Below are 57,671 nucleotides of genomic sequence, written 5' to 3'. Positions count from 1 at the left end.
GCCCGATCCCGCCGAACTGGCCGTGGAACATTCCTTTGGTCATCGTGGCTATCTTCGGTGCGGTGACGATGGTGGTATGCGGGTTGTTGTGGTTCGACACCCCCCGCGCCGGCCCCTGTCCCGCGGCGCTGGCGATCGTGCCGTACTCCCGGACCGAAAATCTGCACCTGATGCGCGCGCAACCCGTCGAGCCTTACTGCGCGAAGTGCACCTGCCCCGGCTGCGGCGACCACGCTACCCATCGGGTTCGTAAACCGACCGAGGGCGAACCCGATTGGTCGACGGCCATCCGAGGATGCCGGGTGTGCGAGCGCGAATGGGCCCAACATTGAATAGCCCATGCTGGGCCGGGCGCAACGCGAATGTGATTGTCTGACAAGGGCTAAGCGCACCGCTCGGGCTGGGCTTCGCACAGCGGCATAGCACCGGGGAATCGGTAACGGTGTGTCGAAACCCAGCGGTAGACGGCGTCTTGGACCGCCCCGACACCGGGGACGCGATAGATCCACAGCGGGATGCGGGTGCCCAGCGCCGCGGCCAGTGCGGCGTTCATGGCGTGCGCGCCGTCGTAGACCGCGCCGGAAGAATCGACCCACCACGCCGATTTCAGCATTCGGTCGTCGGTGACACCGAGCCGCTGCGCCATGCCCGGCGCCTGCATCGGTTCGATGCACAGCATGCCCGTGCGATCTCACCGCGCCAGAGCGTTCACCGCCCGGGTGCAAACCCCGCACCGGCCGTCAAAAACCAACACGCCGCGCATTCTTCGAGTGTAGGCCCGCCCGTTAGGCGCAGTCGGCGCAAATCGGCAGTCCGGTACTGGACAACTGCATCCGGTGGCGGTGCTGCACCAGGAAGCAACTCGTGCAGGTGAATTCGTCTGCTTGCTGCGGAATCACCGTCACGGCCAATTCTTCGCCGGACAGGTCCGCGTCTGGCAGCTCGAAAAACTGCACATCGTTAGGGTCCTCGTCGACCACCGCCGCCGACCCAGACAGTGCGGGATCCAGCTGACGCAACTCGGCCGGCTCAGGTGGATCGGTCACGCGGCGCGCGTCGTAGTCGCTTGCGGTCTTCATGGGCGTACCTTTCTGCCTCGGCGGCGGGATGACGCACGTCCGTGTCCTCCCCCGTGGCACTGTCGGTACCCCGTTCGCGCGGTCTCCACACGGATCAGTCGCAACAAAATTCCCGGCACGACAGGCCGCAGCGAGCAGTCAGCTCGTTGGCGGGGGCGGCGGCTCGTCGGCCGCCAAGGCAGACAGATGCCGTTCGGCCTCCCGCACTTTTCGGTGGGTGCGAGCCAGCCACACCGCGCCAAACGCACCCAGAACCAGCGCCAGGACGACCGCGACCAGACCCTCGCCCACTTGGCGGGCGGCAAACTCGTACAGACCGAAGGTCAGGGCCGCCACTGCGAGCACCATCGCGGCCACGCCGGGTGCGTTCGCGGGATTCTTCAGCGTCTCACCGGCGTGCCGCCGCGTCGTACGTTCGTGATCAACCGGGTAACTCACAATCAGACTCCTCGCGAAACACGTTATTCGCCAAGCATTTTCGTCGAGACCGCGTCGGGCAGACCTCACTTCGGCTACCCGCCCACCAGAGGGGTCAAACGACCGCGGGACGGGTATCCCGCACCGATGAACGCTCCCGCTGTCCTGTTCGACGTCGACGGAACCCTGGTCGACTCCAACTACCTGCACGTCTATGCGTGGCAACGAGCCTTTGCCGCCGAGGACATCGCGGTGCCCGCCTGGCACATCCACCGTTGCATCGGCATGGACGGCTCGACACTGGTCCGAACTCTTTCCGACAACGCACCCGAGGAGGTCCAAGACCGGCTCAGCGAGGCGCACAGCCAGCACTACCGAGCGCTCTCGCCGCTGCTGGCGGCCCTGCCGGGTGCCCAGGAGTTGCTTCGCCGGGTCGCCGGCCTGGGATTGCAGGTGGTGCTGGCCAGTTCGGCGCCCGATGACGAACTGGAGATGCTGTGCAAGGTGCTCGACTGCGGCGAGGTGATCTCCGCGTCGACGTCGTCGCGCGACGTCGACACCGCCAAGCCGGAGCCCGGCATCGTCCAGGTCGCGCTGGACCGCGCCGGAGTCGATGCACAGCACGCGGTCTTCATCGGCGACGCGGTCTGGGATGCCCGGGCCGCTCGCGCCGCCGGCGTGCCCTGCATCGGGGTGTTGAGCGGCGGCATCTCCCGAGAGGAGTTGGCGGCCGCGGGGGCCTCGCCGGTGTACGCCGATGCGCAGGACCTGCTCAAGGGGCTGAACGCCAGCCCAGTCGCGGCCCTGGCGTCCGGCGGCTGATCATGATCGCGTGCCGCCGCGGGTGCGCAACGCCAGCGGCAGCAACCACCAAAAGCACGCGAACATCACCAGCGCGCACGCCCCGGCGATCAACCCCGCGGCGGTCCCCGCCACCGTGACGAAGACGATGACCGTCACCCCGGTCAGCGCCGACCCGAGCAGCGCCAACCCGGCATATGCACAGCGGTGCGCCGCCGACACCAGCACTCGCAGGCGATGCCGCCGGAACAACAGCCGGTGGATACCGACCGGCGCGATCAGCAGCACCGTCGCGGCCACCGAACACCCGACCGTCGCCAAATAGGTGATCCGCATCGGCGGATCGAGAACGTCGAACCGCTGTTGGAAAGGCAGCGTCAACAGGAACCCGGTGAGCAGCTGCACGCCGGTCTGTACGACGCGAAGTTCCTGCAGCAGGCTGTTCCAGTTGCGGTCCAGCCGCTCGGTCTCGGTCTCGCCGCGCCTCTCCCGATCCCACCGCTGGTCGTCTTCCGGGTGGTCGACATCCATGTCGCTGATCATCGCACCCGACGAGGACGCGTCTGTCGAAACTAGCCCCCCGACGCGCGCGGGTTGCGGTCAGTGGTTGAGTTTGCCGTCCCGCACGGCCGTCAACGCGTCGTCCAGCGTCGGGTACAGCGGGAACGTCTTGTCCAGACCGGTCAGGTGAATCGGGCGCCGGGTGGCCGGACCCCGAGCGACCACCCCGAACTCCGCGGACTTGCCGAGCTTCTCGTAGGTCGCCGCCAGGATCTTCAGCCCCACCGAGCCGAGAAACTCCACTGCGGACAAATCGATGACCAGCGCTGTCGGCCCTTCAGCAACAACCGCACTGATGGCTTGCTCCAGGGCAGGCGCGGTGACCAAATCGATCTCACCGCTGACACTGACCACAGACACCCCATCGTGGTCCGCAACCAACGTGGTAATCGAATCAGGAGCTGACAATGGCGATCCTTCGTCCGGGTCTTAACTGTGGTGCAAGCCTAACCTGCCGTACGAACTGCGAGAAGAAGATGCCCTCAACACCTCCCTCGCGTCAAACCAGGCTAGTCTCCCCCTAGAACCTGCGCACTGCGGACGCGTCGCGGCACTCGGGAGGCCAGATGTCAGATTCCAGCAGCACCGGCACGGCCGTCGGCATCTCCAGCGAAGGTCTGCTACCGCAGCTAGTGCAGCATTTGCGACAGAACCGTACCGTGCTGCGTGAGGAATGGGCCCGCCGGATCACCGAGGCCGAATTGCTCACCGCGATGACGCCCGAAGAGCTGTTCTCCGAAGCGACCGCGGTCTACGACAATTACGTCGAGGTGCTCGAAACCGGTAGCGTCGAGGCGCTGCAGGCCTATGCACGCGACCTTTCCGAGCGCATCATTCCGCGCGGGGTGGAAACCGACGAGGTCGTCGGCATCGTGCTGCTGCTGCGCGACGTGCTCGCGCGCTCGCTGTTCGAGAAGTATCAAACCGACTTCGAGATGCTCAACCGCGTCCTGGACGCCTACGAACCGGCGGCCAACCGCATCGCCAACACCGTGGCCGTGTCCTTCGTCCAGGAACGCGAGCGCATCATCCGCCAGCAGCAGGAGGCGATCCGCGAGCTGTCGACCCCGGTGCTGCAGGTGCGCGAACAGTTGCTGATTCTGCCGATCATCGGGGTGCTGGACAGCCAGCGCGCCCGCCAAGTCACCGAGCAGCTGCTGCGCGCCATCCGCGCCAACCGCGCGAAAGTGGTCGTCATCGACATCACCGGTGTGCCCACCATCGATTCCACCGTGGCGAATCACCTGGTGCAGACGGTCGACGCCTCCGGCCTGATGGGTGCCAGCGTGATCATCACCGGTCTGTCCTCGGAGATTGCGCTGACTCTGGTGACGATCGGTCTGGATCTATCGAAGATGAATGCCGTCGGCGACCTGCAGGGTGGTATCGAAGAGGCCGAGCGTTTGCTCGGCTACGAGGTCACGCGCACCGGCGAGCAGCCCGGGTGACCATGACTGACGCGGGCGCCACATGCCAGTACCCATCCTGAAGCAGGGCTCGATCCTCATCGCCACGGTCCAGGCCGCCCTGTCCGACTCCGATACCGAAAAACTGCGGGAAGATCTGATGGAACGGGTCGGCCGGTTCCGCGCGCAGGGCATCGTGGTCGACGTCACCGCCATCGACGTGATGGATTCCTTCGCCGCGCGCTCGCTACGCACCATCGCCCACATGACCCGGCTGCGCGGCGCCGAAACCGTCATCGTGGGCCTGTCGCCCGAGGTCGCGTTCGCGATGGTCCAGCTGGGCCTGACCTTCGACGACATGAACACCGCCCTAGACCTCGAAGAGGGTCTTGCCCTCTTGAATCGCCAACGCGGACTTGGCAAATCAACGATCGGGCGCGACGGTGGCGGGTGACCCCGACATTGTGGTCGTCGCCATCAACAACCCCGACGACATTGTCGACGCCCGCAAGGCCGGTCATCAGCTCGCCCTGGACCTCGGCTTCTCGCTGACCGACGTCACCATGATCGCGACCGCGATCTCCGAAATCGCGCGCAACATCACCAGCTACGCCGGTCGCGGCGCCGTGCGGGTCATGGTCGCCGAGCGGGAAAACCGTGCGGCGCTGGTGGTCCGCGCCGAGGACGACGGGCCGGGCATCGTCGACGTCGAACGCGCAATGGAAGATGGGTATTCGACGGGCCGCGGCCTGGGCATGGGACTGCCCGGGGCCCGCCGTCTGATGGATCGGCTGATCGTCGAATCCGCGCTGGGCAAGGGAACGGTTATCGAGATGTGGAAGTGGGTTCCCGGCAGTGCGTGAGAACGGCCGACTGGGCCCAATCGAGTGGGCGAATGCCGGGCGCCCCCTTCCGGGCGAAAACACCAGCGGTGACCGGAAAATCGCGCTCGGCATCGACGATAGCGCCGCGCTGTTCGGTGTGGTCGACGGTCTCGGTCACGGGCCTGCCGCCGCAACCGCCGCGACTCGCGCCGTCGAAACGGTGCAGCAGGCGGCCGGCGAGCGCCTCGAGGTGCTGGTCCAGCTCTGCCACCGCGTGCTGGGCGGGACCAGGGGCGTCGCGATGACACTGGCACGGGTGGACTTCGCCGCCAACACACTGACCTGGACGGGGGTGGGCAACGTCCGCGCCAACCTCGTCTCCAAGGATGCGACCGGCGTGCACATCCGGTCCAGCGCGCGTCTGGCCGCCGGTATCGTCGGCTACCGCATTCCGGAAATCCGTCCCGCTCAAGTGGTTTCGATGCGGGTTGGCGACTTGATCGTGATCGCCAGCGACGGTATCGCCGAGGATCACCTGGATCGTATCGACTTCGCCGCCCCGGCGACGGTGATCACCGATCACATATTGGGCAAACACGCCAAGGAAACCGACGACGCGATGGTGCTCGCCGCGCGGCACCGGGGGGCCCCGACATGACTGCTGCAGACGAGTTCCACGCCCAGTACGACGCGGCGCTGCGCGCCTACGTGGCGGCCCGCGACGAGGACACCCTTGCGGTGGGTCACGAGCTCGGGCGCCGCGCGCTGCAGGAGCGGATCAGCATGCTCGACATCGTCGAGCATCACGTTCGACTCGTTCTCGACGCACCCATCGCGTTGGAGTTCCTGTTGCAGACGCTGGCCCCGCTCGACGTCGCGACGCGCGGCTTCCTCGAGGGCACCAAGCGGTACGCCGAACAACGTGCCCGCGCCGACGTTCTCGCCGACCGGGACAAATTCCGCACCGCCCTGGTGAATTCGTTGCAGGAGGGGTTCTTCGTCGCCGACCACGAAGGGTCGATCATCGAGATCAACAATGCCTTCGTGGAGATCCTCGGCTATCCGCACGAGGGATTACCCTATCGGTGGCCGCACCCCTGGGTGGTCGACAAAAAGACTGCACGCGAACAACAGTCGCGGGTACGTGCCGACGGTATCGCTCAGTACGAGACGCCGGTGCGGCATCGGGACGGGCAACTCGCCTGGGTGATGGTGAGCATCAACGTCGTCAAGGAGAGCGGTTCCGAGCACGAGATGTACGTGGGCACGATCCGCGACGTCACCGCCGAACGCGCCTTCGCGGCGCGGGAAAGCGCCGTGCTGCGGTTGGCCACCGCCGTGGCCGTCGCCAAGAGCGTCTCCGAACTGCTGTCGATCACCCTCGACGAATGCCGCGGCGCCATCGGCGTCCAGCGCGTCATCGCGGTGACCTGGCCGGCCGGCGACGGTGAGCCCACCGTCCAGGTGGCCGGTGAACCCGCCGAAACGACGTGGCGTGCCCTGGAGCCCTGGCTGCGCAACACCTTTCAGGAGGCCCGCCACCAACTACCGTTGACCGCGAAGACCGTCGAACAGCCCAGTAAGCCCGGCAAGGCACACGGGTTGGTCGCGGTGCTGTCCGGCAAGGGAGACCTCGCCCTGTGGTTGGAGTTGGGCGCGCCACGGTGGGTGAGCGCGGAGGATCGCCTCCTGGTGACGGTGCTGATCGGTCACCTCAGCCTGGCCATGCAGCATGTCCGGCAGTTCGAGAGTGCGCGCGAGACGTCGCTGACGTTGCAGCGCGCACTGTTGCCGCCGATGCAACCGCCGCCGGGGTTTGCGATGCGTTACGAACCGGCGGTCCCGCCGTTGGAGATCGGCGGCGACTGGTATGACGTGCTGCCAATCGGCGAGCACCGCATCGGCATCGTCGTCGGCGACTGTGTGGGTCGCGGTCTGCCCGCTGCCGCAATCATGGGCCAGTTGCGCAGTTCGGCGCGGGCACTGTTGATCAACGGTGCGCAACCGGCGTTGCTGCTCGAGCAGCTCGACCTGGCGGCCTCGCTGATTCCAAGTGCCTACTGCACCACCGTCTTTCTGGCGATCCTGGACACTGACACCGGAGTGATGGAGTACAGCAACGCCGGCCACATGCCCGCGGTGCTCGCCAGCCCGTCGGGCACCTCGGTGCTCAACGACGCCCGGTCGGTTCCGCTCGCGGTGCGGCGCGACGGGCCGCGCCCGCAGATTTCCCGGCGACTGTCCTCGGGTTCGACCCTGCTCGTATTCACCGACGGGTTGGTCGAGCGCAAGCACGAGTCCATCGACGATGGAATCACGCGCGCCGCCGCCGTTTTGGTGGAGACCGGAACACTGCCGTTAGACGCCGTCGCGGACGCCGTGCTGCGCCGACTGGCTCCCCCGGCCGGGTATGACGACGACGTGGCGATGGTGATCTACCGGCACCAGCAGGCACCGCTGCGTATCGAAACGCACGCCATCGCAGACGAATTGGCCACCATCCGGCATCGGCTGGCTGACTGGCTGCGGGGCGCCGACGTACCGCGCGAGTTGATCGACGACATCGTGCTGGTCGTCAACGAGGCGTGCACCAACTGCGTCGAACATGCCTACCGCGGCCACGGCCTGGGCACCACACTGTTGCAGGTCGAGACCGTCGACGGCGAAATCCGGGCGCGGGTCGTAGACCACGGCTCCTGGAAGACCCCGGCACTCAACCCGGGCAACAGCGGGCGGGGGTTGGTGCTGATGAGGGCGATGAGCGATGCGCTGACCATCGACAGCAGCCCCACCGGCACCACCGTCGAGATCACCTTCCGGTTACCGGCAGCGCCCGACGCGGCCGACGACTGGTCCGGTGGCCGCTGATCAGCACGCGGCGCGCCAACCCAAGGCCGCCACCACCGTTTGCGGGTATGCCGATCGTGGTATCACCTGCAACGTGACCAGCGCGATCATGCTCGAACCAGCCCTTCCCGCAGCACACGGACCGTTGTCGACGGCCGTGCGCCGCGCCTTGACCGGCCCACCCTCCGGTGACCATCTCGCCCGGGTGAGTGCGTCGGTCCGCGACTCCGACCCCTACGGCCTGGACCTGCAGCTCGCCCTGTGCATGTGCTACGAGCTGCACTACCGCGGTTTCGCCGGGGTGGACCCAACCTGGGAGTGGAACCCCGACCTGTTGCACCTGCGCGCCGAACTCGAACGGGCGTTCCTGGCGGGCGTGCGTCGCGACGTCGGGCCCATCGACCGCACGGCGGCCGAGGAGATGGAGGCGATCTCGATCGAACCCATCGAGGGGACCGGGCCGTCCTACTACCTGCGTGACACCGGAACCTGGGAGCAGATGCGCGAATACTTTGTGCATCGGTCGACGTACCACCTCAAAGAGGGCGACCCGCATGCGTGGGCCATTCCGCGGCTGACCGGCGGCGCCAAGGCGGCATTCGTGGCGGTCGAGTTCGACGAGTACGGCGCCGGACAGGGTGCCCGGGTGCACCAGCAGCTGTTCGCCAACCTGTTGGAGGCGGCCGATCTGGATGCGACCTATCTGAGCTACCTCGACTACGTTCCGGCCGAAGCGCTCGCCGCAGTGAATTTGATGTCGCTGTTCGGGTTGCATCGCTGGCTGCGCGGCGCGGCCATCGGGCATTTCACCGCCACCGAGATAACCTCGTCGCCCGGTTCGCGACGCATGGTCCAGGCGCTTGAGCGGATGGGGGCGCCGGAAGCCTGTGTCATCTTCTACCGCGAACACGTCGAGGCCGACGCCGTGCACGAACAGGTCGTGCGCCACGATGTGGTCGCCGACCTGGTGGCACGCGAGCCAAAGCTGGACCGCGACATCGTGTTCGGGATGCGGGCCTTCGCGGCGGTCGAGGACCGCCTGGCGGACCACATCATGTCGTCGTGGACGCAAGGACAAAGTTCGCTGCGCCGGCCGCTCAGTTAGGTTTCGGGGCGATGCTCTCGACACGTCGGCACCGGCGGTGGCTGGTGTCGCACAACGGATATTCCTTGCTGCGGCTGCAGGTACAGATGGCGACCATGAATCGGTCGGACTCGACGACACCACCGCCGTCTATCTCGATGCGGGCCGGACCCGACACCAGGATCGGGCCCTTTGGCACCACCCGCACCCGGGTTCCGCTCACGGCTTGTCCGCCCGGATCACGACCAACTCCTCTTCCCGGCAGCCTCGCGGTATGAGGCCGATCTGCTCGAGCCAGCCCGCCCGCGCCGACAGCACCGGGCCGAACGGAATGCGCTCGCAGGCAACGATATCGGCTTGCAACCCGGTCGACCGTAAGCAATCCAGCGACCGGTGCGGGCCGGCCAATGCCGACTGTACAAGCAACAGCGAGCCACCGCGGCTGAGCAAATTCGTCGCCGAGGCGCACAGCGGATCAAGCACCCGCCGCCCGTCGGTACCGGCATTCCACGCCCAGGAGGGCCCGACGCCCGGTGCGACCGTGTCGATGTCCTGTTCCGGAGGGGTCGGCACGTACGGCGGGTTCGACACCACCACCTCAAAGGGTTCGCACCGCAACGCGGCAATCCACGACCCTTCCCGGACGTCGATGTCGACACCCGCCACCGTCGCATTGCCGCGGGTCGAATGCACCGCGTGCGGACAGATGTCGAAGGCAGTGACACTCGCGCAACCCATTTCGGCCGCCGCGATCGCAACAAATCCGCTACCGGTACACAGATCCAATACCCGCCGACCGGGAATCAGTCCGCTGTATTGCATAGCGCGGACCAGCAATCGGGAGTCGTCTTGTGGCTTATACACCGCGGGGTCAACCGAAACATCGGAAACAACGGGGTACGTGCTTGTCAACGGTGGCCCTTTCACGCTGATCGCCGTGGCTATCACGGCGTGTTGTGATTAATGCCCACAACGAAAGCGTTGAAACCAGCAACCCGCTGCCCAGGACCTATCCCGTTGTCGCGTGCGCGAACCGCTCGATAATGGCCGAGCAAAATGCCTGCAAATCGGACGGCGAGCGGCTGGTGATCAAATTGCCGTCCACCACGACCTCCTTGTCGACGACGTCCGCGCCCGCATTGCGAAGGTCGGTGCGGATGCTGGGGTATGACGTCAGGGTGCGCCCCTCCACCACGTCGGCCTCCACCAGGGTCCATGGTCCGTGACAGATCGCCGCGACCGGCTTTCCCGATCCGACGAAGTCGCGGACGAAGGCGACCGCGGTGTCGTCCTTGCGCAGCTTGTCGGGATTGACGGTGCCCCCGGGCAGCACGAGTCCGTCGAACTCGTCCACCGAGGCATCCGCGACCGCGCGGTCGACGGTGAATTGCCCGGCGGGTTCGAGATCGTGTTCACGCGCCTGGATCTCGCCGGTTTTCAGGGAGAGCAGTTCGGTGCGGGCGCCCGCCTGCTCCAGCGCCGCACGGGGTTGCTCGAGCTCGACCTTCTCCACCCCGTCGGCGGCCAGAAACGCGATCGTCTTGCCTTGCAATTGGTTTGCCATTATTTCTCCTTCACCGTTATCCGGCCCGTTATGCGGCGCCGTGCGCGCCGTTGCGTGTGGTACGTAGCGCCGCATACAGGTCCAGGGCGCCGATACCCGAAAGTGCTATGCCGGCGATGGTTCCGCGCCGCCGCTGCCCGGGCTTGCGCCGGGCCACCCCCACGGCCAGTGCCGCCACATCCAGCACATCGCCCGCCACCCGGGTCCACACCATCGATTTCGGTCCGCCCAATAACGCGGCCCCATGGCCGCATTCGCGCACCCCGAGCGCCCGGATGACGCGCCGGGCGCCTGGGGTGTCGTCCACGCCCGCGAGCGCGGCGACCTTGCCGGGCGCCAGGATCTCGGTGAGACCCAGGCCCAGACTGGCCCCGCCGAGTCCGTTCACCAGTGCCGTGGTTGTGTTGCCGGGTTGATCGGTCATGGTCACCTCCCGTTGCCCTGCCGAAGCTTCGAAACGTGCGGCTACGGCGCCGCTGCCCGCAGCGCGCTGAGCAGGGGTTCTGCTGCTTCCTTCAAAAACAGCTCTTGTGTCTGTCCGCCGATCTGAATCAGCGCGATGTCGGTGAAGCCGGCTTCCCAATAGGGCCGCACGGCCTCCACGATCGCGTCGAGGTCAGGCCCGCAGGGAATGCTTTCGGCGACGTCCTCGGGGCGCACGAACTGGGTGGCCCCGGCAAACCCGGCCGGCGTCGGCAGGTCGGCGTTGACCGCCCACCCGCCACCGAACCAGCGGAATTGGTCGTGCGCACGTTCGATGGCCGCGCCGCGGTCGGGGTCCCAGCACACTGGGATCTGCCCGACCACGCGCCCGCCTTCGGTCCCGTTGGCGGCCTGGCGGGCCGCATGCCAGGAGTCCACCAAATCCTTGTCGGGCTGGACCGCGATCAGATGGTCGGCGAGCTTGGACAATTTCTCGACACTCTTGGCACCGCTCATCGCGACGCCGAGGCCGACCGGGACGTCGGGCAGGTCCCACAGGCGAGCGGAATCCACCTGGAAGTACTCGCCGCGCCAGTCGACCAGCCGACCGCCGAACAACTCACGGATGATTTTGATGGCCTCACGCAGCATGTCGTGACGCCGCTCGATGGTCGGCCAGCCCTTGCCGACGACATGTTCGTTGAGGTTTTCCCCGCTGCCCAACCCGAGCGTGAATCGCCCGTCGGCCAAAATCTGTACGGTGGCGGCCTGCTGGGCAACGATCGCCGGGTGGTACCGCATCGTCGGGCAGGTGACGTAGGTGTAGAGCCCCACCCGTTGGGTCGCGTGCGCGACCGCGCCCAACACCGCCCACGCGTTGGGCGCGTGCCCCTGCGATGTCAGCCAGGGAGAGAAGTGATCGCTGCAGACCTCGAAGTCGAACCCGCGTTCCTCGGCTGAAACAGCAAACTGCACAAGATCTTTGGGCCCGTTCTGCTCGGTCATCAAGGTGTAGCCGAACCTGGTCATGACGATCCGGGTACCCCGCGCGGGCACGAACAAACAGGGGTGGCGGCGCGACTACAGCCGCTCTTTGACCGCCGCGGAAAGCCGGGCGCCGTCGGCCTTTCCGGCCGCGATCGCAGTGGCGGCCTTCATGACCTGGCCCATCTGTTTCATGCCGGGACGCTCGCCGATGGCCTCAGCAACTTGGGCGATGGCGGTGTCCGCCACGTCGGCTAACTCCGCGTCGGTGAGCGGGGTGGGTAGGTATTCGTCGATGATGCGCGCTTCGGCGTGCTCCGCGGCCGCGAGTTCACCGCGGCCATTCTGGGTGTAAATCTCGGCGGCTTCGCCGCGCTTGCGGGATTCCCGGGCCAGCACTTTGATGATTTCGTCGTCGGTGAGTTCCCGGGACTGCTTGCCGGACACTTCCTCGGTCTGGACCGCGGCCAGCAACATGCGCAGCGTCGCGGTCCGCAACTTATCCTGGGCCTTCATCGCCCCGGTCAGATCCGCCCGGATCCGGGCTTTGAGTTCCGCCATGACGGAAACGCTACGCGTCCCGACGGGGCAGGCCGGTGGGTGCGGCACGCAAAACTCGGGATGATTGAGAAAAGCCCTGAGCGCCGACAGGATGGACCCCATGACCTACGACTACGGCTGCTGGACCTGGTGAGCACGCCGCCGCCTGGCTATCCGGCCGCTCCCCCGCCGGGCGGGCCCCCACCAGCCGGCTATCCGCCGGCGTACGGGACGCCCGCCTACGGTCCCGCACCTGGTTACGGGCCGCCCCCCGGCTACGGGCCGCCCCCCGGCTACGGTCCACCTCCTGGTTACGGCCCGCCGCCGGGCTACGCAGCGCCCCCCGGTTACGGTCCGCCGCCGGGCTACGGACCCCCATCCGGGTACGGCGCGCCGTACGGCGCGCCCCCACCGCCACCGGGGGCGATCAAACCCGGCATCATTCCGCTGCGGCCGTTAACCCTCAGCGACATCTTCAACGGGGCGGTCGGCTATATCCGCACCAACCCCAAGGCCACCCTGGGACTGACCGCGATCGTCGTTGTGGTCATGCAGATCATTTCGCTGATCGCCACGGTCGGGCCGATCGCCGCGTTCGGTAACTTCTCCGGCGACGAATCCGGCGAGGTGAACTGGGGGGTCTTCGGCGCCTGGTTGGGCTCGGCCGGCGCGGGCCTGCTGGTCACGTGGTTGGGCGGCATGCTGCTATCCGGCATGCTCACCGTTATCGTCGGCCGCGCGGTGTTCGGTTCGACGATCACCATCGGTGAAACGTGGCTCAAGATCCGCGGGCGGTTGCTGCCGCTGCTCGGCCTGGCGCTGCTGGAGGCTGCCGCCGTGGCGGTGCTGTTCGGGCTGGCGGCCGTCGTCATCGCGGTGATCGCGGCGATCGGTAACGGAGCCGTGGCCGTGCTGCTGGGCGTCCCGCTCGTCTTTGCGGTGTTCGCGTTGATGGTCTACCTGTACATGGTGGTGTTGTTCGCACCCGTGCTGATCGTGTTGGAGCGGCTGCCGGTGCTGGACGCGATCACCAGATCCTTTGCGCTGCTTCGGCACGGGTTCTGGCGAGTCCTGGGCATTCGGGTGCTGACGTTCATCGTGGCGGGTGTGGTCTCCGGCGCGATCGGGGCTCCGTTCAGCATCGTGGGCCAGGTCATAATGGCCGGGATGCCTTCCACCGGGATCTTGTTGCTGGGCACGGTGATCACCTCCATCGGTTCGGCGATCGGCCAGATCATCACGGCGCCGTTCAATGCCGGTGTCATCGTGTTGCTCTACACCGACCGCCGCATCCGCGCCGAGGCTTTCGACCTGGTGCTACAGTCCGGCGCCGCGGGCGGCCGCTATGCGGCCGCCTCGACCGACAACCTCTGGCTGACCCGGCCCGTCAACGGCTGAGCGAAGAATCGGCTGACAGTGCCTTCCATTGACATCGACCGCGATGACGCGCATCAGATTGCCGGGATCGAGCTGAACAAGGCCATTTATGCCAAGGCGTCGCCAACCCAGCAGGTTCTGGATTGGGTCAACGAAATGCTGTACCGGCTGCTGCAGAAAACCGCGTCGGTACCGGGCGGATGGCTGACGACCGCGGTCCTGCTCACCCTGCTCGCCGTCGCGGTGGTGGTCGCGGTTCACATCGCCCGGCGCACCATGCGCACCCGGCGGCACGGCGACTACCAGCTGTTCGAAGCCGCCCTGCTCACCGCGGCCCAACATCGCGATACCGCGGAACGCTATGCCGCGGAAGGCAATTGGACCGCAGCCATTCGCCATCGGTTACGTGCTGTGGCACGCCAACTCGAAGAGACTGGTGTGCTCAACCCGGTGCCGGGCCGCACCGCCAACGAACTGGCCCGCGACGCGGGCGCGGTGCTGCCGCACCTGACCGACGAATTGGCCCAGGCGGCAACGGCGTTCAACGACGTGACCTACGGCGAAGTACCGGGAACCCAGGACGCCTACCGGATGATCGTCGACCTCGACGATCATCTGCGCACGAGGGCACCCGCCGCCGCGCCGACCGCGGGCCACGCTGTGCCGGCCGGTTCCTGGGCCGAGGTGCGGTGATGGCCACGGACTCGATGCCCGCTCCGGCCGCCCAGGCCGGGACCGGACGCTGGCGCTCGTGGCGGTGGGTGGCGCTCACGCTGGTCGCGCTCGGGCTCATCGCCTGGATCGGCGCCTACCTGACGGCGCCGCGGCCGGGCCCACGCATGGATCCGGAGTCCACCGCAACCGACGGCGCCCACGCGCTGGCGGCGTTGCTGCGCAACGGCGGCGTAGAGGTCATCGTCGCCGAGAACCTCGGTGACGTCGAGAAAGCGGCTCGCTCCCACACGCTGATCCTGGTGGCCCAAAGCCAGTACCTCACCAACGACCAACAATTGCAGCGCCTGGCCGATGTGCCCGGTGATCTGTTGCTGGTCGAACCGACCGCCCGCACCCGTGCCGCCCTGCTGCCCGGCATCCGCATCTCGAGTTCTGCCGCCTTCGACGTCGATCCGGATTGCACGCTGCGCGAGGCGGTTCGGGCCGGATCGGTACGCTTTGGACCGAGCGACACCTTCGAGGCCAAGGACGGACGGACGATGACCCGCTGCTATGACGGGGCGCTGATTCGGTTCCGGGACGGCGGGCGTACCGTCACCGCGGTCGGCAGCAGCGACTTCATGACCAACGACGGTCTGCTGCACGCGGGGAACGCCGCGCTGGCGATGAATCTCGCGGGCGACCGGCCCCGCCTCATCTGGTACGCGCCGCACCACGCCGAGGGCGAAACATCTTCTCCCGCATCGATTCTCGACCTGATTCCGGACAATGTGACGTGGATCGTCTGGCAACTGTGGCTGGTCGTGCTGCTGGTCGCGTTGTGGAAGGGCCGTCGTCCCGGCCCGCTGGTGGCCGAGGATCTGCCCGTGGTAGTGCGCGCGTCGGAGACGGTCGAGGGCCGCGGCCGGCTGTATCGCTCGCGCCGGGCTCACGACCGCGCCGCCGCCGCGCTGCGCACCGCGACCTTGCAGCGGCTGGCGCCCCGGCTGGGTCTGGGGCCCGGCGCGCACCCGCAGGCGATGGTGCTGACCGTCGCCCAACGCACCGGCCTCGACCCGGGATTGGTTTCGTACCACTTGTTCGGCCCGCCGCCGGGCACCGACAACGACTTGCTCAACCTCGCCCGCGCGCTCGACGAAATCGAAAGGCAGGTCACCACCTCGTGACGCAATCTCCGATCGCTCAAACCTCCACCACCGACTCCGCGCGAGATGCCCTGCTGGCACTGCGCGGCGAGCTCGCCAAAGCCGTTGTGGGACAAGAAGGAGTGATCAGCGGCCTGGTGATCGCGTTGCTGTGCCGCGGGCATGTGCTGCTGGAAGGTGTTCCGGGAGTGGCCAAAACGCTTCTGGTCCGCGCCCTGTCCGCGGCACTGCAGTTGGAGTTCAAACGGGTGCAGTTCACTCCCGATCTGATGCCCGGTGATGTTACCGGCTCCCTGGTCTACGACGCCCGCACCGCCGCATTCGTGTTTCGCCCGGGACCGGTGTTCACCAACCTGCTGTTGGCGGACGAGATCAACCGCACCCCGCCCAAAACCCAGGCCGCACTGCTCGAAGCGATGGAGGAGCGTCAGGTCAGCGTGGAAGGTGAATCCCGGGCATTACCAGACCCATTCATCGTCGCGGCTACCCAGAACCCCGTCGAATACGAGGGCACCTACCAGCTGCCGGAGGCCCAGCTCGACCGTTTCCTGCTCAAACTGAACGTGACATTGCCGCCGCGAGACGCCGAGATCGCTATTCTCAACCGGCACGCACACGGCTTCGATCCCCGCGACCTGTCGGCCATCAAACCGGTGGCCGGACCCGCCGAGCTGGCGGCCGGTCGGCAAGCGGTGCAACAAGTTCTCATCGCCGACGAGGTGTTGGGCTATATCGTCGACATCGTCGGCGCCACCCGGTCCTCCCCCGCACTGCAACTCGGCGTCTCGCCGCGCGGGGCCACCGCCCTGCTGGGCACGGCCCGCTCCTGGGCATGGCTGTCCGGGCGTAACTACGTCACCCCCGATGACGTCAAGGCGATGGCCCGGCCGACGCTGCGGCACCGGGTGATGCTGCGCCCCGAGGCCGAGCTCGAGGGAGCCACGCCCGACGGCGTGCTCGACGGAATCTTGGCGTCGGTTCCGGTGCCCCGCTAGTGATCCTGACCGGACGCACCGGCCTGGTGGCGCTGTTGGGCGTCATACCGATCGCGCTTTCCCCTTGGCCGGCAAGAGTTTTCGAAGTATTGCTGGCGGCACTGGCGATGGCGGTGGCGATCGATATCGCCCTGGCGGCGAGCCCCCGGCGGCTGCGCTACATCCGATCACCGGACAGCTCGGCCCGTCTTGGCCAGCCGGTCGACGTGACTCTGGAAATTCACAACGACGGGACACGCCGCTTTCGCGGGCAGGTGCGCGACGCCTGGTCACCCAGTGCGCGCGCCACGCCCCGCATCCACCCGGTAAAAATCAGGCCCGGCCAAGACCAGCGGATCCAGACCCAACTGCGACCGGTGCGGCGCTGCGATCAACGCGCGGCCGTCGTCACGGCCCGATCCATCGGCCCGCTCGGGCTGGCCGGGCGGCAGTCGTCGCGGCCGGTGCCCGGGCAGGTCCGGGTGCTGCCCCCGTTCCTATCGCGCAAACACCTGCCGTCGCGACTGGCCAAACTGCGCGAGATCGACGGGCTGCTGCCCACCCTGATCCGCGGGCAGGGCACCGAATTCGATTCGCTGCGCGAATATGTCGTGGGCGACGATGTGCGCTCGATCGACTGGCGGGCGTCGGCGCGACGCGCCGACGTGATGGTCCGCACTTGGCGCCCCGAGCGCGACCGTCGGGTGGTGATCGTGCTCGACACCGGGCGCATGGCAGCGGGTCGGGTCGGCGTCGACCCGACCTCTTCTGGTCCGGGGGCCGACCCCGCGGGATGGCCACGGCTCGACTGGTCGATGGATGCGGCGCTGCTGTTGGCCGCGCTGGCATCCCGGGCCGGCGACCACGTCGACTTCCTGGCTCACGACCGGGTGAGCCGAGCCGGCGTGTTCGGCGCATCGCGCACCGAGGTGCTCGCCCAATTCGTCGACGCCATGGCTCCGCTGCAGCCGACGCTCGTCGAATCCGATTGGCGCGCAATGGTTGCGGCCATTACCCGGCGCATCCGCCGACGCGCACTGGTGGTGTTGCTGACCGACTTCAACGCCAGCGCGCTCGACGAGGGTCTGCTGCCGGTGCTGCCGCAGCTGTCGGCTAAGCACCATCTGCTCATCGCCGCCGCCTCCGATCCGCGGGTCGACCAAATGGCTACCGGGCGTTCGGATGCCGCCGCCGTGTACGACGCGGGGGCCGCGGAGAAATCCCGCAACGACCGCCGTGCCATCGCAACCCGGTTGCGCCAGATCGGGGTGGAAGTGGTCGACGCGCCGCCCACCGAACTGGCGCCCACGCTGGCCGACCGCTATCTGGCGATGAAGGCGACAGGGCGCCTGTAGAAGTCAGCTCGTCGGGACGACGTCGGGGGCATCGTCGATGTCACCCGTCTCCCCCGCTCTCGCGGCGCGACGCCCGAAATAGATGACATACGACAGAAACGCCGCCTCGGCGCCGATCCCGATGCCGATGCGGACGACCGTCGGCAGCGGTGACGGTGTCACGAGAGCCTCGATCAGACCCGAGACCAACAGCACGCCGACCAGTCCCACCGCGACCGACACCACGGCCCGACCCTGCTCGGCCAGGACCTGCCCGCGGGGGCGGTCACCCGGCGCAATCACCGACCAGCCCAGTCGCATTCCCGCCGACCCGGCGAGAAACACCGCGGTCAGCTCCAACAGTCCGTGCGGAATCAGCAGGCCCAACAAGATGGCGCCCTTGCCCGCGTGAAACATCAAGCCCGCGATCAGCCCCAGGTTCGCGGCGTTCTGGAACAGCACGATCGGGATCGGTAGACCCAGCAGTACCGCGAACGCGATGCACTGCGCGGACACCCAGGAGTTGTTCACCCAGACTTGCAACGCGAACGCCGCGGCCGGGTGTTCGCTGTAGTAGGAGGCGACGTCGTGGTTCACCAATTGGTCGATGTCGCTTGGGGTTCCGATCGCCGACTGCACCTCGGGGTTGGTAGCCACCCACACCGCGATGATCGCCGCGACCGCGAAGAACGCCGCGGCGGTGCCCACCCACCAGCGCCAGCCGCGGTAGGCGACGACCGGGAATGACACCGTCCAGAACCGGGCGAACGCGCTGGTCACCGGCGCATGCGCGCCCGTCACCGCCGAGCGGGCCCGGGCGATCAGGCTGGACAGCCGACCGATCGTCAGCGAATCCGATCCGAGCGTGCTGGCCGACCGCAACATCGACAGATGGGTCGAGACTCGCTGATACAGCTCGACGAGCTCGTCGACTTCCGCGCCCGTCAGCGATCTGCGCCTCTTGATCAGTTGGTCGAGCCGGTCCCAGGTGCCGCGATGGGCCAGCACGAATGCGTCGACGTCCACCTTGGGCAGCCTAATCGCAGTTGCCGGATAGCCGAGGCCGGCCGGTCAGACGCGGACGACCTGTACCGTTCGGAGTTATGTCGGAGGTGGTGACCGGGGACGCGGTGGTGCTCGATGTGCAGATCGCCCAGTTGCCGGTGCGCGCATTGAGCGCACTGATCGACATCATCATGGTGTTCCTTCTCTATGTGATCGGGCTGATGCTGTGGGCGGCCACCCTGACCCAGTTCGACGGCGCGCTCAGCGCCGCCATCCTGATCATCTTCACCGTGGTGGTGCTGGTCGGATACCCGATGGTGTTCGAAACGGCGACTCGCGGAAGGTCGGTCGGCAAGGTCATCATGGGGCTGCGCGTCGTGTCCGACGACGGCGGCCCGGAACGGTTCCGGCAGGCGCTCTTTCGCGCGTTGGCAGCACTGGTGGAGATCTGGATGCTCGCCGGCAGCCCCGCGGTGATCTCAAGCATCCTGTCGTCCAAGGCCAAGCGGATCGGTGACATCTTCGCCGGCACCGTGGTCGTCAGTGAGCGCGGACCGCGGCTCGCACCGCCGCCCGCTATGCCGCCGTCCTTGGCGTGGTGGGCCGCGTCGTTGCAACTGTCCAACCTCGACGCCGGTCGAGCCGAACTGGCACGCCAATTCCTTTCTCGCGCATCGCGACTCGAACCGCAGCTACGGCTACAGATGTCGTATCGGATCGCCGGAGACGTGGTGTCGCGCATCGCACCACCACCGCCGCCCGGCGCCCCACCGGAGCTGGTTCTGGCCGCCGTCCTGGCCGAACGGCACCGCCGCGAGCTGGCGCGGCTGCGGCCCGCGATGCCACCCGGGCCGGCGGGCTCGCCGCCCGGTCCTTGGGCGCCGGCACCCCCGTACCCCGGGCCGGCCGCGTCCCAGCCGGCACCGCAGGTCGCGCAGCCGCAGGAACAACGACCCGGCGGCTTCTCGCCGCCGTCCTGACGCGGCGCTGCGCTAGTGCGCGACCGCGGCCGCCATCAGCGCGACGTCGGCGACCAACAGCGCCCAGCCGACCAGGGGCACCGCAATCCCGCCGCGGTGTTTGGCGGTGAAAAACGACACCAGGATGACTACGAAGGCAACCAGCGGCGCCCCGTAAAACGCAACCCCGAAGTCGATTCCGCCGCGACCCAGGTTCGGACAGGTGCGTTGGGTGCACCCGTCGGTGCTCATCACCGCGCCGAGCGCGAAAAGCATGACGATCGCGGCGGCGGGGACCGTCGAGAACGCCAACCCCCAGTTCACCCACGTCCGCACGGGACGGTCCGGGCCGCCCTCGCGCCCCGGATCCTGGGTCGTCCCTCCGGTGCGGCCGAACCTCACGTCGGAGTTCTTTGCATTCATCCGGGAGTCCGTACCCGTCCCCCGGCGGGCACAAACGAGGCGCTGTCGAGACGGACCGTTGCATCACGACCGGTTACGATATATCGTGATATTCACGTGAGCACGGAGCGCGCGGAAAGCGCCTCCCCCGAAAACATTGAGGACCAAACTATGAACACTCCATTCACCCCCGATGACCACCCATTCCCCGGTCACCACAAATTCGGCTTCGGCCCCGGTCACCACGGACCCACTCTCGGGCCCGTGACGGGACTGGGTGCACCCACCGGCCGCGCTGGCCGGCGCGCGTTGCACCTGGCCCGGCGGCAGGGTCGCCGGGAATTCTTCGACAACCTGCGCGAGCACGCCGGCGACGGCGGCTTCGGTCCCGGCTTCGGTGCCGGGTTCGGCCCCGCCTTCGGACCGGGCTTCGGGCCGGGCTTCGGGTTCGGCCCCGGCGGACGACGCGGCGGATTTCGCCGTGGCGGTGGCCGCGGACGACGCGGCGACGTCCGGGCCGCCATCCTGACGCTGCTGGCCGAGCGGCCCATGCACGGCTACGAGATGATTCAGCAGATCGCCGAACGCAGCAACGGAATCTGGAAGCCCAGCCCCGGGTCGGTGTACCCGACGCTGCAACTGCTGGATGACGAAGGACTGGTCACCGCGAACCAAACCGACGGCAGCAAAAAGCTGTTCGAGCTGACGGAGGAAGGACGGGCGGCGGCCGAGAAGATCGCAACCCCACCGTGGGACGAGATCGCCGAGGGTGCGGATCCGGGTCAGCTGAATCTACGCGCGGCCGTCGGTCAGTTGTGCGGCGCGGTCGCGCAATCCGCCCACACCGCCACCGCCGAGCAGCAGCAGCGCATCATCGAGATTCTCAACACCGCCCGGCGGGAGATCTACGGCATTCTCGGCGAGGACTGACCCCTACCCCCGGTGTCCGCCGGCTCGGAGCCGGCGGACACCCGGCTAGGACACGTCGACCCAGTCCAGGGTGCGCTGCACCGCCTTTCGCCAACCCGCATACCCCTGCGCGCGCTGATCGTCATTCCATGCCGGCGTCCACCGTTTGTCCTCCTGCCAATTGGCCCGCAGGTCGGACGGATCGGCCCAGAAACCCACCGCCAGGCCCGCCGCATAGGCGGCGCCCAGCGCGGTGGTCTCGGCGACCACCGGGCGCACCACGTCGACACCCAGCACGTCGGCCTGGATCTGCATGCACAGCTCGTTTTGCGTGATGCCGCCATCGACCTTCAAAACCTCAAGGCGCACACCGGAATCCGCTTCCATCGCGTCGACCACATCGCGGCTCTGATAGCAGATCGCCTCCAGCGTGGCGCGGGCCAGATGCGCGTTGGTGTTGTAGCGCGACAGGCCGACGATCGCGCCGCGCGCATCCGATCGCCAATACGGGGCGAACAGCCCCGAAAACGCCGGGACGAAATACACCCCGCCGTTGTCGGGGACCTCGCGGGCCAGCGATTCGCTCTGCGCGGCACCGCTGATGATGCCCAACTGGTCGCGCAGCCACTGCACCGCCGAGCCGGTCACCGCGATCGACCCCTCCAACGCGTAGACGGGTTTGGCGTCGCCGAACTGATAGCAGACCGTGGTCAGCAGACCATTGTCGGACCGCACGATCGTCTCGCCGGTATTAAGCAACAGGAAATTCCCGGTGCCGTAGGTGTTTTTCGCTTCCCCAGCCGACAAGCACACCTGCCCGACCATCGCGGCGTGCTGGTCACCGAGCATCCCGGTGATCGGCACCTCGGCGCCGATCGGCCCGTCGCCCAACGTCACGCCGTAGGGCTGCGTCGGTGACGAGGGCGCGATCGGGGGCAGCATCGCGCGCGGAATGGAGAAGAACGACAACAGCTCGTCGTCCCAGTCCAGCGTCTCGAGATCCATCAGCATGGTGCGGCTCGCGTTGGTGACGTCGGTGACGTGCACCCCGCCCCGCGGCCCGCCGGTCAGATTCCACAGCACCCAGCTGTCCGCGGTGCCGAACAACGCGTCACCGTTCTCGGCCGCCGCACGCACCCCGTCGACGTTCTGAAGAATCCATTGCAGCTTGCCGCCGGAAAAATAGGTGGCCGGGGGCAGGCCCGCTTTCTGCCGGATCACGTCGCCGCGGCCGTCGCGCTGCAGCGCCGACGCGATCCGGTCGGTCCGGGTGTCCTGCCAGACGATGGCGTTGTAGTACGGCCGCCCGGTGCGTTTGTCCCAGACCAGCGTCGTCTCGCGTTGGTTGGTGATGCCCAGCGCCGCAATATCTTTCGCCGATAATTTCGAGGTGTTCAGTACCGACATCAACACCGATGCGGTGCGTTCCCAGATCTCGACCGGATTGTGCTCGACCCAGCCGGCCCGCGGCAACACCTGGTCGTGCTCGAGTTGGTGACGGGCGACCTCGGCGCCGCCGTGATCGAAGATCATGCAACGGGTGCTGGTGGTGCCTTGGTCAATAGCTGCGACGAACTCAGCCACCTGCTCTCCTTCGTCGTGAACTCTGACACGTCCTGCCATCGTCCATGATGGGCCACGGTCCCACCAGATCCGCAGCTAATCGGCCTCGCCAAGCCGACGTGCGGCTCGAGTCGGATCGCGGCGCCGGGCGCGCCGCTCTTGCGTTCCCGTCGGCAACCCTGTTGCATCGGCGATGTGGGCGAAGAGGTCAAGCGCACCACGTATGACCGCGCACAACGGCGGGAGTACCGGCGCAAGGTGCAGCTTTGTCTGGACGTCTTCGAGACAATGCTCACCCAGTCGCGTTTCGACTCCGACCGGCCGCTCACCGGAATGGAAATCGAATGCAACCTTGTCGACGGCGACTATCAGCCCGCCATGTCGAACCGGCACGTGCTGGACGCCATAGCGGATCCGGCATATCAGCGGGAATTGGGCGCCTACAACATCGAATTCAACGTGCCGCCCCGCCCGCTGCCCGGACACACCGTCCTCGATCTCGAGACCGAGGTGCGCGCCAGCCTCAACGAGGCACAGACCAAAGCCGGATCCGACGGCACCCGCATCGTGATGATCGGCATTCTGCCCACCCTGATGCCCGAGCATCTATCGCGTGACGGCTGGATGAGCGAGTCGACCAGGTACGCCGCACTCAACGATTCCATCTTCCGTGCGCGCGGCGAGGACATCCCGATCCGCATCTCCGGTCCGGAGCCATTGAGCTGGGAAGCCGCCACCATTGCCCCCGAATCAGCTTGCACCAGTATGCAATTGCACTTGCAAGTGGCGCCAGAGGAGTTCGCGCCTAACTGGAATGCGGCGCAAGTGATGGCCGGTCCGCAGCTGGCGCTGGCCGCCAACTCGCCATACTTCTTCGGTCATCAACTCTGGTCGGAAACCCGCATCGAGGTGTTCGCCCAGTCCACCGACACCCGGCCGGAGGAACTCAAGGTGCAGGGCGTTCGGCCCCGAGTGTGGTTCGGCGAACGGTGGATCACCTCGATCCTGGATCTGTTCAAGGAGAACATCCGCTACTTCCCCTCGCTGCTCCCGGAGTTGTCCGACGAGGATCCGGTCGCCGAGTTGGCCGCCGGGCGAGTGCCCGCGCTGCCCGAACTGCGCCTGCACAACGGCACCGTGTACCGGTGGAACCGGCCGGTGTACGACGTCTTGGAGGTGGACGGAGCCGCGCGCCCGCACCTGCGGCTGGAGAATCGGGTACTGCCGGCCGGTCCCACGGTCGTCGACATGCTGGCCAATTCCGCGTTCTACTACGGCACCCTGCGCACGCTCTCCGAAGACGAGAACCCGCTCTGGACGAAGATGAGTTTCCCTGCGGCACATGGCAATTTTCTTGCCGCGGCACGGCACGGGATCGGCGCCCGGCTGCACTGGCCCGATCTGGGCGAGGTGGCCGCCGCCGACTTGGTGCTCGACACGCTGTTGCCGATCGCCCACGAAGGATTGCGGCGCTGGGGTGTGGACGCCGAAGTGCGGGAGCGGTTCCTCGGGGTGATCGAGGGCCGCGCCAAGGCCGGCCGCAACGGCGCCACCTGGCAGGTCGCTACGGTGCAGGCGCTGGAAGACGGCGGTATGACCCGACCCGCCGCGCTCGCCGAGATGCTGCGCCGGTACTGCGACCACATGCACGCCAACGAACCGGTCCACACCTGGCCGAGCTGAGCGTGAGTTGCTGCTTTAGGCACGCGATCCCACCTGGCCCAACGGTTCTGTGCACGGCTTTCGCGTCGGGATCGATCCGGGCTAGGCGCTGGTGGCGGCGGTCGCGGCGATCAACGCCTCGGCGAAGGTTTCCAGGTCCGCCGCGGTGGTGTCGGCATGCGGAGAGATCCGTAACACCGGCGCCGTCATGGCCAGCGGCGCGCGCGGAAGACCCGCAAAGGTGCACAGGATCCGCCGTTCGATGAGCAGCCAGTCCCGCACCTCCTGCGGGTCGGCGCCGTCGGTGGGCGTCAAAGTTGTTATCGCGCTGGGCTCTTCGAGTTCTTCGACCACCGCCCACCCCGGCACATCGGCCAGGGTGCTGCGGCTGATCCGGCCGACGTCGACCAGCCGCGCCCGCACCGCCGCCGGCCCGAACGCCAGATACTCACCGAGTGCCACCGAAAAACCCACGCGGGCAGCGATATTGGCTTCACCGAATTCGAGTTGCTGAGCCACCGAGACCGGTTCGGACCATGTCGGCACCGGCAACCGGGGCCGGAGCCGCTGCGTCAGGTCCGCCCGGATGGCCAGGAAACCCACGCCGCGCGGGCCGGCCATCCACTTGCGCGACGACGAGTACATCACGTCGGCCCCGACCGCGCAGTCCACCTGACCCAGCGCCTGCGCGGCGTCGATGACCAGCGGCAGACCCAGGTCGCGGCACAGCTGCACCACCATCGAAATCGGTTGCACCACACCGCTGTGGCTGGCTACCGGAGTCAGGTGGACGAAATCGGGCGGGTCGGTCTCGAGGGCGAACGCCGCGTCGTCGAGCGCGAGGCGGCCATCCTCGAGCGTCGGCAGCAGCCGTCGGTCGAACCCGTGGGCCGCCATCACCGCGAGGTTGGGCCCGTATTCGCCCGGCAGGCAAGCCAGGGTTCGGCGCTCGGTGGGCCAGCTCCCGAGCAGCAGATCCAGCGCGTTCAGCGAACCGGTGGTGTAGACGACGTCGGCGTCGGCCATTCCGGTCAGCGCGGCAAGTGCGGCGCGCCCCGCGTCCAGGGTGGGTGCCGCGGCCTGCGCTGCCACGTATGCGCCGACCTCCGCCTCGTGCCGGGCGTGCTGCGCGGCGGCGTCGATGGCGGCGAAACTTTGCCGCGAGCTGGCGGCGCTGTCCAGATGCAGACCGGCTGCCGGGGGCCGGGCCGCCCGCCAGCGGTCGGCCAGCGACGCAGCCTCGTTCATTTAGCCGCTAACGACAACCCGAAGTCGCCGGCGGCGTCGGTCCACCACCGAAGGCGGCGCAGTCCCGCGGCGGCCAGTTCCGAGCTCACCCCTTCGGGCCGAAACTTGCTCGACACCTCGGTCAACATCTCCTCGCCGGCACCGAACTCGACGGTCAAATCGAGGGCCCCGATCCGGACCCGCTGGGATCGGTCGGTCCGCAGCCACATCTCGATGCGTTCCTCCTCGACGTTCCACCGCGCCACATGCTCGAAGGCGGCGACGTCGAAATCCGCATCCAGTTCCCGGTTGACCACGGCGAGCACATTGCGGTTGAACCGGGCCGTCACGCCCGCGGCGTCGTCGTAGGCGCGCAGCAACCGGCCGGTGTCCTTGACCAGATCGGTGCCCAGCAGCAAGGTGTCGCCGGGCTGCATCACCGCGGCCAGGGTGGTGAGAAACTCGGCGCGCGGCCCCGGGGTGAGGTTGCCGATCGTCGATCCGAGGAACACGAACAGCCGCCGGCCGCCGGCCGGGATCTCGCCGAGGTGCTCCTCGAAATCGCCGCACACGGCCTTGATTTCGACACCGGGGTATTCCTGTTGGATGGCGGTGGCGGCGGTCGCCAACATGCCGGCATCGACGTCGAACGGCACAAACCGGCGCAACGCTGCGCGCTGGTGCAGCGCGTCCAGCAACAGCCGCGTCTTCTCCGACGTTCCGCTGCCCAGTTCGACCAGGGTGTCAGCCGCGCTGGTCGCCGCGATTTCCGCGGACCGGGAGCGCAGGATCTCCGCCTCCGCGCGGGTGGGGTAGTACTCCGGCAGCCGGGTGATCTGGTCGAACAGGTCGCTGCCCACCGAGTCGTAAAACCACTTGGGCGGCAACGACTTCGGTGTGCGTCGCAGGCCGTCGAAAACGTCACGGCGTAGCGCGTGATACGCCGAGTCGGCGGCCAGGTGGTTGGACAGCGACAGCGTCATCGAGATCCTTTCGGCTCGTCCAGCGGGGTCAGCGTCACGCCTTGCGCGCTGACTTCGACCAGATGGTGATCGGGGACGTCCTCCCAATCCGAGTCGTCGTCGTAGGGCTCGCTGGCCAGCACTACGCCGTCGTCACGGCGCAGGATGGACAGGGTGTCACCCCAGGCGGTGGCCAGCATGCGAGAACCGTTGGCCGCCAGAATGTTGAGCCGGGCGTTGGGGTCCAGCGCGCCGATCTGCGCGATCGTCGCACCCAGCGCGTCCAGTCCCAGCGCGAAGATGGTGGCCGCCAACATCGCGCTGTCACATACGGATTCGGCGGTGGCCGTCAACGGCAGCACAGTGCGGTCGACGACGCCGTTGTGCGACAACAACCATTGCCCGTCGGTGAACGGCGCGGTGGCGCTCACTTCGATCGGCATGCCCACCGTCGCCGAGCGCACCGCGGCCACTACGCAGCCGCTGCGCAGCGCCGGCGCGACCGAGTCGAACGAGGTGTCGCCCCACAGCGGAGCCGCGCTGCGCCAGCGTCGCGGCACGACGACGCCGTCGACGGAACGGTCGAAAAACCCGACGCCCCAACCGTCGGCGTTCAGCAGGCCGTGCTTTTGGCGGCGCGGCGCGTAGGACTGCACCCGCAGTCCGAATGGTGGATCCAGCACCAGCGCCGACACGCTGACGTCGGCGCCGAGCCAGCCGAGGTGGCGACACATCAGGTCCGGTCTCCCGCGTCGGGAACATCCCATGCCAGCCGCACCCCGGAAAAGATCTGCCGGCGGATCGGGTGGTCCCAATTGCGGAAGCTGGGCCGCAGGATGTCGGCCGCCACGGCCCATGATCCGCCGCGCAGGATCCGGTAGTCACCGTCGAAGAACGGCTGCGAGTAGCGCTCGTAGATCATCGGCGCGAAACCGGGCCACGGCCGCAGCGGCGAGGTGGTCCACTCCCAGACGTCGCCGAGCATCTGCTCGACGCCGTAGGCCGAGGCGCCGGCCGGGTAGGCGCCCACCGGTGCGGGGCGCAGCGCGGCTCCGCCCAGGTTGGCGAGTTCGCTTGACGGCTCGACCCATCCCCACGGGTAGCGGCGCCGGGTCCCGGTCGCGGGATCCCACGCGCAGGCCTTCTCCCATTCGATTTCGCTGGGCAACCGGGCACCGGCCCAGGCGGCGTAGGCCTCGGCCTCGAAATAGGTGACATGCTGCACCGGCTCGTCGGGCGGGATCTCCTCGATGTAGCCGAACCGGGTGCGGGTGCGGCCGTCGGGGGCCCAGAACTGCGGTGCGGCAAGACCGGCGCTCGCCCGGTGCTCCCACCCGCGCGGTGACCACCAGCGGGGATCGCGGTAGCCACCGGCGTCGATGAAGTGTTGCCATTCGCCGTTGGTGACCGGGACCCGGCCGATCCGGAACGACGGCACGTCGACGACATGGGCGGGGCGTTCGTTGTCCAACGAGAACGGTTCGCTGCCGGCGTCGACGCCGAGCACGAACGGCCCGCCGGGCACCAGCACCGACGTCCCGGCCACGCCCGCGCGGCCGACTGGCAAACTGGTTGAAGCACGCAGCAGCGGACTGCCGGTGCGCAGGTTCAACGCCTGCAGCATCGTTTCGTCGTGTTGGTGTTCGTGGCTGACGATCATCCCGTAAGCGAAGGCCGCACGGTCAGCGCCCGGTTCATCGGGCAGTGCGTCCAGCGCATCAAGCACCGCGGAACGCACTGTGCGGCAATATGATCGAGCTTGTTTGGGCGAGAGCAGCGGCAAGTCGACGCGGCTGGCGCGCGGGTGCACGAAGGCGTCGTAGAGACCCTCCACCGCCGGGTCGAGCATGCCGGGGCGAGCCGGGTCGCCGCCGCGCAACAGCCACAGCTCCTCTTGCTGGCCGATGTGCGCGAGATCCCACACCAGCGGGCTCATCAACGAGTCGTACTGGCGGTGAAGTTCGTCGTCGTCGAAATCGACCAGCCGCAACGTACGCGCCCGCGCCCGCTCGAGATCGTCGGCGATTCGTTGTCGCGAAGTCACAACTCCCCTTGCGCCAGCTGCGACACCGTGGCCGCGATGCCGTTGTCGATGACCTGATCGCAGAAGCCGTCGCCGGGACATCGCGCTCGTTCGACGTTGGCGATCAGCTGCTGCATCGCGTCGGTGAGGCCGGCCGGTGCCCTGTCGGCAGCGATGGCCACGCACGACAAGGCCGCCGCATGCAGCCGCCGATCGGCCAGACCGAGTCGGGCGGCGTTGTCCCAGGCGGTGGCCACCGGTTCGACGGCCGCAGCGGCGGCGTCGGCGGCGGCGGGGTCGTCGAGCAGGGTAGTCAGCGTGAAGGCAATGGCGGGCCAGTACTGATCTGGTGTGCTGTCCAAATAGCGGATCTCCAGCCATTGTCTGGGACGCACCGGCGGGAACAGCGTGGTGAGGTGATAGTCGAGGTCGGCGAGGGTGGGACGGCGGTCGCACAGCCGCGCCGAGCCGTCGGCCCAGTCGGCGAAGGACACGTAGTGAGTCAGCGGGACGGCCTCGGGGTTGTGCACCATCATCACCGGCGCCTTGAGCGCGTAGCGGGCCCAGTCGGCGCCCGGATCGTCCCCACTGGCGCCCAGGATGGGGCCGCAGCGCGCCGAGTCCATCTGACCCCACACCCGCTGGCGGCTGGACTGCCAACCGGTGAATTCACCGCCGAGCATCGGGGAGTTGGCGGTGATTGCGATCATGGTGGGTCCCAGGGCGTGGGCCAGCCGCACCCGGGCCGCCCAATCGGTCTGCGGCCCGGCATCCACGTTGACCTGAACCGAGGCCGTCGACGTCATCATCGCGGCGCCCGCCTCGGGGGACTGGCCGGCGGCGAAAAACTCTTCCATTGCGCGGTAGCGCGCGCCCGGGTTGATGCGCCGGGGTGGCCGCAGCGGATCGGTGCCTAAGAAGACCAGTCCCAGACCCTGCTCGGCCAGGGTCTGACGCAACACGCTCTGGTCGTTGTGCATCGCCTCGATGGCGGTCAGCACGCCGTCCTCCGGCCGGCCGGACAGTTCGATCGCGCCACCGGGCTCCACCGTGACCGCGCTACCGCCGGGCAGCGGCGACAGCGCGTCGATGACCCCGGTGATCTCGTCCCAGCCCGGCCGGCGGTGCGGGTCAACCGGGTCGAAGCAGTGCCCCTCCATCTCCAGCCCGACCCGTTGCGCCGGGCCGTCGACCAGGCAACCGTCGGCGATGTACTGGGCGGCCTCCTCGGAGGAGGTCAACTCGGATTCGGCCGGCCGGGCAATGTCGAGGTGCGAGGCCGCGGCGGTGATAGCGGCGAGCGTCATATCACGATCCCTCCGGGCCCGACCAGGCGCGCCGAGCGTCATGTTGGACGGCTATCGGAACGATAACCGCCATCAGTTCATCTTCCAGATCGCTCCGACATATTCCTGTCCGCGCTGGTCGGGACGGCCCGGCTGGGATGAACACTCGACTTCACCCGCTACTGGCCCAGCGCGTTCTGCATGGCTCCGGCCAGCACGTTGACCGCCGGCCCCGCGTTGCCAGACTGGCAAACCTTGGCCTGCAACACCACGTTTTCCCGCAACCGGGTTTGATTGAAGCAGCGTCGATCGGTGCCCGCCTCCTGCTTGGTCCAGTTGGCGTCGGCGGCGGTGGCGGGCGCCCCGACGAACGACCACACCTGCGTTTGCCCATTGTCCAGATGCATCGCGGTGGTCTGCCCCGAGCAGCCGCCGGTTCGGTCGACCACGCGGTGGAAGGCGCGGTCCGCGGCGTCGGTAGTGGCGAACACCCCTACCGCCTGTTTCACCAGATGGGTCTGGTCGGTGGCCGACGTCTGCGTGACGGCCCCGTTGAACGATGCCAAGTCGGGATCGTTGAACACCTCGGGCAGGCCGATGTCGGCCCAGTTGTTGCAGTCGGGCAGATCGACGAAGTAGCCCTGGAACGGCTCGGTGAATACCGACTCCCACCCCATCGGGCCGCCGACGACGTTGCCGACCGACCCTTTACCGAGGACCGCATACGAGACGACCCCGGGATCGGAGGGATGGGCGGACGCGGTCGGGATGGAACAGCTCAGCGCCAGACCGGCACTCACCGCCATGGCGGGGATCCGCATCATGAGGTCCGATCATGCCAGGCTGACGCCGACTCGTGCACCTACGTCACCCGGGTGGGCTATCGGCCCCGAACCCCTTCCTCCACCTTTTTGCCGAGATCGGGGTCGACGTTGCGCCAGTACTCGAAGACGCGGGAGAGCACCGGCTCCCGAACACCTTTGCAAACATGCCCAATGATGTTGTGCACCAAGCGCTCCCGTGCGGCGTCGTCGAGGACCTCGCGAACCATGGTGCCCGCCTGGCTCCAGTCGTCGTCCTCGGCGTGCAACGTGTAAGCCGCCCGGATCATCTGGCCGTCGGCATGCCAGCGCACCTCGGCGGCGCGCGCCGGATCCGCGTGCGGGCCGCCGTAGGAATTGGGCGCATACACCGGATCGGTGACGTTCTTAATACGCATCGCACCGTCTTTGGAGTAGCTGTTGACCTCCACCCGGGGTTCGTTTACGGGGATTTGCCGATAGTTGGCACCCAGTCGGGCGCGGTGTGCGTCGGAGTAGGAGAAGCCCCGCGCCTGCAACATCTTGTCCGGGCTCAGCCCGGTGCCGGGCACGGTGTTGTTCGGCCCGAACGCCGCCTGCTCGATTTCGGTGTGGTAGTCGGTGACGTTGCGGTTCAGCGTCATCTTGCCGACGTCGATCAGCGGATAGTCGCCGTGCGGCCACACTTTCGTCAGATCGAACGGGTTGAACCGGTAATTCTTCGCCTCCTCGTACGGCATGATCTGCATCTTGAGCGTCCAGCTGGGATAGTCACCCCGCTCGATCGCGTCGTAGAGGTCGCGCTGGTGGTAATCGCCGTCCTCGCCGGCCAACCGGTCGGCATCCTCCTGCGTGAGGAACTCGATCCCCTGGTCGGTGATGAAGTGATATTTCACCCAGAAGATTTCACCGGCGGCGTTGATCCAGCTGTAGGTGTGGCTGCTGTAGCCGTTCATGTTGCGCCACGTCTTGGGAATGCCGCGGTCGCCCATCAACCACGTCACCTGGTGCGCGGATTCCGGCGACAAACTCCAGAAGTCCCATTGCATGTTGTGGTCGCGCAAATTGGTTGCCTGCATCCGCTTTTGAGACCGGATGAAGTGCTGGAACTTCAGCGGATCACGCATGAAGAAGACGGGCGTGTTGTTGCCCACCATGTCGAAATTGCCTTCGGACGTATAAAACTTCAACGCGAAGCCGCGCGGGTCCCGCCAGGTGTCCGGGCTGCCGCGCTCACCGGCCACCGTCGAAAACCTGGCCAGCATCTCGGTTTCGGTACCGGGCTGGAACACCGCGGCCCGGGTGTACTGACTGACGTCGTTGGTCACTTCGAACTGACCAAAAGCGCCACCGCCCTTCGCGTGCGGTTGGCGTTCCGGGATGCGCTCCCGGTTGAATTGCGCCATCTGCTCGATCAGGTAGTGGTCCTGCAGCAGAATCGGGCCGTCGGGGCCGATCGTCAGCGACTGCTCGTCGCTGGGCGCAGGGATCCCCGCATCCGTCGTGGTGAAGCGCTCCGTCATCGTAGATCTCCTCGTCATCTCCTCGTCGGACGCGGCTGATTCACTGCCTAGGGCAGTGCCGTGTGTACCCAGCCAACGCGAATACGAATCGGTGTCAAGAACTTTCACTCTAAGGACCACGACCCGGCACCGCCTGAGAGCGCCGGGTCGTCAGCGCCTTTGAATCGAGACTACGGACGCGGTCCCGGCGGCGGCGGCGCCGGCGCCACCGTGCTGGTGGCCGGTGCCGGACCGCCCGGGCCACTGGGCCCGGCAATCGGGCCGCCCGGTCCGCCCGGTCCGAATGGACCGGCCGCGGAGCCGGGACCGTACGGACTACCCGGATAAGCGCCCGGGGCACCCGGTCCGCCGTACTGCCAGGGCCCCGGAGCGCCGGGGCCGCCCGGCTTGAACATCACGCCGTGATGGTGGCAACGATGGTGGTGATAGCCGAAGATCACGGCGCCGGAGAAGAAGACCACCGAGAGGATGAAGACGATCCCGGCGACGATGACCACCCACGCTGCGGCCGCATAGAGCCTGGGTGGCTTGGCCCGCGGCGGTGGTGGGGGTGGAGCGGTATCGACAGCCGGCTGTATCCCGCGTTCAGGTGTTTCACTCATACCCTGAATCCTGCCCTGGAATGTCGTCGCCGCAACCAATCCCGACGACAAAGTCGCTGTGAATTCGAATTATGTGCACCCGATGGCCGAAACGCGGGTAGCCCGGCGCTCTGAGGGCGCCGGGCTACTACGTGTTCGATTTTGGTGGCCCCCCGGGGTCCTCCTTTTACCCCGTGACCATCTGATGGATTGAGATGTGTCGACGTCCCACAGCGGCTATGGCGTACGAGACGGTGCGACCGACGACGGAATCTGGCTGGGTCCGGGCGCGCCCGGAGCTACCGAGCCAGGTCCGCCGGGTTGGTTGGCGCCGGGCCCGCCGATGGGGCCGCCGCCCGGACCGCCGGGGCCACCCCAGCGGTGCGGGTGAACCATCGCGTGGTGCTTGTGGTGGTGATGGTGGCCGTGGTGGTGTCCGGTCGACCTACCCAGCAAGAAGCCGGTGAAGAAGATGACCGCGATGATGAACACGGTTCCGGCAACGATGGCGACCCAAGCCGCCGCTTGAAAGACCCTGGCGGGCCGATGCACCACCGGCTCTGCCGGGACCGGTGCGGTTGCGGTCGCGGACCGCGTTGTGGGGGTTTCAGATGTTTCACTCATGAGACACATGATGCGGGGGTAAACAATAGTTATGGCTATGCGCTACTTATGAAGCAGCTGTGAGCCAAAAACCCTGCCTCACCTGCGAAATCGCCCCGCGGAGCGGGCTCGGCAATTCGTTGCGCTGCGTTGATGACAGCAAAACTGCGGAGCGGAATCCGAGGTTAGCCGGCACGCCCGGGTACGATCCCGAAACCGCCGAAGACTCCGCTTGGCGATGGCGTCACACGGTGTGTCGCGATAGCGGTGAAACGCCAGCCGGTATCTATGGCAAATGCTTCTGTCATGGATTCTGGGTTGCTGGGACCTGAGGGCGGATTCGTCTAGACGGTCCCCACGGTGGCGAACGCGGCGGCGGGCTGGGATCGACCCCACGGGGCATCACCTGCGTAGGCCGTCAGCGGGCAAGGCCGCCGTGACGCAGTTGCCTCCGGACGTTGGCATACGCGCCGTGCGGGTGAGCGGCCGTCTCAATCGGGTTTGAACGGGTTGACCGCGAACTGAATCACCCGGTACGGCGCGGCCACCCGGGCGCGGGTGTCCCACTGGCTGACGAAGATTCGTAGCTCGTCCAGCGTGGAGCCGGGCGAGATGTAACCGCCATACGGTTGCGCAAGCCGGTTATCCTCCGGTGGCGGAAGGCTTTCCGCCGGTTCGGGCCACTCGTCATGCTGCACCACGGTGGTCACCGGTGCATCGCCCAGCGACGTCGGGTCGTTGGCGACCCGAACCTCCATGTTGCCGTTGCTGGCGTTGAAGTAGGACAGCACCGTCTTGCCGTCGACCTGTCGAACACACATCTCGCCGATCATGTCCGACCATAACGGCGTCGGCCGCTTGTTCCAGCCCCCACCCGGCCCGCCCGCCCAGCCTTGCCATCGAGACCGGTCCGTAAAATTCTGTGGCGCAACGCGATACAGTAGGACGGGCTGACTGCGGGTAAAGCTGTTGGTGACGATGTACACCCACCCGCTGGGCGAGTCGGGCGTCGGGATGGGGTCGTAGTAGCCGCTGATCTGTGTCTGCGAGCCACCCTGATAGGACCCGTCCCGCTTCGATCCGGCGACGGTCCGCCAGCCCGCGTGCGCCGGTTCGGCGGCCACCAACCGCGAATTCTGCGGGTTGAGATCCTTTGTCGTCGTGACCATCAAGTAATTGCGCCGGTTGATCTCCACCACACCGGCCGGGAGCTGCGAATCACCGGCGGGCGTGGGATCGGCCAGCAGCGGCTTGCCGATCCCGGTGACACCGGTATACCGCACGCCTGCGGGATCGTTGATCGAGGCGGTGTCTACGTGCAACGCGATCGGCGAGTACCAGCCGCCGAACCCCACCCCCTGGCCGGCGAAGCTGTCGCCGCACACCTGGAGCAGTTCGGTAGGAAACTCCAGGAACTCGCAGAGATCCGTCGCACCTATTCCGTAATCCTTTGTGGGAGTGCCTGTTCCGGCGGTGGGTCCGAGCCGCAACACTTGACCCGGCGCCAGGGTGTGCACGATGGGCCCGGGAGCCGGCGCCGGCGGGTCGGCATGCGCGGACCAAACCGATTGCGCGACAACCAACCACAGCACACCGAGCAGCGCGAATCGACCGCCGCTCACGGCGGATCAGAGCGCTGCGGCCAGCAGCTCGGCGATCTGAATGGTGTTGAGGGCCGCGCCCTTACGTAGATTGTCCGCTGAGACGAACAGCGCCAGCCCACGCCCGTCCGCGACGCCCGGATCCTGGCGGATGCGGCCGACCAGTGACTCGTCGACGCCGGCGGCGTCCAGGGGGGTCGGCACGTCGACCACCTTCACACCGTGCGCCTCGGCGAGCAGTTCCCGGGCGCGCTGCGGCGACAGGGGCCGCGCGAACTCGGCGTTGATCGACAGCGAGTGCCCGGTGAACACCGGGACCCGCACACAGGTTCCGCTGACCAACAGATCGGGGATGCCCAGGATCTTGCGGCTCTCATGGCGCAGTTTCTGATCTTCGTCGGTCTCACCCGAGCCGTCGTCGACCAGCGAACCGGCCAGCGGCACCACGTTGAAGGCGATCGGCGCGACGTAGGTCTTCGGGGCCGGGAAGTCCACCGCCCGCCCGTCGTGTACCAGCTGTTCGGCGCCGCCGACGGCGGCACGGGTCTGCGTGGCCAGCTCCTCGACACCGGCGATGCCGCTGCCGGAGACCGCCTGATAGCTCGAGACCACCAGCCGCACCAGTTGCGCCTCCTCGTGCAGCGGTTTGAGCACCGGCATCGCGGCCATGGTGGTGCAGTTCGGGTTGGCGATGATGCCCTTGGGCCTGCGGTGCGCGTCCCGTGCGAAGTTCACCTCCGACACCACCAGGGGCACGTCGGGGTCCTTGCGCCAGGCCGAGGAGTTGTCGATCACGGTCACCCCGGCCGCCGCAAACCGCGGCGCCTGCACCAACGACATCGTCTTGCCGGCCGAGAACACCGCGATGTCCAGGCCGCTCGGGTCGGCCGTGGCGGCGTCCTCCACCTCGATTTCCTGCCCCCGGAACGGCAGCTTGCGGCCCTGCGAGCGGGCGGACGCAAAGAACCGCACGGTCGTCGCCGGAAAATCGCGCTCGTCGAGCAGATTGCGCATCACCTGGCCCACCTGACCGGTGGCACCCACTACCCCAATAGCAACCATCTATCGACCCGTCCCCGCATACACCGTGGCCTCCTCGTCGCCGCCCAACCCGAACGCCTCATGTAACGCAACGACGGCCTTGTCTAGTTCGGTGTCGCGGCACAGCACCGAGATGCGGATTTCTGAGGTGGAGATCAACTCGATGTTGACGCCGACCTTGGCCAGCGCCTCACAGAACGTGGCCGTGACTCCGGGATGACTGCGCATGCCTGCCCCGATCAGCGAGACCTTGCCGATGTGGTCGTCGTAGAGCAGCTGGGTGAACCCGATCTCCTCCTTGAGCGCATCCAACTTGGCCACGGCGGTGGGCCCGCTGTCGCGCGAGCAGGTGAACGTGATGTCGGTCTTGCCGTCCTCGACCTTGGAGACGTTCTGCAACACCATGTCGATGTTCACGTCGGCGTCGGCGACGGCGCGGAACACACTGGCCGCGTAGCCCGGAATGTCCGGGATCCCGACAATGGTCACTTTGGCTTCGCTGCGGTCGTGCGCAACGCCGGTCAGCAGGGGGCTTTCCATCTCTATGTCCTTGATCGATCCGACGACGACGGTGCCTGGCTTGTCCGAGTACGAGGACCGGACGTGCACCGGAAGGTTGTAACGACGGGCGTACTCCACGCAGCGCAGCATCAGCACCTTGGCGCCGCAGGCGGCCATTTCGAGCATTTCCTCGAAGGTCACCGTGTCGAGCTTGCGGGCATTCGGCACGATCCGCGGGTCCGCGCTGAAAATGCCGTCCACGTCGGTGTAGATCTCGCAGACGTCGGCGCCCAGCGCGGCGGCCAGCGCGACGGCGGTGGTGTCCGAGCCACCGCGGCCCAAGGTGGTCACGTCGCGACTGTCCTGGCTGACGCCCTGGAAGCCGGCGACCAGCACGACGTCGCCCTGCTCGAGCGCGGATTGCAGCCGCGTCGGCGTCACGTCGATGATCTTGGCGTTGCCGTGCGTGCCTGTGGTGATGACGCCGGCCTGCGACCCGGTGAACGATCGGGCGCGGGCGCCGAGCGATTCGACGGCCATCGCCACCAGCGCATTAGAGATGCGTTCCCCGGCGGTCAGCAGCATGTCCAGCTCGCGGGCGGGCGGCACCGGGCACACCTGCTGTGCGAGATCGAGCAGGTCATCGGTGGTATCGCCCATCGCCGAGACCACCACGACGACGTCGTTGCCCTGCTTTTTGGTCTCGACGATGCGTTCCGCGACGCGGCGGATTCGGTCGGCGTCGGCCACCGAGGATCCGCCGTACTTTTGTACGACGAGCGCCACTGTTTTCCTGCCTGCCCTTCCCGCCCACAGACGTGGTTTAAGTTCACCTCAGAATACGTGGCGGCGCATCTCGTTTAATGACCCGCCAGCGACCGCTACGACCTGCGGTTTTGCTTCTCGGTCCGCACGGTTTCGGCTCAGTTTCGTCCCGGCCGCCGGTCGCGGTAGAGTGCAGAGCGTGCAGCGGGTGCTCCTTCTCGGACGCCGCGGCGGGGTCTGATCCAGACCGGCTTCCCGTCGCGGGTGTTCGCGATGCGCCGGTCTGAAGTCCCTTTCTGACACCCCGGAGCAATTACCGTGACCAACTTTTCTGAAATCGCCGACGCATACGTCTCGGCGCGAACCCTGACCAAGCCCGCCGGTCCACCCCGGCTGGGCCAGCCGGCCTGGAACCCGCAGCGCGGATCGTCGATGCCGGTCGATCGGTACCGGCCCTTCGCCGACGAAGTCGAACCCATCACGTTGCCCGACCGCACCTGGCCCGACCGCATCATCGACAGCGCGCCGCTGTGGTGCGCGGTGGATCTGCGCGATGGCAATCAAGCGTTGATCGATCCGATGAGCCCCGCCCGCAAGCGCCGCATGTTCGATCTGCTGGTTGCTATGGGATACAAGGAGATTGAGGTTGGGTTCCCGTCGGCCAGCCAGACCGACTTCGACTTCGTCCGCGAAATCATCACCGACAACGCCATTCCCGACGACGTCACCATCCAGGTGCTGACCCAGTGCCGACCGGAACTGATCGAGCGCACCTTCCAGGCGTGCGAAGGCGCGCACCGGGTGATCGTGCACTTTTACAACTCGACGTCAATCCTGCAGCGCCGCGTGGTTTTTCGCGCCGACCGGGCGGAAGTGCAGGCCATCGCTACCGAGGGTGCGCGCAAGTGCGTCGAGGAAGCAGCCAAATACCCTGGTACGCAATGGCGATTCGAGTATTCGCCGGAGTCCTACACCGGCACGGAATTGGCATACGCCAAGCAAGTGTGCGATGCCGTCGGGGAGATCATTCGGCCCACACCGGACAACCCGATCATCTTCAATTTGCCCGCCACGGTGGAGATGGCCACACCCAACGTCTACGCCGACTCGATCGAGTGGATGAGCCGCAACCTGGCCAACCGGGCGTCCGTCATCCTGAGTCTGCATCCGCACAACGACCGCGGAACCGCTGTTGCCGCAGCCGAATTGGGGTACGCGGCCGGAGCCGACCGGATCGAGGGCTGCCTGTTCGGCAACGGGGAGCGGACCGGCAACGTGTGCCTGGTGACGCTGGGGCTGAACCTGTTCTCCCGCGGCGTCGACCCGCAGATCGACTTCTCCAACATCGACGAGATCCGCCGGACGGTGGAGTACTGCAACCAGCTGGCGGTGCCGGAACGTCACCCGTATGGCGGCGATCTGGTGTACACCGCGTTCTCCGGCAGCCACCAGGATGCGATCAACAAGGGCCTGGACCAGATGAAGGTGGACGCCGACACCGCCGGCGCCGACGTCGAGGACATGCTTTGGCAGGTGCCGTACCTGCCGATCGACCCGCGCGATGTCGGCCGCACCTACGAAGCGGTGATCCGGGTCAACTCCCAGTCCGGCAAGGGCGGGGTGGCCTACATCATGAAGTCCGACCACGGGCTGGTGCTGCCGCGGCGGCTGCAGATCGAGTTCTCCCAGGTGATCCAGAAGATCGCCGACGGCGAGGGCGGCGAGGTGTCGCCGAAGGAGATGTGGGACGCGTTCTCCGAAGAGTACTTGGAGCCGGTGTGGCCGCTGGAGCGGATCAAGCAGCGGGTCGAGGCGGCCGAGGATGACGGCGGCATGACCAGTGTCGCCGCGATCGTCAAGATCAACGGAGTGGAGACCGAGATCCGCGGCTCCGGCAACGGGCCCCTGGCCGCGTTCGTGCACGCGCTGGGCGGCGTCGGGTTCGACGTCGCGGTGCTGGACTATTCCGAGCACGCGATGAGCGCCGGCGACGACGCGCAGGCCGCGGCGTATGTGGAGGCTTCGGTCGCGATCGCGAGCGCGGCGGAGCCGGGCGAAGCGGGTCGCGGCCCTACCGACCCGGTCGCGATCGCGAGCGCGGCGGGTCAGGTCACCAGCAAAACGGTCTGGGGCGTCGGCATCGCGCCGTCGATCACCACGGCCTCGTTGCGGGCGGTGGTCTCGGCGATCAACCGCGCCGCCCGCGGCTGACGCCGCCGTCTGCCGGATCGGGTCGGCGGCCAGGCGCGTCTGCCGCTGGCCGATAAACAACCTGCTGCCGCAACGACTTCGCGCCTTCCCGCCGGCTACGTTCGGCGGGAAGGCCGGTTCGTGTCTAGAACAGGGCGAGCTGATCGTCGACCCGGGATGCGTCGACGAATTCCTCCATGCTGGTGCCGCCGATCACCGAGTTCACCCCCGCCATGAACTGCGCGTCGGACACCGTCGGTACGCCCAGCTGCCGGGCCTGAAAGCCCTTGCCCTGCTCGGGCGCGGCCTCGTTGCACACCACCAGCGACGTCTCGCGGTCGACGACATCGGTGTAGGCCAGACCGGCATGCAGGATTCGTTCGACGAGCTCTTCGTGGGTGTGGCGCACCTCGGCCGCCAGCGCCACCCGCATGCCCTGCACCAGCGGCCGGCCCCGAACGTACGGGCCCGGGTTGAGATACGGGCAGGGCAGCCGGGACGCCAGCGCCTTCAACGGCCGCAGCTCATCGTGGGTGACCCGGCCGTTGGGCCACCGGCGCCGGGTGACGGGGTGCACGGGCAGCCAGATGTCGTGTTCACGGGCCCGATCGAGCGCGGCTCCCAGCACCCTTGTCAAGACCAGCGCGTCGTCGAAAGCGTCGTGTGGACGCTGCTGGGTCACGCCCCAGTGCGTGGCCAGCGTCTCCAACCGCAGATTGTCCAGACCGAGATCGAGGCGGCGGGCCAGCTCGACCGTGCACATGACGGTGTCGACGGGAAGCTCGGCGCCCGTCAGCTCGGCCTCGGCGGCCAGGAACGCGTAGTCAAACGCCACGTTGTGCGCCACCAGCGTGCGACCGCGCACGACATCGATGACGTCACCGATGATGTCGCCGAACTGAGGCTGGTCCTCGAGCATGGCGGCGGTCAGCCCATGCACGTGGGTGGGACCGGGGTCGACGCCGGGGTTGAGCAGGCTCACGACTGAATGCTCGATGCGGCCTTTCGCGTCGAGGCCGAGCACCGCGAGGCTGATGATCCGCGCCTGACCGGGCCGGAACCCGGAGGTCTCGACGTCGATGACGGCCCAACCCGCCTCTGGATCGCTCGCCGGCCGTCCCCAGGGAGCCGGATTCGTAGGGCTCATGGACTGAGAATGGCACGTCTGACCGACATCGCCCGGTCGTTGCGTCGCCGTGTCGGCGGTTAACCCACCCGGCAAAAGCGCCGCGCTTGCGATCGCCCTTGAAACGCATGAGGGCGACCCGCTTCACCCGGCAAAAAGCGCCGCGCTTGCGATCGCCCTTAAACTGCGCGGGTGGTCACGACCCGCGCACGTCTCGCCCTCGCCGCCGGCGCGAGCGCGCGCTGGGCATCGCGCGTCACCGGGCGCGGGGCCGGGGCGATGATCGGCGGCCTCGTCGCGATGACCCTGGACCGCTCAATCCTGCGGCAGCTCGGCGCCGGACGGCGCACGGTCATCATCACCGGCACCAACGGCAAGTCGACGACCACCCGAATGACCGCGGCCGCGCTGAGCACGCTCGGCTCGGTCGCCACCAACGCCGAGGGTGCGAACATGGACGCCGGCCTGATCGCCGCCCTGGCCGCCGACCGCAGCGCCGGGCTGGCCGCCCTGGAAGTCGACGAGATGCACGTGCCGCACGTGTCCGACGCCGTCGAGCCCAACGTCATCGTGCTGCTCAACCTGTCTCGCGATCAGCTGGACCGGGTCGGCGAAATCAACGTGATCGAACGCACGCTGCGCGCCGGGCTGGCCCGCCACCCCAACGCGGTGATCGTCGCCAACTGCGACGACGTGCTGATGACGTCGGCGGCCTACGACAGCCCGAACGTGGTGTGGGTGGCCGCCGGCGGCGCCTGGGCGAACGACTCCGTCAGCTGCCCACGCAGCGGCGAGGTGATCGTCCGCGACCCCACTTCTAAAGCGGGCCACTGGTACAGCACCGGCGCCGACTTCAAGCGCCCCAGCCCGCACTGGTGGTTCGGCCCCGCCGACGGGGACATGCTGCACGGCCCCGACGGGCTGGCACTGCCTATGCATTTGGCCTTACCTGGCGCGGTGAACAGGGGTAACGCCGCCCAGGCCGTCGCCGCCGCCGTCGCGCTGGGAGCCGACCCCGCCAAGGCCATCGCGGCGGTATCGGGCGTGGACGAGGTCGCGGGACGGTACCGGACCGTGCGCATCGGGGCGCACGACGCACGCATTCTGCTGGCCAAGAACCCGGCCGGGTGGCAGGAAGCGCTGTCGATGGTGGACAAACAGGCGGCCGGGGTGGTCATCGCGGTCAACGGGCAGGTGCCCGATGGCGAGGACCTGTCCTGGCTGTGGGACGTGCGCTTCGAGCATCTCGCGGGTGAGCCTCGTGCGTCACGAGGCGAGTCCGGCGAGGAACAGCAGCGCGCCGGTGATCCTCGTGCGTCACGAGGCGAATCCGGCGAGGAACAGCAGCGCCAGCAGTCAGCCGTCGTCGCGTCCGGTGAGCGGGGCACCGACCTGGCGGTGCGGCTGGGGTACGCCGGCGTCGAGCACACCCTGGTGCACGACATGGTTGCGGCCATCGCGTCGTGCCCGCCCGGCCGGGTGGAGGTCGTCGCCAACTACACCGCGTTCTTGCAGCTGCAACGCAGGCTGGCGCGCCATGGGTGACTCGGCGATCCGGATCGGACTGGTGCTTCCCGACGTGATGGGCACCTACGGCGATGGCGGCAACGCGGTCGTGCTCCGCCAACGGCTGCGCATGCGCGACATCGCCGCCGAGATCGTGGAAATCACCCTGGACGACCCGGTGCCCGACTCGCTGGACCTGTACACGCTGGGCGGCGCCGAAGACTACGCGCAGCGGCTGGCCACCCGGCATCTGCTGCGCTACCCGGGCCTGCAGCGTGCCGCGGAGCGGGGCGCGCCGGTCCTGGCGATCTGCGCGGCCGTCCAGGTGCTCGGCCACTGGTACGAGACGTCGTCCGGGGAACGCGTCGACGGCGTGGGCATCCTGGATGCGACCACCGCGCCCCAGCCGGAACGCACGATCGGTGAGGTGGTGAGCAAGCCGCTGCTGGCCGGTCTGACCCAACCGCTGACCGGCTTCGAGAACCATCGCGGGGGCACGGTCTTGGGTCCCGCTGCCGCGCCGCTGGGCGCGGTCGCCAAGGGCGCGGGCAATCGCCTCGGCGACGGTTTCGACGGCGTGGTCCAGGGCGGCGTCGTAGCCACCTACATGCACGGGCCCTGCCTGGCCCGCAACCCGGAACTGGCCGACCTGTTGCTGGGCAGGGTAGTGGGCGAGCTGGCGCCATTGCAGCTGCCCGAGGTGGAGCAGCTGCGCCGCGAACGACTGGCGGCACGCTGACGTGCGGGCCCGGACGCCGGCTGGGGTGGCCGCACTGCTCATCGCGCTGGCGGCACCGGCGCACGCCGACCCGGAAGTCTTGAATGGCCGGTACAACGTGCTCTACGCGGGTAGCGACAAACCGACCGCGTGGCTTTTCGTCGCGTGCGGATCGGACTGCACCCTGGCGACCTCACAGGATGGCGGGACGTTCGTCATCAGCTGGGAGTTCCAACTGGCCAATGGCCGATGGACGCACCGCGGGACGGCTCCGGTGCCGTGCCCCAACGGCGCATCGGCCCCCGCGGCGGTCAACTACAGCTTTGATGCGGTGACCTTGGCCGGGGAGGGCGACACGACGACGCCCGAGTGCGGCGCCGAGCCGTGCCGGGTCGTCACCAGACAGTTCCAGCTGAGCAAGGCGTGACCGCCCCGCGCACGCTGGTCAGACCATCGAGCGGCGGCCGGTGAGCGCCCGGCCCAGCGTCAGCTCGTCGGCGAACTCCAAGTCCCCGCCCATCGGCAACCCGGACGCGATGCGCGTCACGGTCAGCCCTGGGATGTCGCGCAGCACCCGGACCAGGTAGGTGGCCGTCGCTTCGCCCTCGGTGTTCGGGTCGGTCGCGATGATCACCTCGGTGATATCGACACCGTCCACCCGCTCGCCGATGCGGCCGAGCAGCTCGCGGATCCGCAGCTGATCGGGGCCCACCCCGGACAACGGGTCAAGCGCGCCACCCAGGACGTGATACCGGCCGCGGAACTCCCGGGTGCGCTCGACGGCCTGGACGTCCTTGGGTTCCTCGACGACACACACCTGGGAGCCGTCCCGGCGGGGGTCGGCGCAGATTCGGCAGCGCTCGTCGTCGGAGACGTTGCCGCACACCGCGCAGAATCGCACACCGTCGCGGACCTTCGCCAACACGGCGGTCAGTCGGTCGATGTCCGGCGGTTCGACCGACAGCAAATGAAAAGCGATGCGTTGCGCGCTCTTTGGCCCGATGCCCGGCAGCTTGCCGAGCTCGTCGATCAAATCCTGGACGGGTCCCTCAAACATGTCGGCGGGTGGGTCAGAGCCCCGGCATTTGCATCGGCGGCGCCGGTGGGGCCGCCGGGCCGGCCGGGTTGGGTGGTGCGCTCAGGCCCGCGGTCAGCGACCCCAGTTGCTCCTGGGCCAGTTTGGTGACCTGCTTGGAGGCGTCGGTCATGGCGCCGACGATCAGATCCTGCAAGGTCTCGACGTCGGAGGGGTCGACGACCGAGGGGTCGATCTTGACCGCGACGACCTCGCCACTGCCCTTGACGATGGCTTCGACCAGGCCGCCACCGGCCTTGCCGTGGATTTCGGCGTTCGCGAGCTGTTGCTGGGCCTCCATCAGCTTTTGTTGCATCTGCTGCGCCTGGGCGAGCAGCGCCGACATGTCGCCACCGGGTTGCATGACAATCCCCTCGCATCTTGGTCTCGAGTTGGTTTCGCCTGTGGATGTCTGGCGATTCGAAACACCCAGCGTAGACCGCGCGACGTTACCTTTGCGCCGTGCATCTACGAGTGAGCAGGCGTGTCGGAGTCAAGTTCGTCATCGGGGCGGTGATTGCTGCGTCGACAGCGGTCACGCCGGCCGCGACCCCGCCTGCGTGGGGGGTCCCGTCGAGCATCGCGGGCATGGTCGTCTTCATCGACCCCGGCCACAACGGCGCCAACGACGCCTCCATCAGCCGGCAGGTGACGACCGGCCGCGGCGGCACCAAGGACTGCCAGACCAGCGGAACCGCGACCAACAGCGGCTATCCGGAACACACCTTCACCTGGGACACCGCGCTGCGGGTGCGCGCGGCGCTAAGCGCGTTGGGTGTGCGGACCGCGCTGTCGCGCGGTAACGACACCGGGCTGGGGCCCTGTATCGATGAGCGCGCCAACGTGGCCAACTCGCTGCGCCCCAATGCGATCTTGAGCATCCACGCCGACGGCGGCCCACCGTCCGGCCGGGGATTCCACGTCAACTACTCGGCCCCGCCGCTCAACCAGGTGCAAGCGGGACCGTCGGTGCAGTACGCACGCATCGTGCGCGACCAGATGCAGGCCTCCGGCATCCCGCCGGCCACCTACATCGGCCAGAACGGGCTGTACGGGCGATCCGACCTGACCGGTCTCAACCTGGCGCAATACCCCGCGATCCTGGTCGAGTGCGGCAACATGAAGAACCCGGTCGATTCGGGGCTGATGGAGTCACCCGAAGGCCGCCAGAAATACGCCGACGCGCTGGTCCGCGGCGTCGCGGGGTTCCTGGCCACCCAGGGTCAGGCCCGCTGAGCTCACTTTTGGGGCCGGTCCGCGCTGTCGAGTAGCGCCCGGGTTCGGCACGCGGTAGCGTGGGCGCTGATTCGCGCGAGCCTCCGGTCCACCGCAAATCCGTTGCTGCACTTGCATTTTCGATTTGCGCGTGCGGGGGCCCGCCGAATTCCTGACTAACGGCCAGCTAACTTCAGGAACTTTGCCAAAACCTCTGTTCGTGCCGGGTTGTGTCTACTAGGGTTTGTTCCACTCATGTCGATTAGACGTGTGGGGAGCATCGGTGAGTTACAAAGCGTGGACGCCAACCAACGCCGCCCGGAAGGGCGACACGCCGGCGTGCGGCCACGGAGAAAACCCAACTCGGTCCAACATAAGGCCGTTATTGCGTAAACCTTTCGGTAAGGGCGATGGATGGAACTTGACGCCAGTGTCCTGCCGCTGACGCGCCGGCAATTGGACATTTGGCTCGCGCAAGAAACGGGCGACGCTGGCACCGACTGGCAACTCGGTCTATTCGTCAGAATCGCCGGCGCGGTCGACTCAGATTTGCTTCAGCAGGCCATCAGCAAAGCGCTTCAAGAGGCGGAGGCGGCCCGGGCCGTGTTCTTCGAGGTCGACGGTCAAGTCTTCCAAAAGGTAACCGAACACCCGGATTTCGAGCTGGCGTGCCATGACTTACGCGACTCGCCGGACCCCGAACAACAAGCCCGTGCCATCGCGTCGTCGATGCAAAGCGCACCGATGCCGCTCACCGGGCAGTTACTCAAATTCGCGCTTTTCCGCACGAAACACGATGAATATTACTGGTTTACGTGTTGCCACCACATAATTTTGGACGGCTTGGGCATTGCGCTGGTTGGACGCCGGATTGCGGCCATCTATTCCGCAATTATTTCCGGTACGCCACCGTCGCCCGCGTTTTTCGGCTCGCTACGTGACCTCGTGCGCAGCGAACTGGAGTACGAGGCATCCGCGGATTATCTGGCCGACCAGGCCTACTGGGGCAGCCACCTGCCGTCGGCGCCCCCACCGGAGCACCCCCGCGGTGCGGCCCGACCGGATTCGTCGCAGCCGTCCCCGCCCGTTCGGTTGGATCCGTCGGTGGTCGGCCGAATCAAGTCGCTGTCCAAGCAGCTGGGGGTCCGGCGCTCCTCGGTGCTCACGGCCGCGTGCGCGCTGCTGGTGCGCGGATGCACCGGCGGTTCGGAGGTGGCGCTGGACTTTCCGGTCAGCAGGCGAGTGCATCCGGAGTCGAAGTCGCTGCCCGGGATGGTAGCCGGCGTGGTGCCGCTCGTGCTGCAGACGACGGCGCGCACGACGGTCGCCGAATTTTGTCGACACGTCGACACGCAGACTCGAGACGCGTTGCGCCATCAGAGATTTCCGGTGCATACGCTCGCCGGCGACGGCGGTATCCGCAGCAGCGGGCAGGGCGGAAACCGCGTCGTCGTCAATTTCATTCCGTCTCGGCTCACCCTGAACCTGGGCGGCATCCCGGCGACCGCCACTTACACCAGTTTCGGGCCGATAGGCCACTTCGGGCTGTTCTTCGTCGGCGTGGGCGACGAACAGTTCCTCACCACCGCCGGTGCCGGACAACCGTATTCGGACTTCGACGTCGCGGAATTGACGGACCGGCTACATCGGCTGTTGGCGGCGATGACGGCGGACCCGGGACGCGACTTGGCGTCTGTCGAGTTGGTCGGCGCCGACGAGCGTGCTGTGTTGGATCGTTGGGGCAATCGGGACATCCTCGACCGGCCCGCGGTTCGCACGTCCGTGCCGGAGTTGTTCGCCGCACAAGTCGCCCGCACGCCCGACGCGGTCGCGGTGACCAGCCCGGAACGTTCGGTGACCTACCGCGAACTCGACCAGGCCGCCAACCGGCTGGCCCATCTTCTCGCCGGAGCCGGCGCAGGCCCCGGACACGTTGTCGCACTGATGTTTCCGAGGTCGGTCGACGCGATCGTCGCGATCCTGGCGGTGCTGAAATCCGGGGCGGCCTACCTGCCGGTCGACCCGACACACCCGGATGCGCGCATCGAGTTCATGCTCGCCGACGCGGCGGCGACCGCGGTGGTGACTACCGGCGCGTTAGCCGATCGGTTTGACGGATATGTTGGCGTGCGAGTCATCACGGCCGACGATCCACGCATCGCCGCCCAACCCGACACCGCCCCGCAGTGGCCCGCCCCCGACGACCTCGCCCACGTCATCTACACCTCGGGCACTACCGGCGTGCCCAAGGGTGTGGCCATTACCCACCACAACATCACCCAGTTGCTGGAGTCGCTGACCGCCGGACTCCCACCCGCGCAGGTGTGGAGCCAGTGCCACTCCTACGCGTTCGACTTCTCGGCGTGGGAGATCTGGGGCGCGCTGCTGCTCGGCGGGCGGCTGGTGGTGGTGCCCGAGTCGGTGGCCGCCGCCCCCGAGGAGTTTCAGGCGCTGCTGGTCAGGGAGCGCGTCACGCTGCTGACCCAGACCCCGTCGGCGGTCGCGGCGCTGTCGCCGGCGGCGGTGGGCCCGGCGGCACTGCTGATCGGCGGCGAAGCGTGCCCCGCCGCGGTGGTGGACCGGTGGGCGCCGGGACGGGTGATGCTCAACGTTTACGGGCCCACCGAGACCACGATGTACGTGGCCAAGAGCGCACCCCTGACGGTAGGCGGGACGGCTCCGATCGGCTCGCCCGTGCCCAGTGCCGCGTTCCTCGTGCTCGACGATTGGCTGCGCCAGGTGCCGGCCGGAGTGGTCGGTGAGTTGTACGTGACCGGGCGCGGTGTCGGCTGCGGATACGTGGGAAGGCCCGGGTTGACGGCCACGCGATTCGTGGCGTGCCCGGACGCCCCCGGCCAACGCATGTATCGCACTGGAGACCTGGTGCGCTGGAACAGCGGCGGACAGCTGGAGTACCTCGGGCGCTCCGACGACCAGGTCAAGATCCGCGGGTACCGCATCGAGCTCGGCGAGATACGCTCTGCGCTAACGGAACTGGCGGGAGTCGAGCAGGCCGCCGTGGTGCGACGAGAGGACCGGCCGGGAGACAGTCGCCTCATCGGCTACGTCACCGGCCGCGCCGATCCGGGCGCACTGCGCGGGGCGCTGGCCGAACGACTGCCTGCCCACATGGTGCCCGCGGCCATCGTGGCCCTCGACTCGATGCCGTTGACGGTCAACGGAAAACTCGACACCCACGCGTTGCCCGCCCCCGAATACCGCGACACCGACCGCTACCTCGCTCCCGGCACCGCGGTCGAGGAGATCCTGGCCGGGATCTACGCACAGGTCCTCGGGGTGCCAAGGATCGGCGCTGACGATTCTTTCTTCGATCTGGGCGGCGATTCGCTCTCGGCGATGCGGGTGATCGCCGCGATCAATACCGTTTTGAGCAGCGATCTTTCGGTGCGGACACTGTTCGAGGCTCCCACCGTCGCCGCGCTGGCGCCCCATATCGTCCGCGGCGAACAGCGATCCGAACCCCTGACGGCGATGCCGCGCCCGGCGCTGGTGCCGTTGTCGTTCGCGCAATCCCGCCTGTGGTTCCTGGGTCAGTTGCAGGGACCGTCACCGGTCTACAACATCGCGGTCGGATTGCGGCTGACCGGCCGGCTCGACGTCGACGCCCTGACCGCCGCACTCGCCGATGTGGTGGCCCGCCACGAGAGCCTGCGCACGGTGTTCCCGGCTCCCGGCGGAACCCCGCGACAGGTCGTGCTGCCCGCCGATCGGGTCGAGTTGCCTTGGCGGGCGGTCGATGCCGTCGAGTGGAGCGCCGACCGACTGGACGAAGCGATCACCGCCGCCGCCCGCTACGCGTTTGACCCGACCCATGATATTCCGTTGCGGGCCAGACTTTTCCGGCTCGACGACACCGAGCACGTGTTGGTCGGCGTGGTGCACCACATCGCGGCCGACGGTTGGTCGGTAGCCCCGTTACTGCGCGATTTGGGCGAGGCATACACGGCTCGGCGAACCGGCCTGGCGCCGCAGTGGGACGACCTGCCGGTGCAGTATGTCGACTACACCCTCTGGCAGCGAGCACAATTCGGCGAGTTGGACGACCCCGCCAGCGCTATCGCAGCCCAGCTGGCCTACTGGGAAGACGCCCTGGCCGGGATGCCCGAGGTCTTGCCGCTGCCGACGGACCGGCCCTACCCGGTGGTCGCCGATCAGCGCGGCGCGAGCCTGGCCATCGACTGGCCGGCCGAGCTGCAGCAGCGCATTCGCGACGCGGCCCGCGAGCACAACGCGACCAGCTTCATGGTCGTCCAGGCGGCACTGGCGATCCTGCTGTCCGCGGTGACCGCGAGTTCCGAAGTGGCCGTGGGGTTCCCGATTGCCGGGCGACGCGATCCGGCATTGGACGAGCTGGTCGGATTCTTCGTCAACACCCTGGTCTTGCGTGTCGACCTGGCGGGAAACCCGACGCTGGCCGACGTGCTAGACCAGGTTCGCCGGCGCAGCCTCGCCGCCTACGAACACCAGGACGTACCGTTCGAGGTCCTGGTGGAGCGGCTTAATCCGACCCGGTCTTTGAGCCATCACCCGCTGGTGCAGGTGCTGCTCGGCTGGCAGAATGCCGAACCCGGTGAGCTGACGTTGGGCGACGTGCAGGCGGTCCCGCTCGCCATCGACACCCACACCGCGCGAACTGATTTGGCGTTCTCCATCACGGAGCATTTCACCGCGACGGGTGAGCCTGCAGGGCTGCGCGGGACGGTGGAGTACCGGACCGACGTGTTCGACCCGGCGTCCATCGAGACCCTGGTCGGGCGCCTGCAGCGAGTGTTGGTCGCGATGACCACTACACGGAAGCAAAGACTTTCGTCGTTGCAACTTCTGAGGCCCGACGAGCACGCCCGCCTCTTTGAGATCGGCAACCGTGCCGTCCTGACCCGGCAAGTAAACCCGGCGACCATCCCGGCATTGTGGGCCGCCCAAGTCGCCCGCACCCCCGACGCCGTGGCGGTGACCTTCGAGGGACGGTCGATGACCTATCGCGCGGTGGACGTGGCCGCCAACCGGCTGTCCCATCTCTTGGTGTCCGAAGGCGCCGGACCGGGACAGTCGGTGGCGCTGCTGTTTTCGCGTTCGGCCGAGGCAGTCATTGCGATCTTGGCGGTACTCAAGGCGGGAGCGGCGTACCTGCCGATCGACCCCGCCCACCCGCCGGCGCGGATCGAGTTCATGGTTTCCGATGCCGCCCCCGTCGCGGCGCTGACCACCACGGAGCTGCGGTCACGGTTCGCCGGGTGCCGCTTGCCGGTCATCGATATCGACGACCCCCGCATCGACGACCAGCCCGACATTGCACCGGTGGGGCCGGACCCCAGCGATGTCGCGCACATCATCTACACCTCGGGCACCACCGGCCTACCCAAAGGCGTTGCCGTCACGCACCACAACGTGACCCAACTGTTCGATGCACTGGACGTGGGTTTCGACCTGTCCCCCGAACAGGTGTGGACGCAGTGTCATTCGTATGCGTTCGACTTCTCCGTGTGGGAGATCTGGGGCGCCCTGCTGCACGGCGGTCGCCTGGTGGTGGTGCACGAGTCCGTTGCCGGCTCCCCGGACGACCTGCGTGCCCTGCTGCTCGCCGAACGGGTGACCGTCCTCACCCAGACACCGTCGGCGGTGGCCATGCTCGACCCGCTGGGCTTGGCGTCGCCGACGTTGGTGATCGGCGCCGAGCCCTGCCCCGCCGAACTCGTGGATCAATGGGCGCGCGAGCGGGTGATGATCAACGTCTACGGCCCGACCGAGACGACCATGTGGTTGTCCAAGAGTGCCCCCCTCGCACCGGGTTCGGGCGTCCCGCCGATTGGTTCGCCGGTCACGGGGGCGGCCTTCTTCGTGCTCGATGAGTGGTTGCGACCGGTGCCGCTTGGAGTCGTCGGCGAGCTGTATCTGGCCGGGCGCGGGGTGGGGTGCGGATACGTCAACCGCCCGAGCCTGACGGCATCGCGGTTCATGGCCTGCCCGTTCGGTGCTCCCGGCGCTCGCATGTACCGCACCGGCGACCTGGTCCGGTGGCGGCCGGACGGGCAACTCGATTATCTCGGCCGCGCCGACGAACAGGTCAAGATCCGCGGGTATCGAATCGAGCTCGGCGAAATACGTTCTGCGCTGGCAGGTTTGGCGGGAGTGCAGCAGGCGGTCGTCATCGCTCGCGAGGACCGGCCCGGGGTAAAGCACCTCGTTGGCTACATCACCGGTAGCGCCGACCCCACCCAGGCCCGCGCGGCGCTGGCCGACCGGCTGCCGCCGTACATGGTGCCCGCGGCGGTGGTGGCAATCGATGCCGTGCCGATGACGGTCAACGGTAAGCTCGACGCCCGCACCCTGCCCGAGCCCGAGTACCACGGCACGGAGCGGTACCGCGCCCCGGCCGACGCGGTCGAGGAGATTCTGGCCGGGGTGTATGCCCAAGTGTTGGGGCTTGAGCGGGTCGGCGTCGACGAGTCGTTCTTCGACCTCGGCGGCGACAGCATCCTGTCCATGCAGGTGGTGTCCCGGGCCCGCACGGCCGGCGTATTGTGCCGTCCCCGTGACGTTTTCGTCGAGCAGACCGTGGCCCGGCTGGCCCGGGTCGCCAGTGTGGCAACGGATGCGGAGGGCCTCGTAGACGAGGGGACCGGCGAGCTGCCGGCGACCCCGATCGTCCGCTGGTTGGCCGACGTCGCCGGGGACGTCGAGCAGTTCAACCAGACCGTCGTGGTGCAGGCGCCTGCCACGGTGAGCGAGGTCGACGTGGTGGTGCTGTTGCAGGCACTGATCGATCGGCACGCGATGCTGCGGCTGCGCGTCGACGGTGACGATGTTGGCAATTGGTCGCTCTGGGTTCCCAAGCCCGGCCTGGACGCGCGCGGCTGCCTGGATACCGTCGCCGAGCTGTCCGACGACACCGTCCTTCGCGCCAGGGCCCGACTGAGTCCGGCCGCCGGCAGAATGCTGAGCGCGCTATGGGTGACGACCACCTCCCAGCTGGTGCTCATCGTGCACCATCTGGCCGTCGACGGAGTGTCCTGGCGAATCCTGTTGGAAGACATCAACCTTGCCTGGGCACAGCACCGCAGCGGGCACGAAGTGGCGTTGCCTGCGACCGGGACGTCCTTCGCCCGGTGGGCGACGCGGCTCGACGACTGGGCTTGCAGACCAGAGGTCACGGCACACACCGAGGCGTGGCGGCAGGTGGCCGCGACCCCGGTCTCCCTGACTGCTCCGAACCCGGAGCTGGACACCTACGGCACGGCCGGGCGGCTGTCGGCGACCCTGGACACCGAGATCACCCGGCGGTTACTGGGCGAAGTTCCGGCCGCATTCCACGCCGGGGTGCAGGACATTCTGCTGATCGCGTTCGGCTTGGCCTGCGCCGAATTCCTGGCCGCCGGCACCGCACCCATCGGCATCGAGGTGGAGGGCCACGGCCGTCACGACCATCTGGCCGACGACATCGACTTGTCCCGCACCGTGGGCTGGTTCACGACCAAATACCCGGTGTCGTTGGCGCTCGGTGGGCTGTCCTGGCCGCAGGTGTGTGCCGGTGACGTCGCGCTGGGCGCGCTGCTCAAGAACGCCAAAGAGCAGCTGCGCGCCCTGCCGGACGTCTTGACCTACGGGCTGCTGCGCTACCTCAACCCCGACGTGGACCTGGCCGGCCCCGAACCCGTGATCGGATTCAACTACCTCGGACGGCTCGGCGCCGGCGCCGGCCAGCACTCGGGTGACCTGTGGCGCATCGGCCCGGATGGCCTGTCGCTGGCCGCCGCCTGCTCGGCAATCCCAATGCCGTTGAGCCACACCGTCGAACTCAATGCCGGAGCGGTCGACACCGACGCCGGCCCGCAGCTGCACGCCGACTGGACGTGGGCGACGTCGGCGCTCGACGTCGGGCAGGTGACCCAATTGAGCCGGCTGTGGTTCGAGGCGCTCGCCGGCATCTGCACCCACGTCGATCGCGGTGGCGGCGGCCTGACCCCGTCGGACATCGCGCCGGCGCAGCTCACCCAGCAGCAGATCGACGACCTGTGCCAGGCCGACCGGATCGCCGACATCCTGCCGCTGACTCCGCTGCAGCAGGGACTTCTGTTCCACGCCAACACCTATCGCGACAGCGAGCTATACGCCGTCCAGCTGGACATCAGCATCGCCGGTGCGCTGGACCCCGCCCGGTTGCGCCGCGCCGTCGATACCGTGATCACCCGCCACCCCCACCTGGCCGCCCGGTTCTGCCCGGAGTTCGACGCACCGGTACAGGTGATCCCCGCTGATCCCGTACTGCCGTGGCAATACCTGGATTTCACCGGGGTCGACCCCGTGGGTGCCGACGAGCACATCCAGCGGGTCTGCGGCGCCGAACGCGCGGCGGTCTGCGACCTGACCGAGCCGCCGGCGTTCCGGGTGGCGTTGATCCGCACCGCCGAAGACCGGCACCGGTTCGTGCTGACCAACCATCACATCGTGCTCGACGGCTGGTCGCTGCCGCTGTTGTTGCAAGAGATCTTCACCAGCTATCACGGGCAACGGCTTCCCGCACCCCCGCCCTACCGCCGGTTCGTGACCTGGCTGGCCGACCAGGACCGCGACAGCGCCGAAACCGCCTGGCGCGGAATGTTTGCCGGGTTCCACACACCGACCCTGGTCGGCCCGCCGGGTCGACTCGGGCTGGGCCCCCGCGAGGTGGCCGCCGCCAAGATCCCGGCCGCGACGACGCGCGCCGTGACGGAGCTGGCGCGCGCCCGACACACGACCGTCAACACCGTGTTGCAGGCGGGATGGGCGCAACTGCTGACGTGGCTGACCGGTCAGCAGGACGTCGCATTCGGGACCGCGGTGTCCGGCCGCCCGGTCGAACTGGCCGGCGCCGAGTCGATGGTGGGACTGCTCATCAACACGGTGCCGGTCCGGGCCACCATCACCACGGCTACGACCACCGCCGACCTGCTCGAGCAGTTGCACCGGGCCAACAACCACATCCTCGAGCACCAGCACTTGGCGCTGCCCGACATTCACCGTGCCACCGGACACGACCAACTCTTCGACACCCTGTTCGTCTACGAGAACTACCCGGTCGATCCCGCCCTGTTCGGGGTCAGCGGGTTGGCCGTCATCGAGTACACCGCCCGGGAGCACAATCACTATCCCCTGACGCTGCAGGTGATGCCGGGCGACGAACTCGGGGTTCGTCTCGAGTACGACGCCGGGGTGTTCACCGCCGAAAGCATCCAGACGCTGCTGCGGCGCTTCCAACGGGTGCTGGCCGCCGCCGCGACCGAACCCGTCCGTCGCCTGTCGTTGATGGATCTCCTCGACGTCGACGAGCAGATGTATCTCGACAGGGTCGGCAACCGTCCGGCATTGACCCGGCAGCCGATCGCCGCATCGATTCCCGTGTTGTTCGCCGCGCAGGTCGGACGCGCCCCCGATGCCGTCGCGGTGAGTTTTGCCGGCCATGCCATGACGTACCGGGAGCTGGACGAGGCGGCCAACCGGATGGCGCAGCTGCTTGCCGGGCGGGGCGCCCGCCCGGGAGAGTCGGTGGCACTGCTGTTTTCGCGGTCGGGCGAAGCGATCGTCGCGATCCTGGCGGTGTTGAAGACCGGCGCGGCCTATCTGCCCATCGACCCGGCGCACCCCGCGGCGCGGATCGAGTTCATGCTGGCCGATGCCGGCCCGATCGCCGCCCTGACCACCACAGAACTGCGCTCGCGGCTCGACGGGCACGGCGTGACGGTCGTCGTCATCGACGACCCGGCCGTCGTCATCCAACCTGCCGTCGCGCCGACCGGCCCGGCGCCCGACGATATCGCCCACATCATCTACACCTCGGGCACCACCGGGGTGCCCAAAGGCGTTGCGGTAAACCACCGTAACGTCGTCCAGCTGTTCGACCGGCTAGACGTCGGTGTACCGCTGACGCCGAAGCAGGTATGGACGCAGTTCCACTCCTACGCGTTCGACTTTTCGGTGTGGGAGATCTGGGGTGCCCTGCTGCACGGCGGACGGCTGGTCGTGGTGCCCGAACCGCTGACCCGCTCACCCGCGGACTTCCGCGACCTGATCGTCGGCGAGCAGGTAACGGTGCTCACCCAAACCCCGTCGGCCGTGGCGGCGCTGCCCGTCGACGGGCTGGAATCGACCGCGTTGGTGATGGGCGCCGAGCCGTGCCCGCCCGAGGTGGTTCAGCGCTGGGCGCCCGGCCGGACCATGATCAACGTCTACGGCCCCACCGAGACGACGATGTGGGCATCCAAGAGCGTACCGCTCTCGCCGAATGACGTTGTGATACCGATTGGTTCGCCGGTCCCGGGGGCGGCCTTCTTCGTCCTCGACACCTGGTTGCGTCCGGTGCCGGTCGGTGTGGTCGGCGAGCTGTATCTGTCCGGACACGGCGTGGGATGTGGCTATTGGCGGCGAGCCGGGCTGACGGCGTCGCGATTCGTGGCGTGCCCGTTCACCGGCCCGAACGCCCCCGAGAAGCGGATGTATCGCACCGGCGACCTGGTGCGCTGGGGCCCCGACGGGCAGCTGCAGTACATCGGCCGCGCCGACGAACAGGTCAAGATCCGCGGCTACCGTATCGAGCTCGGCGAAATACGTTCGGCGCTCACGGGATTACCGGGCGTGCAGCAAGCGGCGGTGGTCGTCCGCGAGGATCAGCCGGGCACCAGACGCCTGGTCGGGTACGTCACGGGGACCGCCGACCCGGTCCTGCTGCGGGCCCGGCTCGCCGAACAACTGCCGCCCTACATGGTGCCCGCGGCGGTGCTGGTGATCGACGCACTGCCCGTGACGGTCAACGGCAAGCTGGACACCCGCGCCCTGCCGGCACCGGACTGCCACGACATCGACCGCTACCGGGCGCCCACCACGGCGGTCGAGGAAATTCTGGCCGGTATCTACGGTCAGGTGCTGGGCGCCAAGCGAATCGGAGTTGACGATTCGTTCTTCGACTTGGGCGGCGATTCGCTGGCGGCGATGCGCGCGATCGCGGCGATCAACACGGCGCTGCACGCCGACCTCCGGGTCGGCACGCTGTTCGACGCGCCGACCGTCGCCCAGCTGGCCCCGCACCTTGGCAACTCGGCCGGCCCGCGCGCACCGGTGATGCCCGTCGAAAGGCCCGCGGTGGTGCCGTTGTCGTTCGCCCAGTCGCGGCTGTGGTTCCTCGATCAGCTGCATGGTCCCTCCCCCGTCTACAACATGGCTGTCGCGTTGCGGCTGTCCGGACTCCTCGACGCCGACGCACTGGCCGCCGCACTGCGCGACGTGGTGGCACGACACGAAAGTCTGCGAACGGTGTTTCCGGCGCCGGAGGGCGTACCGGAACAACTGGTGATACCCGCCGACCAAGCCGAATTCGACTGGCGCATCGTCGATTCGCGGGACTGGACGCCGGGCCGGCTGCAGGCGGCGATCGACGCCGCGGTGGCACATCCCTTCGACCTGGCCAACGAGCTCCCGATGCGGGCAACTTTGTTCCGGTGCCGCGACGCCGAACATGTGTTGGTGGGCGTGGTGCACCACATCGCCGGCGACGGCGGATCCATCGCCCCATTGGTTCGCGACCTGAGCCAGGCCTACACCGCCCGCCGCGCCGGACACCCACCCCGGTGGCCCGCACTCCCGGTGCAGTACGCCGATTACACGCTGTGGCAGCAGACGGCGTTCGGCGACCTGGAGGATGCCGGCAGCCCAATCGCCGGACAACTCGCCTACTGGCGCGACGCGCTGGCGGGCCTGCCGGAGCGTATTGAGTTGCCCACCGATCGCCCCTACCCGCCGGTGGCCGATCAACGGGGCGCCAGGCTGGCCATCGAGTGGCCGGCCGAGTTGCAGCGGCAGGTACGCGACTTCGCGCGTGAACACCACGCGAGCAGCTTCATGGTGGTTCAGGCCGCACTGGCGGTGCTACTGTCCGCATTGAGCTCCAGTTCCGATGTGGCAGTGGGCTTCCCGATCGCAGGGCGTCGCGACCCGGCCCTCGACGACGTCATCGGCTTCTTCGTCAACACGTTGGTGCTGCGCGTGGACACCAGCGGTAATCCGACCGTCGCAGAGCTGCTGGCCCAGGTTCGCCAGCGCAGCCTCGCCGCCTACGACCATCAGGACGTCCCGTTCGAGGTCCTCGTCGAGCGGCTCAACCCCAACCGCAGCCTCACCCACCACCCGCTGGTGCAAGTGATGCTGGGGTGGCAGAGCAGCGAACCCGCCGAACTGGCACTGGGCGACGTGCGCGCCACCCCCGTCCCGCTCGACACCCACACCGCGCGAATGGATCTCGCCTTCTCGCTGACCGAGCGCCACACCGCGACCGGCGACCCGGCCGGCATCGTCGGCACGGTCGAGTACCGCACCGATGTGTTTGGGGTGGGTGTGGTGGGGGGG

51 protein-coding genes (1 of these 51 running past the window's edge) are annotated in these 57,671 nt (G+C 67.8%); 22 read left to right on the top strand and 29 right to left on the bottom strand.

Features of this window, described 5'->3' with window-relative positions:
* A protein-coding gene (locus AWC25_RS16345; RefSeq protein ID WP_142278880.1) for a hypothetical protein crosses the window boundary here: on the top strand, positions 1 to 332 show its 3' portion. It extends 247 nt beyond the left edge of the window; only the last 332 of its 579 coding nucleotides appear in the window; its start codon lies off the left edge, out of view; it ends in the stop codon at positions 330 to 332.
* 50 nt (positions 333 to 382) lie between these two features.
* On the opposite strand, the gene AWC25_RS16340 is transcribed toward AWC25_RS16345, so the two are convergent.
* The 3 genes from AWC25_RS16340 to AWC25_RS16330 form a co-directional block, all read right to left on the bottom strand.
* On the bottom strand, positions 383 to 679 hold the full coding sequence (locus AWC25_RS16340) for a DCC1-like thiol-disulfide oxidoreductase family protein (RefSeq protein WP_232327220.1): 297 nt from the start codon (positions 677 to 679) through the stop codon (positions 383 to 385).
* A 106-nt stretch (positions 680 to 785) separates the two neighbouring features.
* Positions 786 to 1,079, bottom strand: a complete 294-nt coding sequence (locus AWC25_RS16335; protein ID WP_069401963.1) for a DUF4193 domain-containing protein — start codon at positions 1,077 to 1,079, stop codon at positions 786 to 788.
* Between the two features lie 138 nt (positions 1,080 to 1,217).
* Positions 1,218 to 1,517: a hypothetical protein gene (locus AWC25_RS16330; RefSeq protein ID WP_232327218.1), complete on the bottom strand. Its 300-nt coding sequence runs from the start codon at positions 1,515 to 1,517 to the stop codon at positions 1,218 to 1,220.
* A 126-nt stretch (positions 1,518 to 1,643) separates the two neighbouring features.
* Here AWC25_RS16330 and AWC25_RS16325 point away from each other — a divergent pair, with 126 nt between their 5' ends.
* On the top strand, positions 1,644 to 2,318 hold the full coding sequence (locus AWC25_RS16325) for an HAD family hydrolase (protein WP_085167099.1): 675 nt from the start codon (positions 1,644 to 1,646) through the stop codon (positions 2,316 to 2,318).
* Here AWC25_RS16325 and AWC25_RS16320 read toward each other — a convergent pair whose 3' ends face one another.
* A complete protein-coding gene (locus tag AWC25_RS16320; protein ID WP_069401972.1) occupies positions 2,319 to 2,828 on the bottom strand; it encodes a DUF6328 family protein in 510 nt (169 codons plus the stop codon). It lies immediately after the preceding gene.
* Positions 2,829 to 2,897: 69 nt separating this feature from the next.
* On the bottom strand, positions 2,898 to 3,266 hold the full coding sequence (locus AWC25_RS16315) for an STAS domain-containing protein (RefSeq protein WP_232327216.1): 369 nt from the start codon (positions 3,264 to 3,266) through the stop codon (positions 2,898 to 2,900).
* Between the two features lie 158 nt (positions 3,267 to 3,424).
* On the opposite strand from AWC25_RS16315, the gene AWC25_RS16310 reads away from it, so the two are divergent.
* From AWC25_RS16310 to AWC25_RS16285, 6 genes are all read left to right on the top strand, one after another.
* Positions 3,425 to 4,306, top strand: a complete 882-nt coding sequence (locus tag AWC25_RS16310) for an STAS domain-containing protein (protein WP_069401960.1) — start codon at positions 3,425 to 3,427, stop codon at positions 4,304 to 4,306.
* 22 nt (positions 4,307 to 4,328) lie between these two features.
* Positions 4,329 to 4,718 carry an STAS domain-containing protein gene (locus AWC25_RS16305; protein ID WP_069401959.1) on the top strand — a complete coding sequence of 130 codons (390 nt, stop codon included), beginning with the start codon at positions 4,329 to 4,331 and terminating at the stop codon, positions 4,716 to 4,718.
* On the top strand, positions 4,708 to 5,127 hold the full coding sequence (locus AWC25_RS16300; RefSeq protein ID WP_069401958.1) for an anti-sigma regulatory factor: 420 nt from the start codon (positions 4,708 to 4,710) through the stop codon (positions 5,125 to 5,127). Before AWC25_RS16305 ends, AWC25_RS16300 begins: the two co-directional genes overlap by 11 nt.
* Positions 5,120 to 5,746 carry a SpoIIE family protein phosphatase gene (locus tag AWC25_RS16295; RefSeq protein ID WP_069401957.1) on the top strand — a complete coding sequence of 209 codons (627 nt, stop codon included), beginning with the start codon at positions 5,120 to 5,122 and terminating at the stop codon, positions 5,744 to 5,746. Before AWC25_RS16300 ends, AWC25_RS16295 begins: the two co-directional genes overlap by 8 nt.
* Positions 5,743 to 7,956, top strand: a complete 2,214-nt coding sequence (locus tag AWC25_RS16290) for a SpoIIE family protein phosphatase (protein WP_085167098.1) — start codon at positions 5,743 to 5,745, stop codon at positions 7,954 to 7,956. The genes AWC25_RS16295 and AWC25_RS16290 overlap by 4 nt, the downstream gene beginning before the upstream one ends.
* A gap of 88 nt (positions 7,957 to 8,044) precedes the next feature.
* Complete coding sequence (locus tag AWC25_RS16285) at positions 8,045 to 9,040, top strand: iron-containing redox enzyme family protein (protein WP_085167125.1); 996 nt, start codon at positions 8,045 to 8,047, stop codon at positions 9,038 to 9,040.
* Here AWC25_RS16285 and AWC25_RS16280 read toward each other — a convergent pair.
* The 6 genes from AWC25_RS16280 to AWC25_RS16255 all read right to left on the bottom strand — a co-directional run bounded on the left by AWC25_RS16280 (position 9,033) and on the right by AWC25_RS16255 (position 12,551).
* On the bottom strand, positions 9,033 to 9,242 hold the full coding sequence (locus AWC25_RS16280; protein ID WP_069401955.1) for a CDGSH iron-sulfur domain-containing protein: 210 nt from the start codon (positions 9,240 to 9,242) through the stop codon (positions 9,033 to 9,035). The two genes, AWC25_RS16285 and AWC25_RS16280, sit on opposite strands and share 8 nt — an antisense overlap.
* Positions 9,239 to 9,931 carry a HemK2/MTQ2 family protein methyltransferase gene (locus AWC25_RS16275; RefSeq protein ID WP_085167124.1) on the bottom strand — a complete coding sequence of 231 codons (693 nt, stop codon included), beginning with the start codon at positions 9,929 to 9,931 and terminating at the stop codon, positions 9,239 to 9,241. The genes AWC25_RS16280 and AWC25_RS16275 overlap by 4 nt, the downstream gene beginning before the upstream one ends.
* A gap of 97 nt (positions 9,932 to 10,028) precedes the next feature.
* A complete protein-coding gene (locus AWC25_RS16270; protein WP_085167097.1) occupies positions 10,029 to 10,583 on the bottom strand; it encodes a type 1 glutamine amidotransferase domain-containing protein in 555 nt (184 codons plus the stop codon).
* Between the two features lie 28 nt (positions 10,584 to 10,611).
* Positions 10,612 to 11,007, bottom strand: a complete 396-nt coding sequence (locus AWC25_RS16265; RefSeq protein WP_069401969.1) for a malate dehydrogenase — start codon at positions 11,005 to 11,007, stop codon at positions 10,612 to 10,614.
* 41 nt (positions 11,008 to 11,048) lie between these two features.
* The gene (locus tag AWC25_RS16260; protein ID WP_085167096.1) at positions 11,049 to 12,035 is read right to left on the bottom strand and encodes an LLM class F420-dependent oxidoreductase; all 987 of its coding nucleotides are present in this window, start codon (positions 12,033 to 12,035) and stop codon (positions 11,049 to 11,051) included.
* A gap of 51 nt (positions 12,036 to 12,086) precedes the next feature.
* Positions 12,087 to 12,551 (bottom strand): GatB/YqeY domain-containing protein, encoded by a 465-nt coding sequence (locus tag AWC25_RS16255; protein WP_069401952.1) that lies wholly within the window; start codon positions 12,549 to 12,551, stop codon positions 12,087 to 12,089.
* Between the two features lie 60 nt (positions 12,552 to 12,611).
* On the opposite strand from AWC25_RS16255, the gene AWC25_RS16250 reads away from it, so the two are divergent.
* The 5 genes from AWC25_RS16250 to AWC25_RS16230 are packed head-to-tail and all read left to right on the top strand — an operon-like array spanning position 12,612 to position 18,056.
* Positions 12,612 to 13,928, top strand: a complete 1,317-nt coding sequence (locus AWC25_RS16250) for a DUF7847 domain-containing protein (RefSeq protein ID WP_085167095.1) — start codon at positions 12,612 to 12,614, stop codon at positions 13,926 to 13,928.
* Positions 13,929 to 13,946: 18 nt separating this feature from the next.
* Entirely contained in the window at positions 13,947 to 14,600 is a 654-nt protein-coding gene (locus AWC25_RS16245) for a DUF4129 domain-containing protein (RefSeq protein ID WP_069401951.1), read from the top strand.
* A 14-nt stretch (positions 14,601 to 14,614) separates the two neighbouring features.
* A complete protein-coding gene (locus AWC25_RS16240) occupies positions 14,615 to 15,748 on the top strand; it encodes a DUF4350 domain-containing protein (RefSeq protein ID WP_169717138.1) in 1,134 nt (377 codons plus the stop codon).
* Positions 15,745 to 16,722: an AAA family ATPase gene (locus AWC25_RS16235; protein ID WP_069401949.1), complete on the top strand. Its 978-nt coding sequence runs from the start codon at positions 15,745 to 15,747 to the stop codon at positions 16,720 to 16,722. The genes AWC25_RS16240 and AWC25_RS16235 overlap by 4 nt, the downstream gene beginning before the upstream one ends.
* Complete coding sequence (locus AWC25_RS16230) at positions 16,722 to 18,056, top strand: DUF58 domain-containing protein (protein WP_085167093.1); 1,335 nt, start codon at positions 16,722 to 16,724, stop codon at positions 18,054 to 18,056. The genes AWC25_RS16235 and AWC25_RS16230 overlap by 1 nt, the downstream gene beginning before the upstream one ends.
* A 3-nt stretch (positions 18,057 to 18,059) precedes the next feature.
* On the opposite strand, the gene AWC25_RS16225 is transcribed toward AWC25_RS16230, so the two are convergent.
* Positions 18,060 to 19,061 carry a stage II sporulation protein M gene (locus tag AWC25_RS16225; protein WP_085167092.1) on the bottom strand — a complete coding sequence of 334 codons (1,002 nt, stop codon included), beginning with the start codon at positions 19,059 to 19,061 and terminating at the stop codon, positions 18,060 to 18,062.
* 77 nt (positions 19,062 to 19,138) lie between these two features.
* Between AWC25_RS16225 and AWC25_RS16220 the strand changes: the two genes are divergently transcribed.
* Complete coding sequence (locus tag AWC25_RS16220) at positions 19,139 to 20,020, top strand: RDD family protein (protein ID WP_085167091.1); 882 nt, start codon at positions 19,139 to 19,141, stop codon at positions 20,018 to 20,020.
* A gap of 12 nt (positions 20,021 to 20,032) precedes the next feature.
* Here AWC25_RS16220 and AWC25_RS16215 read toward each other — a convergent pair whose 3' ends face one another.
* Positions 20,033 to 20,422: a hypothetical protein gene (locus AWC25_RS16215; protein ID WP_069401945.1), complete on the bottom strand. Its 390-nt coding sequence runs from the start codon at positions 20,420 to 20,422 to the stop codon at positions 20,033 to 20,035.
* 150 nt (positions 20,423 to 20,572) lie between these two features.
* Here AWC25_RS16215 and AWC25_RS16210 point away from each other — a divergent pair, with 150 nt between their 5' ends.
* Positions 20,573 to 21,331: a PadR family transcriptional regulator gene (locus AWC25_RS16210; protein WP_085167090.1), complete on the top strand. Its 759-nt coding sequence runs from the start codon at positions 20,573 to 20,575 to the stop codon at positions 21,329 to 21,331.
* Between the two features lie 45 nt (positions 21,332 to 21,376).
* Here the strand turns inward: AWC25_RS16210 and glpK are convergent, their stop codons facing one another.
* Entirely contained in the window at positions 21,377 to 22,933 is a 1,557-nt protein-coding gene (gene glpK / locus AWC25_RS16205) for a glycerol kinase GlpK (RefSeq protein ID WP_069401943.1), read from the bottom strand.
* A gap of 135 nt (positions 22,934 to 23,068) precedes the next feature.
* Between glpK and AWC25_RS16200 the strand changes: the two genes are divergently transcribed.
* A complete protein-coding gene (locus AWC25_RS16200; protein WP_085167089.1) occupies positions 23,069 to 24,556 on the top strand; it encodes a glutamate-cysteine ligase family protein in 1,488 nt (495 codons plus the stop codon).
* 81 nt (positions 24,557 to 24,637) lie between these two features.
* Here AWC25_RS16200 and egtE read toward each other — a convergent pair whose 3' ends face one another.
* From egtE to AWC25_RS16140, 12 genes are all read right to left on the bottom strand, one after another.
* Positions 24,638 to 25,783 carry an ergothioneine biosynthesis PLP-dependent enzyme EgtE gene (gene egtE / locus AWC25_RS16195; RefSeq protein WP_069401941.1) on the bottom strand — a complete coding sequence of 382 codons (1,146 nt, stop codon included), beginning with the start codon at positions 25,781 to 25,783 and terminating at the stop codon, positions 24,638 to 24,640.
* Entirely contained in the window at positions 25,780 to 26,745 is a 966-nt protein-coding gene (gene egtD / locus AWC25_RS16190) for an L-histidine N(alpha)-methyltransferase (RefSeq protein ID WP_069401940.1), read from the bottom strand. The genes egtE and egtD overlap by 4 nt, the downstream gene beginning before the upstream one ends.
* A complete protein-coding gene (gene egtC, locus AWC25_RS16185) occupies positions 26,742 to 27,458 on the bottom strand; it encodes an ergothioneine biosynthesis protein EgtC (RefSeq protein WP_069401939.1) in 717 nt (238 codons plus the stop codon). The genes egtD and egtC overlap by 4 nt, the downstream gene beginning before the upstream one ends.
* Complete coding sequence (gene egtB / locus AWC25_RS16180) at positions 27,458 to 28,768, bottom strand: ergothioneine biosynthesis protein EgtB (protein WP_142278879.1); 1,311 nt, start codon at positions 28,766 to 28,768, stop codon at positions 27,458 to 27,460. Before egtB ends, egtC begins: the two co-directional genes overlap by 1 nt.
* The gene (egtA, locus tag AWC25_RS16175) at positions 28,765 to 30,054 is read right to left on the bottom strand and encodes an ergothioneine biosynthesis glutamate--cysteine ligase EgtA (protein WP_069401937.1); all 1,290 of its coding nucleotides are present in this window, start codon (positions 30,052 to 30,054) and stop codon (positions 28,765 to 28,767) included. The genes egtB and egtA overlap by 4 nt, the downstream gene beginning before the upstream one ends.
* Positions 30,055 to 30,212: 158 nt before the next feature.
* Complete coding sequence (locus AWC25_RS16170) at positions 30,213 to 30,854, bottom strand: sensor domain-containing protein (protein WP_069401967.1); 642 nt, start codon at positions 30,852 to 30,854, stop codon at positions 30,213 to 30,215.
* A 59-nt stretch (positions 30,855 to 30,913) separates the two neighbouring features.
* Positions 30,914 to 32,356 carry a catalase gene (locus AWC25_RS16165; protein WP_085167087.1) on the bottom strand — a complete coding sequence of 481 codons (1,443 nt, stop codon included), beginning with the start codon at positions 32,354 to 32,356 and terminating at the stop codon, positions 30,914 to 30,916.
* Positions 32,357 to 32,526: 170 nt separating this feature from the next.
* Positions 32,527 to 32,958, bottom strand: a complete 432-nt coding sequence (locus tag AWC25_RS16160) for a hypothetical protein (RefSeq protein ID WP_069401935.1) — start codon at positions 32,956 to 32,958, stop codon at positions 32,527 to 32,529.
* A gap of 216 nt (positions 32,959 to 33,174) precedes the next feature.
* Entirely contained in the window at positions 33,175 to 33,561 is a 387-nt protein-coding gene (locus AWC25_RS16155) for a hypothetical protein (protein ID WP_069401934.1), read from the bottom strand.
* A gap of 470 nt (positions 33,562 to 34,031) precedes the next feature.
* Complete coding sequence (locus AWC25_RS16150; protein ID WP_085167086.1) at positions 34,032 to 35,162, bottom strand: DUF4185 domain-containing protein; 1,131 nt, start codon at positions 35,160 to 35,162, stop codon at positions 34,032 to 34,034.
* 6 nt (positions 35,163 to 35,168) lie between these two features.
* Positions 35,169 to 36,203, bottom strand: a complete 1,035-nt coding sequence (locus tag AWC25_RS16145) for an aspartate-semialdehyde dehydrogenase (protein WP_069401932.1) — start codon at positions 36,201 to 36,203, stop codon at positions 35,169 to 35,171.
* A complete protein-coding gene (locus tag AWC25_RS16140) occupies positions 36,204 to 37,469 on the bottom strand; it encodes an aspartate kinase (protein WP_069401931.1) in 1,266 nt (421 codons plus the stop codon).
* A gap of 297 nt (positions 37,470 to 37,766) precedes the next feature.
* On the opposite strand from AWC25_RS16140, the gene leuA reads away from it, so the two are divergent.
* Entirely contained in the window at positions 37,767 to 39,659 is a 1,893-nt protein-coding gene (leuA, locus tag AWC25_RS16135; protein ID WP_085167085.1) for a 2-isopropylmalate synthase, read from the top strand.
* 124 nt (positions 39,660 to 39,783) lie between these two features.
* Here the strand turns inward: leuA and AWC25_RS16130 are convergent, their stop codons facing one another.
* Complete coding sequence (locus tag AWC25_RS16130; protein WP_069401929.1) at positions 39,784 to 40,785, bottom strand: DEDDh family exonuclease; 1,002 nt, start codon at positions 40,783 to 40,785, stop codon at positions 39,784 to 39,786.
* A 171-nt stretch (positions 40,786 to 40,956) separates the two neighbouring features.
* On the opposite strand from AWC25_RS16130, the gene AWC25_RS16120 reads away from it, so the two are divergent.
* From AWC25_RS16120 to AWC25_RS16110, 3 genes are read left to right on the top strand one after another with little or no spacing between them, the layout of a single operon-like run.
* Positions 40,957 to 42,309 carry a Mur ligase family protein gene (locus tag AWC25_RS16120; RefSeq protein ID WP_069401928.1) on the top strand — a complete coding sequence of 451 codons (1,353 nt, stop codon included), beginning with the start codon at positions 40,957 to 40,959 and terminating at the stop codon, positions 42,307 to 42,309.
* The gene (locus AWC25_RS16115) at positions 42,302 to 43,009 is read left to right on the top strand and encodes a type 1 glutamine amidotransferase (protein ID WP_069401927.1); all 708 of its coding nucleotides are present in this window, start codon (positions 42,302 to 42,304) and stop codon (positions 43,007 to 43,009) included. The genes AWC25_RS16120 and AWC25_RS16115 overlap by 8 nt, the downstream gene beginning before the upstream one ends.
* 25 nt (positions 43,010 to 43,034) lie before the next feature.
* Entirely contained in the window at positions 43,035 to 43,415 is a 381-nt protein-coding gene (locus tag AWC25_RS16110; RefSeq protein WP_244899527.1) for a hypothetical protein, read from the top strand.
* Positions 43,416 to 43,433: 18 nt separating this feature from the next.
* On the opposite strand, the gene recR is transcribed toward AWC25_RS16110, so the two are convergent.
* Positions 43,434 to 44,045: a recombination mediator RecR gene (gene recR, locus AWC25_RS16105; protein ID WP_069401925.1), complete on the bottom strand. Its 612-nt coding sequence runs from the start codon at positions 44,043 to 44,045 to the stop codon at positions 43,434 to 43,436.
* 13 nt (positions 44,046 to 44,058) lie between these two features.
* Complete coding sequence (locus AWC25_RS16100; protein ID WP_069401924.1) at positions 44,059 to 44,427, bottom strand: YbaB/EbfC family nucleoid-associated protein; 369 nt, start codon at positions 44,425 to 44,427, stop codon at positions 44,059 to 44,061.
* A 98-nt stretch (positions 44,428 to 44,525) separates the two neighbouring features.
* Between AWC25_RS16100 and AWC25_RS16095 the strand changes: the two genes are divergently transcribed.
* Both AWC25_RS16095 and AWC25_RS16090 read left to right on the top strand, forming a co-directional pair.
* The gene (locus tag AWC25_RS16095; RefSeq protein WP_069401923.1) at positions 44,526 to 45,299 is read left to right on the top strand and encodes an Rv3717 family N-acetylmuramoyl-L-alanine amidase; all 774 of its coding nucleotides are present in this window, start codon (positions 44,526 to 44,528) and stop codon (positions 45,297 to 45,299) included.
* Positions 45,300 to 45,692: 393 nt separating this feature from the next.
* Positions 45,693 to 57,671: non-ribosomal peptide synthetase (locus AWC25_RS16090; RefSeq protein WP_142278876.1), on the top strand; the 11,979-nt coding region annotated here is incomplete at its 3' end.

The organism is Mycobacterium sherrisii (assembly GCF_002102355.1).
In the GTDB taxonomy this organism is placed as follows: Bacteria; Actinomycetota; Actinomycetes; order Mycobacteriales; family Mycobacteriaceae; genus Mycobacterium; species Mycobacterium sherrisii.
The sequence above is the reverse complement of the archived record's forward strand: the minus strand, read 5'-3'. Positions and strand labels throughout refer to the sequence as shown.

Bases quoted from the DNA above. Each gene is read 5' to 3' on its own strand.
- AWC25_RS16255 (WP_069401952.1), bottom strand. From the start codon at position 12,551: ATGGCGGAACTCAAAGCCCGGATCCGGGCGGATCTGACCGGGGCGATG.
- AWC25_RS16285 (WP_085167125.1), top strand. From the start codon at position 8,045: ATGCTCGAACCAGCCCTTCCCGCAGCACACGGACCGTTGTCGACGGCC.
- AWC25_RS16220 (WP_085167091.1), top strand. From the start codon at position 19,139: ATGTCGGAGGTGGTGACCGGGGACGCGGTGGTGCTCGATGTGCAGATC.
- AWC25_RS16240 (WP_169717138.1), top strand. From the start codon at position 14,615: ATGCCCGCTCCGGCCGCCCAGGCCGGGACCGGACGCTGGCGCTCGTGG.
- AWC25_RS16260 (WP_085167096.1), bottom strand. From the start codon at position 12,035: ATGACCAGGTTCGGCTACACCTTGATGACCGAGCAGAACGGGCCCAAA.
- AWC25_RS16320 (WP_069401972.1), bottom strand. From the start codon at position 2,828: ATGGATGTCGACCACCCGGAAGACGACCAGCGGTGGGATCGGGAGAGG.
- AWC25_RS16250 (WP_085167095.1), top strand. From the start codon at position 12,612: ATGATTGAGAAAAGCCCTGAGCGCCGACAGGATGGACCCCATGACCTA.
- AWC25_RS16335 (WP_069401963.1), bottom strand. From the start codon at position 1,079: ATGAAGACCGCAAGCGACTACGACGCGCGCCGCGTGACCGATCCACCT.
- AWC25_RS16170 (WP_069401967.1), bottom strand. From the start codon at position 30,854: ATGCGGATCCCCGCCATGGCGGTGAGTGCCGGTCTGGCGCTGAGCTGT.
- AWC25_RS16265 (WP_069401969.1), bottom strand. From the start codon at position 11,007: ATGACCGATCAACCCGGCAACACAACCACGGCACTGGTGAACGGACTC.
- AWC25_RS16165 (WP_085167087.1), bottom strand. From the start codon at position 32,356: ATGACGGAGCGCTTCACCACGACGGATGCGGGGATCCCTGCGCCCAGC.
- glpK (WP_069401943.1), bottom strand. From the start codon at position 22,933: ATGGCAGGACGTGTCAGAGTTCACGACGAAGGAGAGCAGGTGGCTGAG.
- AWC25_RS16115 (WP_069401927.1), top strand. From the start codon at position 42,302: ATGGGTGACTCGGCGATCCGGATCGGACTGGTGCTTCCCGACGTGATG.
- AWC25_RS16270 (WP_085167097.1), bottom strand. From the start codon at position 10,583: ATGGCAAACCAATTGCAAGGCAAGACGATCGCGTTTCTGGCCGCCGAC.
- AWC25_RS16290 (WP_085167098.1), top strand. From the start codon at position 5,743: ATGACTGCTGCAGACGAGTTCCACGCCCAGTACGACGCGGCGCTGCGC.
- egtE (WP_069401941.1), bottom strand. From the start codon at position 25,783: ATGAACGAGGCTGCGTCGCTGGCCGACCGCTGGCGGGCGGCCCGGCCC.
- egtC (WP_069401939.1), bottom strand. From the start codon at position 27,458: ATGTGTCGCCACCTCGGCTGGCTCGGCGCCGACGTCAGCGTGTCGGCG.
- AWC25_RS16215 (WP_069401945.1), bottom strand. From the start codon at position 20,422: ATGAATGCAAAGAACTCCGACGTGAGGTTCGGCCGCACCGGAGGGACG.
- recR (WP_069401925.1), bottom strand. From the start codon at position 44,045: ATGTTTGAGGGACCCGTCCAGGATTTGATCGACGAGCTCGGCAAGCTG.
- AWC25_RS16340 (WP_232327220.1), bottom strand. From the start codon at position 679: ATGCTGTGCATCGAACCGATGCAGGCGCCGGGCATGGCGCAGCGGCTC.
- AWC25_RS16310 (WP_069401960.1), top strand. From the start codon at position 3,425: ATGTCAGATTCCAGCAGCACCGGCACGGCCGTCGGCATCTCCAGCGAA.
- AWC25_RS16325 (WP_085167099.1), top strand. From the start codon at position 1,644: ATGAACGCTCCCGCTGTCCTGTTCGACGTCGACGGAACCCTGGTCGAC.
- AWC25_RS16210 (WP_085167090.1), top strand. From the start codon at position 20,573: ATGAACACTCCATTCACCCCCGATGACCACCCATTCCCCGGTCACCAC.
- AWC25_RS16155 (WP_069401934.1), bottom strand. From the start codon at position 33,561: ATGAGTGAAACATCTGAAACCCCCACAACGCGGTCCGCGACCGCAACC.
- egtA (WP_069401937.1), bottom strand. From the start codon at position 30,054: ATGACGCTCGCCGCTATCACCGCCGCGGCCTCGCACCTCGACATTGCC.
- AWC25_RS16145 (WP_069401932.1), bottom strand. From the start codon at position 36,203: ATGGTTGCTATTGGGGTAGTGGGTGCCACCGGTCAGGTGGGCCAGGTG.
- AWC25_RS16100 (WP_069401924.1), bottom strand. From the start codon at position 44,427: ATGCAACCCGGTGGCGACATGTCGGCGCTGCTCGCCCAGGCGCAGCAG.
- AWC25_RS16305 (WP_069401959.1), top strand. From the start codon at position 4,329: ATGCCAGTACCCATCCTGAAGCAGGGCTCGATCCTCATCGCCACGGTC.
- egtD (WP_069401940.1), bottom strand. From the start codon at position 26,745: ATGACGCTGTCGCTGTCCAACCACCTGGCCGCCGACTCGGCGTATCAC.
- AWC25_RS16160 (WP_069401935.1), bottom strand. From the start codon at position 32,958: ATGAGTGAAACACCTGAACGCGGGATACAGCCGGCTGTCGATACCGCT.
- AWC25_RS16130 (WP_069401929.1), bottom strand. From the start codon at position 40,785: ATGAGCCCTACGAATCCGGCTCCCTGGGGACGGCCGGCGAGCGATCCA.